Genomic DNA, 47,844 nt, shown 5'->3' on the forward strand with positions numbered 1-47,844 from the left:
CCTCATCCCGCCGCAACCGCCAGGTATCGGACACCGCCTGCAGCAACTGCATGAACGAAGGCATCCCCTGCCGCCCCGTCTTCGGATAGTAGGTCCCGCAATAAAACGGCTCCCCCGACGGCGTCAAGAAGCACGTCATAGGCCACCCACCCTGCCCCGTCATCGCAACGGTAGCCGACATATAAATAGCATCCAGATCGGGCCGCTCCTCCCGATCCACCTTCACACAAACAAAATTCGCATTCATCACCCCCGCAGTCGCCTCATCCTCGAACGACTCGTGCGCCATCACATGACACCAATGGCAACTCGCGTACCCCACCGACAGCAGAATCGGCACATCCCGCCGCACCGCCTCGGCCAGCGCATCGGCATCCCACTCCCGCCAATCCACCGGGTTGTCGGCATGCTGACGCAGATACGGCGATGTCGCGCTGCCCAATCGGTTCACGCTGCCAGCCTCCCATACCTTGCCCAGTCGATCCCATCACCGGATCCCAGGGTCACCCACAGATCGATCCCGACCGCCACGTCGACAACTATTGGCGGCGACAAAACAGGCCAGTGGAAGTCCTGGTATCAGCAAGCTATTCCACAGGCCGAGGACCTGTACCAGGTCTACTTGAAGGAACGGGCCGAAGAGGAAGGCGAGCAATGAGCAGCTTCAGCAAATGGGACAAGAACGCCTACCGCCAGCGTGTCGGCGAGGACGAGGCGGCGCGGCGGCGCGGCGCGATCATGGCCGAACAGTGGGGGCACCAGCTTGCGGAGGAGCGTAAGCGGCTGGAGTTCACGCAGGCAGGACTCGCGGAAATCATGGGCGTAAGCCCCGGCCGAGTCTCACAGATCGAACGGGGCGAGGTCTCCACGGTCGAGGCAATCGCCGCCTATGTCAGCGCCCTCGGCGGCAAACTCGAACTGCTTGCCGACATCGGCGGCCATCTCCTCAGAATTCCGACATCCGCGATCCCGCGATGTACCACTCCGTGCTCGCCGCGATCGCGGCGGGCAACACCACCAACGGTGGAATCGCGAGTTACACCGGCCGCAAGTCCGACCAGCTAACCCATCCCCTCAACGTGCTGGAAGATTGCGCATTGGTGCAGCGGGAGCCGGATCTGTTTCGGACGGGCCGCTCTCGGTACCGCATCGTCGAGCCGCTGATCACGTACTACGAGGCGATCATGCGCAAGCGATGGGCCGAGCTGGAAATCGACCGTGCGGAACAGGTGTGGGCCTCCACGAAACAGACCTTCTCCGCCCAGGTCGTCGGCCCGACCTTCGAAGCGCTGTGCCGGGACTTCGCACTGGAACAGGGCGCCGCGTTGTTCACGGACTTCCCCTCCGAAATCGGCTCGGGTGCCGTCAACGACCCGGCGAACCGATCTCGGACCCAGATCGATGTGGCCGTACTCGCCGCACAGGATTCAGCAGGACCGCGCCGAGTGCTCTCACTAGGCGAGTCGAAGTGGGGCGAGGTTATGGGCCATCACCACGTGGCGCGTTTGGCCAGGGCACGTGATCCGCTGGGCCACAAGGGCTACCACGTCGAAGACACCATCCTGACCTGCTACAGCGCAGCCGGGTTCACCCCGCAACTGACCGCCGCGGCCGCTACCGACGACCGCATATTGCTCGTCGGTCTCGATCAGCTCTACAGCTGACGCAGATGCGGGGAGGTCGCGCCAGCCAACCGGTTGCCGCCAGCTCGAGTACTCGTCTGCGACTACAGCAGCGCCTGCGAGAGCGCATCGAGGCTCACGCCCACGATGGCCAGGAGTTGCGACGAGTCCGCGCCGGCTCTGCTCATGACGGCGAGGGACTGGTTGACGGCCGCCATGTGCACGGCGAAGGCCTCGGCGGCCGGGTCGGGCAACCGGCCGGCCTTCAGTGCGGCGCTCAGGCGCGAGCGCTGTAAGCCGACCGCCTTCTGTACGTGTGTCACAGCATTTTGGCTCAACCCCGGAATTGCCATGGCCGACTGGGCAACCAGGCATCCGTCCGGTAGTTCGGGATCGGCGATGCGTTCGAGGGTCACCTCGAAGAACGCACGGACAGCCGCCAGGGGGTCCGCGGCGGCGCACGAGAGGGCGGCGTCGTACAAGTCGCCGTAGCGCGCGGCGTAGCGGTCGAGGCAGCGCAGGAACAGCGCGTCCTTGTCGCCGAGGGAGGAGTAGATGGAGCTGCGGTTCAGGCCGGTCGCCCGGGACAGATCGTCCAGGGAGGTGTCGGCATAGCCGGTTCGCCAGAACTGGATCATCGCCGAGTCGAGCGCCGTGTCCATGTCGAACTGCTTCTTGCCTGCCATGGGGCACTCTCCCTTGCCGAGCTATCGATGTTCCGGGTCGCGGTCACGCCATTCTATCTTGAACTGAACAGTTCAAGATGTGCTAGCCTTCGGACATGCCACATACACCGCTCCTGCGTCTGCACGATCTGGATGGATTCACTCACCGCTGGGTCGACGCGGACGGCGTCCGCCTGCATGCCGTCGAAGGCGGCGACCCGAGTGGCCCGGCTGTCGTGCTGCTCGCCGGATTCCCGCAGACCTGGTGGGCTTGGCGAAAGGTGATGCCGAACCTCGCGAGCCGGTTCCACGTCATCGCGATCGACCTACCGGGTCAGGGCCACTCCGAACGTCCCGAAGGCAGCTACGACACGCACACGGTCGCCGCGAAGATCCACGCCGCCGTGCAGGCCCTCGGAGTGTCGACCTACTGGCTGGTCGCTCACGACATCGGCGCCTGGGTCGCTTTCTCCCTCGCCCTCGACTACGAAAACCGTCTGCACGGTCTGGCTCTGCTCGACGCCGGAATTCCCGGCGTCACCCTCCCGGAAACGATTCCCACAGACCCGGATCGGGCGTGGAAGACCTGGCATTTCGCGTTCCACCTCGTGCCCGGCCTGCCCGAAACTCTGCTGGCCGGCCGCGAACGGGAATACGTCGGCTGGTTCCTGACGGCGAAAACCCTGGATCCCGCCACGTTCGACGACGCCGAACTCGATCACTACGCGGCAGCGATATCCGTGGACGACGGCCTGCGCGCTTGCCTGGCCTACTACCGGCACGCCGCCGAGTCGGCGCGCAAGAATCACGAAGCGCTCGCAGAGCAGCACCTGACCGTGCCCGTTCTCGGAATCTCCAGCAGCCACGGCTCGATTCCGGACATGGCGGCCTCGATCAGCCCGTGGGCCGAAAACACCAGCGGGGTCATCGTTCCCGACGCCGGACACTTCATCCCCGACGAGCAGCCCGAAACCGTCGCGGCCGCGCTGACCGATTTCATCGACGGGGTCGACACCCGGCCTCTTGTCCATGCGGCGTCGGCAGAATAGGCACATCTCGCGCCGCCCGAAATCACATTCGCCTGATTCCGTCGAGTACCGCGCGCAAGAGGTCGATGGTCGGAGCATGGTCCGTAGCGACCGGAGCACGAAAAACGAGTATTCCGTCGGTGATCAGATCGCCGATCAGAACCTTGGTCACCACCAGCGGCATCCGCAATGCGGCGGATACCTCCGCCACCGCATGCGGCCGCCGGCACAACTCGACGATCTGGCCGTATTCCAGTTCGATGCGACGGAGCATCGGCGCCGCAGGAGAAACCACCACGGTGGTGAGCATGTCGAGACTGCGAGCCGAGCCGGCCGTCCGGCCGCCGGTCCGCGCGTACGGGCGGACCAGCGGCCCGGCCGCCTCGTCGAACCACCTCCGGGATTCGGGGTTCATCGCGGTCGCTGGTCGACGACCCGTCCGGTCAGCTGCGAGCGGGGTGTGGTGGACAGGAGATGACCGACACGTTTGACCGTCACATTCATTTCGTAGGCGATCATTCCGAGTTTCGCGTCCTCGGCGGCCTGCAACGCCAGACAGGCATGACTGCCCGCAGCGGTCACGAACAGGATCGCGCGATCCAGTTCTATGATGGCCTGCCGGACACTGCCGCCGTCGAATCGAGCGCCCGCGCTGCGGCCCAGGCCGTACAGCGTGGAGGACATGGCGCCGAAGTGCTCGGCGTCCTCCCTGTTCAGGGACGAGGATCGGCCCAGCACCAGTCCGTCGGTGGAATGCACCACCGCGTAGCGCGCGCCGACCAAGCGCTCGATCAGATCGTCGAGCAGCCAGTTCAGATCATGGGTTTCCGGGGTGGTCATTGGTGCTTCCTCTTTCAGGGCCTAGGGGCGCCGGGGTCGGCCTGGCGGCCCTGCATGGTCCCGGTCTCGATGGCGGAGAAGATGTCTCGGGCCTGTTCGGGCGTCCGGTCCGATGCTCCGGGCAGGTCCGGCGCTCGCCTGGCCTCGTTCGTCAACTCCGGCGCCAAGCTCGCCTGACGTCGGCGCCGCGGCAGCGCGGGGCGGGGCCGGACGCCCGGTTCGGCATGGCCGTTGCCTGCGAAACCGGGATGCGGCGGTACCGGTGCGGGAGCGGCGAATCCGTCCCCGGAGTCCGGGGACCACGACCCTGCCGACACCTGCTGGGCGACCCGGCCGGGCAGTTCCCCGCTCGGGTCGGAAACGGCACGCCACGTGCCGGTGGATGTGGACGCCTCGGCGACGATGAATTTCGACGGGACGACGACGATGGCGCGAACCCCGCCGAAATCGGATTCCGTGAGCCGCACCGCGACGTCGTTGCGCCGCGCCAGCTGGGCGACGACGAACATGCCCAGCCGCGAGTCCTCCGACAAGGTACCGACACCGAAATCCGGCGGATCGGCCAGCACGGCGTTGAGGCGGGCGTACTGCTCCCCGGCCATCCCCATACCCTGATCCGCGATCTCGACGGCCACCCCCTTTCCCACCACATTGGCACGAACCTCCACCTGTGATTGCGATGGGGAGAAATAGGCGGCGTTGTCGATGAGTTCGGCGAGCAGGTGCACCAGGTCGGCCACCGCACTGCCGGCGATCATCAGATCGGGAGCTCGTACGATCTTCACCCGCCGGAAGTCGACCGTTTCGCTGACGCTGCTGCGGATGATCTCCAGTAGCTGAACGGGATTGCGCCATCCGCGCCCGGGCTCGCCTCCGGCCAGAATGATCAGGTTCTCGGCGTTGCGGCGCTCGCGGGTGGCGAGGTGGTCCAGGTCGAAGAAGATATCGAGCAGCGCCGGATCCTCCTGGCTGGACTCCGCCTCGTCCAGGATCTCGAGCTGCCGATGCACGACGATCTGGCTGCGATGCGCGATGTTCAGGAAGACCGTGCGGACGCCCTCGCGGGTGTCCGCCTCGGTGACGGCCGCGGTGACCGCGACGATTTGAGCACGGTTGAACGCATCGGCCACCTGGCCGATTTCATCGGTCCCGAAGGCCAGTGGCGTCGACTCCGCGCTCACATCGACCTTTTCCCCCGCGCGCAAGCGCTGCATGATCCGCGGCAGTTGCTCACTGGCCAGCGCCAGCGTCTCGTTACGCAACCGGTGCAGGCGCCCGATGACGCGGTTGGCCAGCAGTAGCGACACTCCGAAGGCAGCCACCGCGGCGGCCAGCAGAACGCCGCCGATGACCAGGGCGTTGTGCGCGTTGCGATCCGCGGCCTGTGCCGCCAGGTTGTGTGCGCGCACCATCTGGCCGTCCCAGAGTGTGAGCAGCGCGTTGTCCACCTGACCTGTGGTAGCGGACCAGTCGTCGGGGGTGAACGACATCGGCGCCGGCGTCGGTGTGTCGTCGTATTCGCTGGGCGCCGCGGTGATCGGATCCAGCGCACGCGCCAGCAGGGTGTTCTCCATCATGATCAATTGCAGCCAGGCCGGACTCGTCGTCACCGTCTTGACCTCCGGCGACCGACCGGCCTGCGCTTCGATGCTGGTGCGGTACCCGCCGACCAGGCGCGAGTACTCGATGGCCAGCTGCGGCGGCAGCGTTTCACCGTGGGCGAGCACCGATCCCAATGCCGCACTGCGCGAGAGCATCTCCGATGCGGAGACGATCGACAGCGCCGCGGCCACCTCGCTCGCCACCCGGGGCGTCGGCGCATCGGTCTCCACGATCTCGCTGCCGACCGAGATCGCGTCGAGGAAATGACTGTAATAGTTGTAGACGTCGGCGATCGGCAGCGTTCGGGCGTCGACCTGCGCACGGATCGACGCCAAACGAGCTTTCGCCGTTTGGATTCCGCCGATGTCGCCGGTCACCTCGGAATGCCCGATCTTGTCGAACTCCGGCGTCGTCTGATCCAGTGCCGCCGAGATGGCGTCGAAACGCACTCGGGCCTGCATGAGCGGGCCCGGATCTCCCCCGCCGTCGGCCAGCCGGGCTATCGAATATTGCCGTTCGAGTTGTACCGCCGTCACCAACTCCCTGCTCTGCGGGGTGGCGGCGGCCAGCGCTTTCGACCAATTCCGCGCATGCATACCTTGCGTCACGGTATATCCTGCGCCGCCCACGCCGATGACGAGCAATACAATACTCGGGACGAACGCAATGGCCAGAATACGAGCCCGGACACCCAGTCTCGGTTTGAACATCGTCACAGCATATCGACTTGATCACGATATAGCACTGGTCGAATCAGAAATATTATTATTGCCGGACGGTACATATGTCGATTACCATTAATTGCGCCCCCGATTATCTGTGAAAAGACATGAAGAAATGGCCGTAAGCTGAACCAACCCGACCCGCCCGCATTAATCACTATTCCGCAGGAGATTTCGGGACATCGGCCATCCCGAGCACTCGCCTACACGCCCTCGCCGACCCCGATCGCCCCGGTCCGCACGGCACATCCTCCTTCTGCCGACGAGCGGTCGGCCCGGCCTCCACCGGGCCGTCAGCCGCTCACGACGATTACTCCGGTGGTGCGCGCCATGTAACCGGACCGGAGATGGCGGCAAGGACGGACCGGAAAGCCGTTATCGAATCGTAACCATCTCCGAGGTTCACTGCAGGTATGCGGAGAAGGCCCGCCCGGAGTAGACATCGAACGGCTGTACGGCGAGTGCGCCACGCGGCTACTCTCGGTCCATTGTGGTTCGAAGGCTCGGAGCACAGGCGGGGACGCGACACCGAGGAGGTCTGATGGCAGGCGACCGACCGGCGCCGGAGGGTGTCGATCCGACCAAACCGAACGCGGCCCGAATCTACAACTATCTACTGGGCGGCAAGGATAATTACGAGGCCGACCGGATCGTGGCGCAGCGAATGCTGTCCATCGCGCCGGATAATCGGACATTGGCCACATTCAGCCGCGCATTCCTCACCGGTTCGGCCAAGATGGCCGCCGAGGCGGGCATTCGGCAGTTCGTCGATATCGGCTCGGGCATCCCGACCTCACCGAGCGTGTACGAGACCGTCATGGACGTCGATCCCACGGCGCGACTGGCCTCGATCGACTACGACCCGGTCGTGTTCGCGCACACCAACGCGATGTTCAACGGCCTCCCCGGTGTCACGCCGATGCTGGGAGACTTCCGCGACCCCGACGACATCATCGAGCGGCTCCCCACCGAGGCGGGTGTGGATCTGGCCGAGCCGATCGCGATTCTGCTCGTCGGCGTTCTGCACTTCGTGCTGGCGGACGAACGACCGGCCGAGGTCATGGCCCGATTCCACGAGGTGATGGCGCCGGGCAGCTACGTCGCGTTCACGCACGGCGCCACCGAGAGCGACGAGACGTGGGTCCAGCAGACCGTTGTGGATACCGTCGGAAGTACCGCTCAGTTCGTGTTCAGATCCCGCGCCGACGTGGCCACGATTTTCAAGGGCTTCGAGCTGCTCGACCCCGGAGTCGTTCCCGTCCAGCATTGGCTCGGTGACGATCTCCCCGAAACCCGGATGGTGGTACTCGGCGGCATCTGCCGAAAGCCGTAGCGGCACTCTCGAAATGAGCGAACTCGTTGCATGCCGCCCCGCCTACCGATAACGTGCGCCATTACAAACCGAACCTTTCGCATATCGTCATAGGGAGCGCTGCGCGTGCGAGTCTCGAGGTGGGCACGGATCGTATTCGCCGTAATCATGTTGTGCTGCTTCACGTCCGGCATAGCCGCCGCCGACAACGGGCCGGCTTCGGCGTCCTGCCGATCCTTTCCGATCGCGGTGCCGCAGGGCCGATTGGCCGCGACCCTGTGCGCGCCGCCGGGCGGGGCCCACACCGTCATGGTGCTGATGTCGGGCTCCAATTTCAATGGCACATACTGGGATTTCCCGTACGAGCCGCAGATCTACAATTTCCGCCGGGCGATGAACACGGCCGGATACGCCACACTCGTGGTCGACCGGCTCGGTAACGGCGCAAGCACCCATCCGCAACCCGAGACGCTGACGGCCACCGCCACCGCGCAAGACCTGCACGATATCGTCCGAGACGCCCGGCAGGGACTCGACGGCGCCGCGCCGTTCGGCAAGGTCGTCACGGTCGGCCACTCGCTGACCTCCGGCACCTCTATCATGGAGGCCACCACCTATCACGATGTCGACGGCATTGTGCTGACGGGTTATTCGCACGCGGTGAACGTCCCCGGCACCCTCAGCGTCATCGCCACCTACCACTCCTCGGCCAACGATCCCGAATTCGCCGGGCGCGGAATGGATCCGGGATATCTGACGACGCGGCCCGGCACTCGCATCCACGATTTCTTCGATCCCGGCGATGTCGACCCGGCGGTGCTCGCACTGGACGAAAAGGATAAAGAGGTCTTTTCGCTGACCGAGTATCCGGACGGGATGGTTTCCACCCTGCCCGGGATGTCCAATTTCATCACCGCCCCGGTTCTCATCGTGGTCGGCGGCCGGGACCGCATGCTGTGCGGCGTGAATTACGCCGTGTGCGCGAGTTCGGCCACCCTGCAGTCCGAGGAGGCCCCGTTCTTCGCCCCCGCGGCGCGGCTGCGCACCTTCGTTCTCCCGGGCAGCGGCCATGCGGTGAATCTGGCGCGCAACACCGGCGACTACCACTCCGCCGTCATCGATTGGGCGAATTCCACTGTCGGTAAGTAACAATCGCGCCGTCTGTTCGGAACCGCACAGGCCGGTCGGCCGCGGAGATTATCCTGGCCTACGGACCAGCGGCGTTCCCCAGTTGCACGAGTCGGAGGAGTCATGAGTATGTCCGCGGACTCGAGGCTCGACCGGCTTCGGCAGGATCTGCGGGAGTACGCTCGCCTGTCCGAAGTGCGCTATGTGCCCGCGGCCGTGGATCCGGTACTGGACGCGCTCGCCGAGCTGTGGACAAGTTCATGGATAGGGGTGCGGACCACCACACATCCGGTACGGCAACGCGAAGTCAGTGTCCGGCTGATGAATTCGAGCCCGTCCGCCGATCCGGTGGGCGCACTCCGTGATGCCGGGCTGCTCACCTTCACCGGGCATCCGATGGAACGACTGCTGACCCAGATCCCTGCCGCCGTGCCGGTACGCTGGGGAGTCGATCTCGCGGTCGCGACCGGCGTGCAGAAGATCTGGCTCGTATTCCCCGAACTACTCACCGTGCAGCGGATGCTCGAGTTCCCGGACGTGCCCGCCGCGGCCCGCGCGCATGCCGGGCATCTGTCCCGCTACGGCGGCGACATCGGCATGCTGGCAATGGATTTCGTCAGCCACACCATGAACTGGTACTCCCGGGTGCTTGCCCCGGGCGAGCTCACGCCCGCCGATATCGCCACCATCCTGCGCGAGCTCGACTTCGCCCCGGCCAGCGACGAGGAATTGACCCTGTTCGCACGGACGTTCAACGCCTATCGCACATTCTCCTGGGACGCACCGGATATGCAGCGCATCTGTTTTCCGGTGCGCAGCGACGCCGCGGGCTTCCCCACCCATCTCGACCCGCTGCTGGAGCGCTTCGTCACCGGAGCCCCCTATGCGGACACCGGTCCACGCGGATTCGTCTTCTACGCCGCCTACGGTCCCACCGGTCGGTACTACAAGGTGCAAGCCGACTATACGTCCGCTCTGAACGCGACATTCCCTGGTGGTACGCGCCCGCAGATGCGGTGAGACGTCGCCGATACGGAACAGACTGGACAGAACATCTTCTCGGTGAGTTAGCTGGTTCCGGACGGAGCGGGTTAGCATAGTCGGTGCGTAGCCACAGGACAGCGGAGAAGATCCCATGACGGCAGAACCGGCGTGGATAGACCTCGCCACCTCGCCCATCGCCCGGCGCGGACCGACGGCGTTGCGGATCATGGTCGGCAGTCAACTACGCAAACTACGCGAGGCCTGTGGAATCACGCCGCAGATCGCGGGCGAGCGCATTCGCGGCTCGCACGCCAAGATCAGCAGGCTCGAGCTCGGCCGGACCGGATACAAAGAACGCGACATCAACGATCTGCTGACCCTGTACGGCGTGAGCGATCCGGTGCAGCGAGAGGCATTCCTGAAGCTGGTCCGCCTGGCCAACGAACAGGGCTGGTGGTACGGCTACAGTGATCTGCTCCCCTCGTGGTTCGAGAACTATCTCGGACTGGAGGGCGCCGCGCAATGGATCAGAACCTATGAGGGACAACTGGTTCCGGGTCTGCTGCAGACCGACGACTACGCGCGGGCGGTCGTCATGATGGCATCGGACACCCGGGATGTGATGCGCCGGGTGGAGCTGCGCCGCAAGCGCCAGGAGATCCTCGAGGTGCCGGGCGGTCCCTCGCTGTGGGCGATCCTCGACGAATCGGTGTTACGCCGACCCGTCGGTGGGCGCCAAGTCCTGCGCGGCCAGATCGAGCACCTGCTGACGATGTCGGACCACCCGAAGGTGACCGTTCAGGTGCTCCCGTTCTCGGCCAGCGGCCACGCCGCGGCGGCCAGCTCGTTCGCCATCCTGCGCTTCACCGAGGAGCAACTCCCCGACATCGTCTATCTCGAGCAGATTTCCAGCGCGCTGTATCTCGACCGCCCGCAAGACCTCGAGACCTACCGCCATGTCATGGACTGCCTCAGCATCGAGGCCGCGACACCGGTCGCGTCGCGCGCGCTTCTGGCCGCCGCGGCCGAGGCCCTGAAGGCTTAGGCCTCCGCGGTGGTCGGAGCCGGTGCGCTCCGATCGCGCGTGGCCCGGATGCCCGCTCGGCGCACGATCAGCACGGTGATCCCGAACAGCGCGGCGAAGGTGATCACCATCATGACCGTGGACAGCCACACCATGGTGGCGATCGGCAACCGATAGACCAGCACCACGCGCAGCGCGGCCTCGGCGAGCAGGCCCACACCCCAGATGACGGTCAGCGTGAACAGGGTGCGCCGCACCACGGGCATCGTGCGGTATTTCTCCTCGAACTCGGCCGCGCGCTGCGGATCACCGGCCATGCCGCGCCGCGCGACCACGTAGGTGAGCGGCTTGCCGACCGCCGCGCTGATCAGGAACGCGCCTGCGATCAGCGCGGTGGTGAGTGAGTCCTTGGCGATCATGAACCGCGCGTCGCCGGATACGAACGTCAGCGCCAGCCCGACCGCGAACCCCGCAAGGATCACTCCGGCGAACACGTCGATCTTGCGATTGCGGACCACCTCGGCCAGTACGAACACTCCCGAGATCACCGTGCCGGCCCCGAGCGCGACCAGATTGCTCGCCCCGGTGGCGTGCAGCCCGTAGTAGGCGGCCATCGGTATCCCGGCATCGCGGAGCAACTGTCGGGCCAGGGTCTTGCGGTCCATCGCGGGGGCAGAGGCGGCTGTGCTCATGGGGGGCAACTCCTGAACTGGCGGTCTCGGTGTCGATACCCACGCTACGGCCGCGAGAGGCCGGTGTCCCGATGGCGGACCGGCCCCGGAATTCCCGGCTAGACCTCGAGGTCCTGCTCGATGGCCTTGAGCCGGTGGCGTGCCAGGGCAAGGTTCGCGCGATCTCGATCGAGCGCCAGATAGAGAAACAGGCCCTTGGACCGCTGACCGGTCATCGGCCGGATGATGTGATACTGGCCGTACAGGGTGATGAGAATATCCTCGATGTCCTCGTTGAGGCCCAACTGATCGATCGTACGCAGTTTTGCCCGGACCACTTCGGTATTGCCCGCGGCGGCCACTTGCAGGTCTAATTCGTTGGAGCTGCCGAGCGTGCCCAACGCCATGCCGCTGGTGTAATCGACGACAGCGGCGCCGATCGCGCCGTCCACCGCCATCATTTCCTTCAAGGACCTATCCATATTCGCCATGTTCACGTACCTTTCGATCTGTTTTTCAATTTCCGTCGACGCACTTGCCGTCGAAAGTTCGGATTCGATGGGGCGGGATACCCTGCCGAATCGTCCCATGAGTCTTTTCAGTCGGCCTGCCTGTTCGGTCACGGATACTCCATCGGGAGCCTGATCTCCGTGCGCGATTTTCGCCGTCGGCCGAGCATTGTCGTATCCTGTCCATTCCGGTTGATGGCGTCGCCCGCCTGTCGGGGCACGCGCTTCATCCGTTATCCGGTCGGCACCTGAAGAATCGCGATGATCTTCTTCGCCGCCGCGGTCAGCCGACCCAGATTCACCGATTGCCGACTGCCGACCACGAGTATCACCGTGCTACTCATCGGGAAGAGGCCGACACAACCCCGGTCGGCCTCGAACAGCGTCGATTGGAGACGTCCGTGCGCGGAGATCGCGGTGAAATGATCACCGATGCCCATCGCCGCCGCGGCGAGCGCCGCCGCGCGCAGCGCCACATCGCTGTCCGACGTCTCACCGGACTCTCCACCGGCCGCGATGGCCAGACCGTCCCGGCTGGCGATGACGGCGTACGCCGCGTCATCGATCGTCGAGCAGGCCTCGGTCAGTAACTCCGCGACCCGTCCCGGCTCGCTGAGCGCGATCTCCAATCGGCGCGTCACGCCTGAACCGCCTGTTCGATCTTGCGTAGGCGATGCCGGGCCAGAGCCAGGTTCGCACGTTTCCGATCGAGTACGAGATACAGGAAAAGACCGACCTGATCGTCCTCGGGTATACCGGCGGTCCGCTGACTCTCCACCGGCATTATGATGTGATACTGCGAGCCGAGAGTGATGAGAATATCCTCGATCACATCATCCAGCTGCAATTTCTCTATCGCTTCTACCTTCGCCCGGACGACCTGTGTGAGCATCGTCGCGGCGACATCCATATCCAGAAGAGCATTGCCACCCAGTTTACCGAGAGTTATTCCGCTGCCGTAATCGACGAGGGCAATACCGACCGCGCCCTCGACCGACATTCCGTCACGAAGGGCATCATCCAGATTCACACTTGCTCCGGTACTTCACTATCACTGCGACCCAATCCAGAAACGGGACGCTACCACGAATGAAGCAGGCCGCAAACCGACCACCCCGCAGTAGACCATACTTCATCGCTATAAATACGGAAGAGGTAGATCGAAAAAGGGACCACATAGAGGACTTAAGTCCCTGGCATTACACGATATTAGCAGGCAGAGCAAATAATTGATAACACGACGAGTTTCCGGCACACCGCCGGATAGCCCTGACGGATACTTGCAGGCAAGACACCCGACCGCATTATTCATCACGGAACTCCGACTCAGCGGCGGTCAAGATTTGCTGGAGAACGCACTTTTGCGTATGCATTCCACCAGGCCCCGCCCTTGTTATCGAATTGTTCTCGATCGGCATGCGGACCGGCTCGCCGACACCTCGATCCGTACCACATGCCGTGCCGCGCGCGACGGTATTCCACTGCGGCGGTATGCCGTCGCCGCGTGTGCGTATGTGCCCGAAATTCGTGCACCCGGTGGCTACAGTCGCCGTATGGGCATCGAATGGTCGAGCACGGTCGCGGCGCCATTGGACGACGTCTTCGGATGGTTCGGGCGCCCCGGCGCATTCACCCGGCTGACGCCGCCGTGGTCCCCGGTGCGGCTGCTGTCGGAGGCGCGGTCGCTGGCCGACGGCCGGGCGGTGCTGGGGTTGCCGGGCGGTTTGCGGTGGATCGCACAGCACGACCCGCAAGAGTTCGAAGCGCCACGGCGATTCGTCGACGAGGCCGTCGGGGACGGTCCGGCCACCGTGCCCTCGCGGCTGCTGCCGTGGCGGCACGTCCACGAGTTCGAGGCGATCACGCCCGAACGGACGCGCGTGGTGGACCGTGTTCTCACCCCGGTGCCGAGCGCGGCCCTGCGCACGATGTTCGCCTACCGGTCCCGACAACTGGCCGGGGACCTGGCGGCACATCGTCGTGCCGCCGGACACGGTCCGTGGACCATCGCGGTGACCGGGGCCTCCGGGCTGGTCGGCTCCGAGCTGTCGGCGTTTCTGAGCACCGGCGGTCATACGGTGATCCGGCTGGTCCGCCGGGCGCCGGGCCCCGGTGAGCGGCAGTGGAATCCGATGGCGCCGGCGCCCGATCTGCTGGCCGGAGTCGATGCGGTCGTCCATCTGGCCGGGGCGACGATCGCCGGGCGGTTCACCGCGGGGCACAAGCGGGCCATTGCCGACAGCCGGATCACACCCACCCGGCTGCTGGCGGAGCGGGCGGCCGAAGCCGGGGTCGGGGTATTCGTCTCGGCCTCGGCGATCGGCTACTACGGCGCCGACCGCGGGGACGAAACGCTGACCGAGAACAGCACGCGGGGAACAGGATTCCTGGCCGACGTGGTGGCGCGCTGGGAGGAGGGTGCGCTGACGGTAGCCGACCGGCTGCGGGTGGTGACGGTGCGGACCGGCATCGTGCAGTCCCCGCGCGGCGGCACGCTGCGGCTGCTGCGGCCGCTGTTCGCCGCCGGTCTGGGCGGCCGGATCGGGGACGGCCGGCAGTGGCTGCCGTGGATCGGTATCGATGATCTGATCGACGTCTATCACCGCGCGCTGTGGGACGAGGCGCTGTCCGGGCCGGTCAACGCGGTGGCGCCGAACCCGGTGCGCAACAGCGAGTACACGGCGGTACTGGCCCGGGTGCTGCGGCGCCCGGCGATCGTTCCGGTGCCACGGCTCGGGCCGGAACTGATTCTCGGCGCCGAAGGAGTGCGAGAGCTCGCCGCGGCGAGTCAGCGTGTGACGCCCGAGCGGTTGGTCGCGAGTGATCATCAGTTCCGCACGCCCGCACTGGAGTTCGCTCTACGTCACGTACTCGGACGCACCGTCGATCGCGATCTGCCAGGATATGCCTGACCGTCCCGCATCGGTTGTGCATTGTTCACTGCAAGGCGGCCAGCGCGCCCTCGAGGTCGGCGAGTGTGCCGACCTGCTCGGGTAATCGTGCCGACGCCCATCCGGGACCGGCGGCGAAGACCCGGGCGCCGGCTGCCACACACGCCTCGGCGGCGGAAACCAGCGCGGTCGACTCCTGTTGCGACCACAGCACGAGCGTCGCCGGGGCGGTGCGGGTAGCGGCGTCGACGAGCGCGTCGACCGGCACGTTCGCACCGAGCATCAGTGCCGCTCGGCCACGTTCGGCCAGCGCGGCGCGCAGCACCTCGAGCGGCAGCGCATGGGCCTCGCCGCTGGTGCAGGCCAGCACGATGGCGGACCCGGAATCCACCCAGGGAGTGGGGATTCGCAACAGGACGGCGGTGACCGACCACGACAGCAGGTGCTCGACATCGATACAACCGTCACCGCGTTGCTGTGCGGACACCAGATCGGCGAAGGCCGGGCGGCACAGGTCCGCCCAGAGGGCGCCGACGCCGTGGCGGTCCAGATACGCGGTCAGCAGGTCGCCGAGACGAACGCCGTCGAATGCGAAGGCCGCTGCCACGAGGGCGCTCCGATCGCCCGGTGCGGGGACGGGCACGCGCACCGCCGCGGCCGCACGCGCCGGACTGGCGCCCGCCCGCACCAGCGCGACCACTCGTTCCAACACGGCGATATCCGCAGCGGTGTAGAGCCTGTGGCGGCCGGGTTCATGGTCGCTGGGGCCCAGGTGGTATCGCTGATTCCAGCTGCGCAGCGTGGCGGTCGGCACGCCGAGCCGGTCGGCCACCGCGCGCACGGTGAAGCCGACCTCGGCATCGGGACCGGTGGACATTGCCCCATTCTGCCTGTCACGGGCCGATGAAGACGCGCCGCATGGGCGAGATCCGCCGACGAGCCGGTCCACGCGCGCGCCGAAACGTCCCATGTCGTACCAGCGAGAACCCCGCGAGCGGATCCAGGACGCCGACGCCTGCCAGCGGGTATCGGTCGCCGGACCGCACGGACCGAGCAGCGGTCGCAGACGTCGCGGGATCGCCGCCGGTGCTCGTTCGAGGGTCAGCGCCGCCTCGGTAGATTGAATCGATTACGCATCGATAGGCAGTAGTGTGATCGATGGATGCCTGAGCATCCCGACTCCGTGATCGCAGGTACAAGCACACCGAAAGGAACTGCATGTCGGCTCGAGCAGTATCAGGGTCCATCGGTGGAGGGCGGAACCGGTGAGTATCGCGGTAGCGCTGTTCACCCGGGATCTGCGCGTCCATGACAACCCGGTACTGGCCGCGGCCGCTCGCGGCGGCGAGGTCGTGCCGCTGTTCGTGCTGGACGAGCAGATCCTGGAACGGAAACCGTTGTCCGCGAACCGTATCCGTTTCCTACTGACCGCACTGGCCGAGTTGGACACCGAACTGCGCGACCGGGGCGGGCGGCTGGTGGTCCGGCGCGGCGATGTCGGCGCCGAGGTGGCACGGGTGGTTGCCGAGGTGGGGGCGCGCACCGTCCACATCGCCTCGGATGTCAGCCGATACAGCGCCCTGCGAGCCGAACGTCTCCGAGACGGGTTGTCGCAGCACGGATGTGAGCTGCGCGAGCATTCCGGCACGGTGACCGTCGTCGCGCCCGGCGCCCTCGTACCCAGTTCCGGCGCAGCGCATTTCGCGGTGTTCACCCCGTACTTCCGACGCTGGCTCGAGACCCCGCTCCGTGCGGTACTCGCCGCGCCGAACACGCTCACGGTGCCCGAGATCGAGTCCCGCGCCCTGCCCGAACCTACCGAGCTGTGCGCGAAACCGGGATCACCGCGGTTATCGGTCGGCGGCGAGTCGACCGGCCGGAAACTGGTGCGCCGGTGGCTGTCCGGGCCGGTGGACGACTACGCGACCCGCAGCGACGACCTCGCCGCGGACGCCACCTCGCACCTGTCGCCATACCTGCACTTCGGCTGTCTGTCCGCGACCGAGCTGGTGCATCGCACGGACCTGTCGGCCGACGGCGGTCACGCGTTCGCCCGGCAGCTGGCGTGGCGCGACTTCAACCATCAACTGCTGGCCGCCCGGCCGGATCTGGCCTGGTCGAATCTGCGTCGCGGCCCGGTACAGCCACGGACCGATCCGCACGCATTCGACGCGTGGCGCGAGGGCCGCACCGGCTATCCGGTGATCGACGCCGCGATGCGGCAATTGCTCGCCGAGGGGTGGATGCCGGGGCGCGCCCGGCTGATCGCCGCGAGCTTCCTCACCAAGAACCTGCGCATCGACTGGCGGATCGGCGCCGACCACTTCCTGCGGTGGCTGGTCGACGCCGATATCGCCAACAATCAGCTGAACTGGCAGTGGGCGGCCGGCACCGGTACCGACACCCGGCCCAACCGGGTCCTCAACCCGCTGCGCCAAGCCGAGCGCAACGACCCCGGCGGCGACTACGCCCGCCGCTGGCTGCCGGAGTTGAACACCCTGTCCGGCAACGCGATTCACCGGCCCTGGCGCGCACCGCTGCTCGCGCCGGATTACCCGCCGCCGATCGTGGAGGTCAACGGGATGTGACCTCCGAGGCCGCGGTCAGAGGTCGGCGGGCGGGGTGTCCACGAGAGCCGGGTTGGGATCGCTCGACATGGCGAGCAGGCCGCGCAGCGCGCGCAGGACCAGCGGCCAGGTGCGCGGGTCGCGCAGATTTACCCCGCTGATGAGTTGTTTCAGCATCGACAACGTGTCGAAGTAGATCCGCTCGGCGACCAGGTTCTCGTTCTCGTCGAACACGAAGTAGGCCGTCATCCGGGTGCGATGCCGGGCGCCGGTGGCCGGGATGCCGCCCAGCGGACCCAGATGCGTTCCCAGAAGCCAGAACTCGACGATGACCGCGTCGGCGCTGTGCCGCAGCGCGATGATCTCGTGATCCTGGTCGGGGAAGGCCACGCGGGTATCGTGGTAGTAGCCGCGAACCTCGCCGTCGCCGTCGTGCACGGTGAGCGTGGGAATGATCTCGTAGTGCGGGTGCGGGAATGTGGCGAGCACGTCGTCCCACTCCTGGCGCACCTCGTCGTGGAAGTGATCGAGGACGAGTTGCTCGCGCGCCTTCAGCACCTCGACTGTCGGCATGGCGAAACGGTCGGTCATGGAAGACAACGTATTCCATCGCGGGTATCGGCGCAGCCGCGGCGGCCCGGGGCCGCACCACGCCCCTGGGCGTGCCTACCGGAAGTGCTCGCCCCTAGGACAATCCGGCTCTAGGCTGGCCGGGACCGCAAGTAGTGACCAGCGATTCGATCTCGAATCGTCAGTGACGGCGCGAATGGAGTGGCGCATGCCGGGATTCGATGCTTCCGGAATTCGAGTGGTGTTGTTCGATATCTTCGGTACGACGGTCGACTGGTACACCGGCGTCGCCGAACAAGCCGCCGAGATCGCGCGGGAGGCAGGCGTTTCGATCGATGGCGGCGCGTTCGCCGCCACCTGGCGCGAGCGATACCTGCCCTCGATGCGCCGCGTTACCAGCGGCGAGCGGGAGTGGGCCTATCTGGACACCCTGCATCGGGAGTCGCTGGACGATCTGCTCGAAACACTGGGGTACGCGGACGCATTCGACGAGACGGCCCGGCGCCGGCTGGTACACGCCTGGCATCGCCTGCCCGCCTGGGCGGACTCGGTGGACGGATTGCACCGCCTGCGCCGCCGCTTCACCACGGCGGCATTGTCCAACGGCGGATTCGCCCTGCTGACGGAACTGGCCAAGGCCGCATCCCTGCCCCTCGACTGCATCCTGTCCGCCGAACTGGCCCACAGCTACAAGCCCGCGGCCCCGGCCTACCTGACCGCGGTCGGCCTACTGGACGTGCCGCCCTCCGAGGCCCTGATGGTCGCGTGCCACCGCTGGGATCTCGACGGCGCCCGCGCGGCCGGCCTGCACACCGCCTTCGTGGAACGCCCGCGGGAAAAGGGCCCTGACGCCTCCGACAAGGCGGACGGCACCGACGATCTGACAGCCGCCACCTTCACCGAACTCGCCGATATCCTGGGCTGCTAGCCAGGGAACTGGCACATTTCCCCACCTACATTAGAATATTGCCATGACGGTGCATCGAGTCGCAGTGCTGGCACTGGATGGGGTCATCCCGATGGACCTCGCGATCCCCGCGCAGATCTTCAGCGCCCGCCCGGAGACCTCCTATGAGATGACGGTGTGCGGGCCGGCTCCCCGGGTCCGCACCACCGGCTTCGATCTGGTTCTCGAGGGAGATCTCGAGCAGGTACGCGCGGCCGACACCGTGATCGTGCCGGGATGCGATCCGCTGCTGCCCCCGCCGCGGGCCGTGCTCGACGTGCTGGCCGAGGCCCGCGACCGGGGCCGGCGCGTCACATCGATCTGCACCGGCGCGTTCGTCCTGGCCGCGGCGGGCGTTCTGGACGGGCTGCACGCCACGACCCACTGGAAATATATCGACGACTTCGAACGGGACTATCCGGCCGTCGAGGTGGACCGCGACGTGCTGTATGTCGACGAGGGTGATGTGCTCACCTCCGCCGGGGTCTGCTGCGGCATCGACCTGTGCCTGCATATCGTGCGCCGCGACCTGGGAGCGGCGGTGGCCAACGAGGTCGCCCGCGGTCTGGTGGCCGCACCGCACCGCGACGGCGGCCAAGCCCAATACGTACCGGCCCCGGTCGCCGACGCCGGTGACGCGTCGCTCGCCGAGACTCGGGGCTGGGCACTGGGCCGCCTCGACCAGTCGCTCACACTGCGCGTGCTCGCTCGGCACGCCGGCATGTCCCAGCGCTCCTTCATCCGGCGATTCACCGACGAAACCGGCACGACTCCCCTGCAGTGGCTGGTCACGGCGCGCCTGAGCCTGGCCAGAGAGCTGTTGGAGACCACGGATCACTCGGTGGACCGGGTGGCCCGGGACTGCGGGCTAGGCACGGCGGCCAACCTGCGACTGCACTTCCATCGCACACTCGGCACCACGCCCACCGCCTACCGGCGCACCTTCACACACTGACGCCGCGCATCGGTCGAGCACGGTGATCCCGGCGGCCTCACGCGCACCGAAGATCCCGCCACCGCGAACATCGCACCGAGCCCGGTGGGCTGCCACCGAATTCAGCTGGGCGGCAGGTGAACTCATCAACCTAGAGGACGACCGGAATCTTCGACATCGAGGAACTCCACCAACGCCGTGGCGAGTTCGGGCGCGACGAACGCGCTCGCATGATCACCCGGTACCCGAATGAACCTGGCATTGCGCATAAGCGCCGCCAACTCGTCGGCATCGGAGCGTTCGTCCCGATCGCCGATCGCGACGAGCGTCGGAACGGTGATCCGGCGCAAGTCCGCCTCGGACGTCGGAACAAGCGAATTCATCACATGCAACAGCGCCTGCGGATCCGAACCACCCCGCGAAATCGCCTGCGCCGTCCGCGCATCGGCCGAGTCCGGCTCGATCGCGGTCCCGTCGACGAGCGCGGTGAGCACCCGATGATTCGCCCCACCCCCCTGAACCCCACTCACCTTCGCCAGTCCCTGCCCGGCCACGACCGCACGCCCCGGCTCGGCCCCTCGCGCCAGCATGCGCACCACGATCCGCGCCCCGAGCGAATATCCCCCGAGGTCGTACTCCCCCTCCCCGAGCCCGAGATGCTCGATGAGCGCAAACCCGTCATCCGCAAGCACATCCGCCGGATACCCCGCAACATCGCGCGGCCTCGCACTGTCCCCACTCCCCCGAGTATCGGGAAGAACAACCCGATGCCCATGCTCCGCAAGCACCCCGGCCGGCCCATATTCGAGCATCAACGACCCCACGCCCCCGAACCCAGGCAACAAAATAAACGGCCGCCCAACCCCAACCTCATGCCAAGCCAGCTCTACACCGTCATGCCCAACGAATCGATGTGCACCCATAATGCGACGAATCCTAGTACCGGAGGCCCCCGCCCCGCCGATAACGGGGCATACCAGGCTATACCGCGACCACCCGGACCTGTTTGCCGCAGAGCTTGACCATGTCGTCCGTGTCCGACGTCAGCATGACAACCGGCTTCGTCGCACGCAAAGCCGTAGCGGCGACCACCGCGTCTATCGCGTACTTATGACCATGCAGACCCGCCTCACGGAGCAGATCGATTGCCTGGAAGGCTAATTCGTCCGTAACAGGTTCGATCCGCAAGCGGGACAGGTACCAACGATAGCGATCGTCGGGAGCCTTCATGTTGTACGACTCGATCGGCGTCAGGGCGCTGATGATCACACGGAAGTCGTTGTCCTGGGCTTCCCGGACATATGCGGTCACTCGTTGTTCGGCCGCACACCACTTCGACAGACCCTCACTGTCCAACACCAGCGTTCCCGCGCTCAGTCGGCTCCGCGCCCGTGCCATTCACTATCCCCCTCCAGCTCGTACGAGGCCTTCACCTCACGAAACAGCGCAGCCGCCTCTTCCTTGAATTCCTGCGGCATCGGACCCGCCTGTGCTTCATTGGCAACAAGCGCCTCCTCCAGGAAGTCACGCTCGATCTGTCGCTCCACCGCAGCATCGACGTACGCCGAGAAACCGCGCGCGCCGACTCGTTCCCTGATCGCCCGGATATTACCGGCCCGCAACGACACACTCACCTTCGCCGCAGGCCCGTCACCGGGGGGATAGTCCGCAGGGAGTGCACTCATGACGCGAGTTTACCACTTGAAGTAGCAAAGAACGCTCGTCGCGTGCGGCCGCCAGGCGGATTTCCTTCCCAAAATAGAACGTGTTCCTATAACGTCGGGTTGTGCAGAAAGAACAACGTCCCGCGATCGCAGACTGGTTCACTGCGGACGACGGCGTGGTCCGCCTGGTGGGAACCCGTTGCGACGCGTGCGGCACGCCGTATTTTCCGCGTAACACGCTGGCCTGCCGCAACCCGCAGTGCCCGGGTCCCAAGGACGGGTCGGAGCTGGCCGAATACCACTTCTCCACACGTGGTCAGATCTGGTCGTACGCGGATGCCCGGTACAAGCCGCCCCCGCCGTACGTCTCGCCCGAGCCGTTCGAGCCGTACGTCGTCGCGGCGGTGGAGCTCGAGGTCGAGCAGATGGTGATTCTCGGGCAGGTGGTGCGCGGTCTGACGGTGGACGATCTGGCCGTCGGCATGCCGGTCGAGCTGACCGTCGGTGTGCTGTACGAGGACGAGGACGCGGAGCACACGGTGTGGATGTGGAGGCCGGTCGATGCCTGACAGGAATGATCGCGACATTGCCGTCCTCGGTGCGGGCATGCACCAGTGGGGTAAGTGGGGGCGCAATTTCGTCGAGTACGGCCTGGTCGCGGCGCGCGCGGCGCTGGCGGACGCGGGCGTGAACCACCTCGATGTCGGCTATATCGCCGGTGCGGACACGATCCGCAACGGCTATCCGGGCTTCGTCTCGGGCGCGACGTTCGCCCAGGCGCTCGGCTGGTCGGGCGCGCGGATCTCGAGCAGCTACGCCGCCTGCGCCTCCGGCGCGCAGGCCATCGCCAACGCGCGCGCCCAGATCCTGGCCGGTTTGACCGACGTGGCGCTGGTGATCGGCGCGGACGCCGCCCCGAAGGGCTTCTTCCAGCCGGTCGGCGGCGAGCGCCGCGACGACCCGGACTGGTTGCGCTTCCACCTGCTCGGCGCCACCAACCCCATCTATTTCGCGCTCTACGCCCGCCGCCGGATGGCGCTGCACGGCGCGACGCTCGACGACTTCGCCGCGGTCAAGGTGAAGAACGCCAGGCACGGCCTGAACAACCCGTACGCCCGCTACCGCAAGGAGGTGTCGGCCGAGGAGATCGCGGCCTCGGCGGTTGTCTCGGATCCGTTGCGGCTGTTGGACATCTGCGCGACCAGCGACGGTGGTGCGGCACTGGTGCTGACGTCGATGGACTACGCCCGCCGGCACGGCGCCACCGACCCCGTCCGCATCCGGGCGCTGTCGACGGTCACGCCGACGTTCCCGAAAACCGTGATCGACCTGCCGGATTTCGCGACGGACTCGTCCGTGGCCGTTCCGGCCCCGCCGCACGCGTTCCGTTCCGCCATCGCGCAGGCCGCGTACGAGGAGGCCGGGATCGGGCCCTCGGACCTGTCCTTCGCGGAGGTCTACGACCTGTCCACCGCACTGGAACTGGACTGGTACGAGGACATCGGGCTCTGCGAGACCGGTGGCGCCGAGGAGCTGTTGCGCAGCGGCGCAACGACTTTGGGTGGGCGTGTGCCGGTGAACCCGAGCGGCGGGCTGGCCTGCTTCGGTGAGGCGATCCCCGCACAGGCGATCGCCCAGATCTGCGAGCTCACCTGGCAGTTGCGCGGCCAGGCCGACGACCGCCAGGTGGAGAACGCCCTTGCGGGCATCGCGGTGAACCAGGGCCTGTTCGGCCACGGCTCGGCCATCATCGCCACCCGCTGACACCGGCCTGTCCGCACTCCGAAAACCCGGTTCGCACCTGGGTTTTCGGAGTTCGAGCGGATGGTGAGGCGCTGCTCACCCGATTTCGACGACCCGCGCCCAGTCCGGCGGGGCCTCCGGAACGTAATCCGGATCACTTTCCCGCCAGGATCTGCTCCCGCCCCGACGGAACAGACCCACCACCGTCCGGCACGCGGGCCGACTTGCCGGCCAAGGCGTCTGACCGTCCGTCAGCACCACCAGTACATCTGGACGGGGTTGTGCGCGTAGCGCTTTGGCGAAACCGCTGCGCAAATCCGTACCTCCGCCGCCCATCAGCGGTATTCCCTCGGCCCGGCACAGCGGATCCACGACCCGTGCCGCGGCATCGCACGACAGCACGGTGACCAGATCGCGGCGATCGCCCACGGCCCGGCAGACGGCGGCGGTTTCGAGCAGCGCGCTGCCCAATTCGGCGTCGCTGACCGACCCCGAGGTATCGATGACCACGCTGACCCGAGGTGGCATGCGCCGCAGGCTCGGCAACACGACGCCGGGCACGCCGGCCGACCGCCGGGCGGGCCGCCCGTAGGTGTAGTCCTCGCCGACGCCGGGGCCGGAGACCGCCGAGCGAATGGCCGCGCCCAGCAGATCCCGCCACGGCTGCGGCGGATGCACAGCTTCCCGCGCCCAGCGCCGCCACCCCCGGGGCGCGTCGCCCGGACGGCCGATGATGCCCTGCGCCACACGAAATCGCACCGCGTCGCATTCCTGTTCGCTGAGCCCGTCCGCGCCCTGCGGCCCCAGCTCCCATTCGCGATCCCGCCCGTCGGCGCCGCTGCCACAGTCGAGCCATGCCATGTCCTGCGTGTACAGCTCGAGGCGGAACCGGCGCAGGTAATCCTCCATGAGCTCCCCCTCGGGCAGGCCCAAAGCCGCTGGCACGACGGCGCCTTCGGGCTGTACCAACCCGTCACCGAAGGCGTCGTCGTTGATTTCGGCATCCGCGGCGATATTCATCCGCAATCGCTGCGCCGGGTCGGTCAGGTCGTGCTCACGGGCGAATCGCTCACTGCGCCCGTGATGGTCGCGCAGCAGATGCGAAACCTCGTGCACCAGTATCGAAGCCAACTCCTCGACGGAGGTGTGCTCCACGAACGCGGGCGACACGTAGCACCGCCAGTACCGATCCACGCCCATCGTCGGCACCCCGCGCGACCCGACCAGATGCAACGCGTACAGCGCGGTCGCCAGATAGGGGCGAGCCCGCACGGCCAGCAGACGGGCGGCGAAAAGCTTGTCGTAATCCAGCTGCACGGTCTGTGAGGTCATCGCCCCGCCTGTTCCGCGACCCGCGCCGCGGCGCGATCCGCGCCGCGTGACACCGACACCATCCCGGTCAGTTGTTCGATCGACGCCGGTACATCCCAGTCGTCCCGGCGCAGTGTCGCGAGGGTGGTGGCGGGGACGACCACCAGGTCCGGCGCGCCGGTCTCCACGGCCTTCACCAGCAGCGCCCAGGCCGCGTCCCAGCGGGATTTCTCCGGCCGTGTGCGGACCGCCGCCACCACGCCGTCGAGTACCGCCTGGCGCAGATCCCCGCGATCGGGCAGGTCGGCGGCGGCCGGATCGGCGAGCAGTGCCTCCGGGTCGGGCAGGTCCATCCGGTCGATGCTGGTCAGCAATTCGAAGCCCGGACCGTCCCCGACCGTGCCGCGGACCAGCAGGGAAATCACATCCCGGGAGGAACCGGCCGCGGTGGCGAAGGCGATCAGTCGCAGTGTCATATCCCAGCTTCGCGGCGAGGGCCAGGCGCCGCCCCGGCGTGCTTCGCTGGCGGGCAGCTGATGCACGAGCTTGGGGCGGGCCGCGAGCAGCCCGCACACCGCGCGCCGCGCGAAAGACACCGCGCCCGAGAACTTTTCGGGGTCGAGCGCGGGCAGGGTCGCGCGCGGCCAGGTCCCGCCGAGACCGCGCACGACCACATCGTGATCATGCGTCCACCGCAGGTGCACGAAACGGTTGGCCAGCGGCGGGCTCAGCTCCCAGCCGTCCGCCGCCGACGAGCGCGGATTGGCGGCGGCGACGATGCGCACACCGGCGGGTAGTTGCAGCGCGCCGATACGCCGTTCCAGGACCAGGCGCAGAAGAGCGGCCTGCACGGCGGGCGGCGCGGTCGACAGTTCATCCAGGAACAGCAATCCCCGACCGGCCCGCACGAGGCGTACCGCCCAGTCGGGCGGCGCCATCGGCACACCGTGCGCCGCGGGGTCGTCCCCGATGATGGGCAGACCCGAAAAGTCCGATGGCTCATGCACACTCGCGATCACGGTGGTCAGCGGAAGTTCCAGGGACTCGGCGAGCTGGGTCAGGGCCGCGGTCTTACCGATGCCCGGTTCACCCCACAGCAGCACCGGCAGATCGGCGGCCACGGCCAGTGTCAGAGCCTCCAGTTGGATATCGGGGCGGGGCTCGGTGGTCACCTCACCGAGCAGGGCCAGCAGATCACCTGCGATATCGAGTTGGGACGGAGCGTATGTGAGCATATGTGAATCACCTTGGGGTTGAGAAGAATCGAGGAACCGGGGTCAGCGCGACATCGTGTGGCGCGGATGCGAGCGAGCACGGCGGCGGGTCGACCGATCGGGATACGGACCGGAGGTGGACACCCCGGCCCGGAACTGTCCGTAGGTGATGCGCCGCTGCGCGGCCGCCTCCAGTTCGTCTCGCAGCGCGCCATCGCGCAGCACCGCGTCGGGGCCGAGCAGGCCCTCGACCACGGCCAGCGCGCCGGCGATATCGCCGTGGATCAACCGTTCATGAACGCCGCCAAGACAATCCGGGTGACGATGTGCCTGGTCGATCACCCGCAGGCAGGGCAGTGGAGTACCGCTCAACGCGACCAGCAGTTCCTCCCGCCGGATCTCGTCCGGGTCGTGATCCAGCGCCGTCAGCACCCCGTTCTGCAGGCCGATTCGGTGCTGCTCGCCCCGGCATTCCACCAGTCGCGACCGACCTGGCGGGTCCGCGACGCGCGATGTTCCGGCCAGAGAACGGTCCGGCACGAGCGCCGAGGCAACCAGGGGATGCAACCGATCGGCGGTTATCGCACCGGCACGGATCAGCTCCAGATCGGGCGGTGTCCAGGTCGCCGCGTCCGGCAGAACCGGCAGCGCGCCACGGGGATACCGGTCCGCGATACGCAGCACCGGGTGATCGTCGCCGCGCGATGCCACCTGCACGATCACCCGTTGCCGAGCCCCGAACCGCACCATGAGCGGACCGGCCGGGAGCCCCTCGGCGCGCAGCAGAATCCCGGCCTCGGCCGCCCATCGATCGACGGCGCACCCCGGCGGCACATGCTCCGACAGCCGGGTGTCCGATACCCCGACATCTGCCAATTGCACGGCGCCGGAACGCATTCTCAGTTCATCTGCCCTGCGTACATCCCAGAGATGGCGGTGCAGATCGAAGCGGAAACGCGCATTGGGGCGAGGATGCGGATGCAGACCGATACCGACACCGGGGCGGGATTCGTCCCACAGCGCGAGACCGATCCGCTGACCGGCATCCGCCCAAGCCGGCGCGGTCCGGATCACGAGGTGCACTGAACCCGTTCCACTGCAACATCTTCCGGGTCCCGCAGGGCCGTATCGCGCCAGCGTCGTCGTCAGCCCCGGGCGCAGTAACCCGTCGGGAGCAATCCTGGGCATATGCCAGCGCAGCAGATCAGGGGCCAGATGCCGTAGATCTGTCCGCACGCGGCGGGCGAGTTCCCGGCCGTGCGTACGCGCCAGCGAAGGCAAATCAATGTCGACCTCGAAACCCGCTGCGGCACATGCCCCGACCCAGTCCCCGGCGCAGCGCCGGGCAGTCGCGGTTTCGATCATGGACGGCGGCACGGCGAACTCGCGCACGCGCAGCCAGAGGGAAATTCGGGAAGCGTCCCCGTTCACGGTCGGTGGGTGCATCAGCACTCACCTGTTGTGAATGGGACCCCCGATCTTTGATCAGAGTGAGTCATCATCGTGCCCATGCTATCGCCCGTGCGCGATCCGAGCCAGCGGCGGGGATGGGAGGCAGTGGCGTCGACGTGGCGAGTCTGCTCGACATAGAGGAATCGTCTATGGCGTCCACTGCTATTTCGTCTTTGCCTCCGGTTATTTTCCGCACATATCGTGAAGCAGCTCGACCGCGATTTCTGGAAAAGATTCGCGAATTCGCATTTCGAAAGGACCAGTGGCATGACGACAATCGAGAACGACTCGGGAACGCGGGACCTCGCGGGAAAACGGGCCCTTGTCACGGGTGGTTCGCGCGGAATCGGAGCGGCCGTGGTGCGTCAATTGCTGGACGCGGGCGCCGACGTACTCGCGAGCGCGAGGTCGGCCACGAACACGGTTCCGGAGGGGGCCGCCTTCGTACCGGCCGACGTGCGAACGCGGGCCGGAGCGGAGGCGCTCGCCGCGGCAGCGCAGAAGATGCTCGGCGGGGTGGACATCGTGGTCCACAACGCGGGCGGGGCACGGCCCTACCGGGGCAGCTCGGATATCCCCGACGAGGAGTGGCAGGAGTCGCTCGATCTCAATTATCTGGCCTCGGTGCGACTCGACTCGCTGCTGACTCCGGGTATGCGGGAACGACATTCGGGGACGATCGTGCACATCTCCTCGGCTGCGGTCCCCGTCCCGGTGGGGCCGTTCCTGCACTACACGGCGGCGAAGGCGGCGCTGGAGAACTACAGCCGGGGACTGGCCGGTGAGCTGGCCCCCTTCGGGATCCGGGTCAACGTAGTGACTCCCGGCAGAACCGCCACCCCCGGAGGCGAGCAGACGCGAGAGCAGTGGGCGCGGCTGGAGGACTCGGCGGGTCAGGGCGCCACCACGGTGCCGCCGCTGGGGCGCGACGGCCGGCCCGACGATATCGCGCACGCGGTATCGTTCCTCGTTTCCGAACAGGCGAGCTGGCTGACCGGAAGCAATATCGTCGTGGACGGCGGCGAATTCCCTCGGGGCTGACGGAATATCAGCCGTCAGGGCGCCGGTGAAAAGTAGTCGGATTTATGCCAGGTCTCTTGTCGCAGGAGTTCCAGCAGAGCCGTCTCGGCCGGACCCGCACCGCGCCTGAGCGCGACGAGAACGGGCTGGGATACGACCGGAAATACCGGGCGCGCCAGGTGTTCGCACCCCGGGGGCACCGCGGAGGCCGGAACGAGCGTCACTCCCAGCCCGTCGGCGGCCCAGCGCACGGCCGTCGCCGTCTGGGAGACGCGGGCGACCGTGGCCGGGGTCAGTTCGTTGTCCCGCAGCACATCACGCAGCAGACCGTCGAGCGCGCTGTCGCGGTCGAATCGCACCCACGGCTCCCCCGCGAGTTCGCGCAGTTCGACCCGATCCGCGGCGAGCAACCGATGCCCGGCTCCCAGCACCACGACGAACTCCTCGTCGCCCATGTGGTGGACGTCGACGGCGCCCTCCCCCTCGCAGGGCGCGGCCCGCAGCACGACGTCCAGTGCTCCCTGTCGCCCCAACCGCTCCAGCTCGGCCGGATTCGGCTCCTCGAAGACAGTCACCTCCAACCGGGGAAAGCGGCGACGCAGAGCGCTCAACGCCCTCGGCAATTGTCGTGTCCCCAGGCCCATTTGCGCCATCACGACGAGCTCGCCCGCCAGCTCGTCGGCACCGGCCCGTGCCGTCGCCCGAGCCCGCCGGGACGCGCTGACCGCGACCTGCGCCTCCCGCAGGAACGCACGGCCGACCACGGTCGGCACGAGTCCGGTCGGCGTGCGGGCGAACAGGGTCACACCCAGTTCCCGCTCCAGGGCCCGGATCTGCTGGGACATCGACGGTTGAGCGATGCGCAGCAACTCGGCCGCCGCGGTCACCGAGCCCTGCTCGGCGACGGCCAGCGCGTACTCGTACTGACGAAGGCTCATCTTCTTGCGTGTCCTCCTGCGATGGACCGCGGCCCACCCCATGGTGATCGCCGTGACGGTACGTGTCACAACGCGGACGGTCGCGCGTTTACTCCATGGATAGACCCACTTGCGGTGTTCGCCTGCGGCCGGGACGATGTCATATCACGGACCGGTCGGAACTCATCTGTCTAGAGTCCAAAGAGAATAATATTCTCTATAACTGTGCGGTATATTGTCGCAGTGCTGCCAGCCATATTCTCCAGAGTCCGCATTCGGATTCTCGCAATAGCACTCATCCCCAGCCTGGTTCTGCTGGTCATCGGTGTCGTCCTGACCGTGGGCCTGGTGCATCAGAGCCGGGAAGCCAGGTCCTTCGCAAACACCCTGCGTATCAACGTGGAACCCGCCCGAGAGCTGATACTCGCCGCCGAGCAGGAACGCCTCCTGTCGTTGTGGCAGCTCGCGGGCCAGAACGCCGACCCCGGCGCCTTGGCCGCGGCGCGCGGTCGATTCGACAAGGCGCTCGCCGGAATCGAGCCGGTCGAGGTCGGCTTCGCTCGATCCAACGGCGGCTCGGTGACGAGCACGCTGGCGGTTTTCGACCAGCTCAAGACCCAGCTGCCACTGTTGCGCGGCGCCATCGACAGCGGCAGGGTGCCGGTCACCGACGCGTACAACTTCTACAGCGGGCTGCTCGAGGGAATCGATAAGGGCACCTTCACGATCGAGAAGGACGCACCGGACATCACCTCGGCGCTACAGCTCACCCGCGCCTCCGACCTGCTGAGCTGCGTCGAGGCCATGGCACGCTCGATCTCACTCACGGCGCTGGCCGTCGGCGACACCAACCTGTCACCGGCGCTCTTCATCGATTACCGCAACCAGGTCGGCTGGTATCACACCCAGATCAACAAGGTCGAGGCCGGCGACCTCGAGGTCGACCCGGCCACCCAGAGCCAAATCAAGACCATGGTCTCCTCACCGCAGTGGCAACGCGTCACCGCCATGGAGGACGCGATCCTGCGCCCGGTGGTGACCAAATCCGGCAGCGCGCCGATACTGCCGATGAACCTGGCCGACTGGCGCCAGTTCGCCGAGAACGCCGAGGGCCAGATGATCGCGCTCTGGGCCGCTCAGAACGACAAGGCGCAGCAGCAGGCCACCGACTCCGGCGACCAGCACGCCCGCAACTCGCTGCTGGCCGGTGTCGGCACCAGCGCCATCGCGATCATCGCCTTCCTGCTGTCGCTGCTGCTGGCCAACCAGATCATCCGCCGGCTCGAACGCCTGCGCACCGAGACCCTCGCCCTGGCGGAGGTCGGGCTGCCCGAAACCATGCGCAAGCTCGGCGCGGGCGAGCCGATCGATCCGGAGACCGAGTCCGCCCGGCTCGACTTCGGCAGCGATGAAATCGGTTCCGTGGCCAACGCGTTCAACCGTGCTCATGCCGCGGCCGTGGGCGCCGCGATCACCGAGGCGCGCACCCGGGAGGGCGTACGGGCGGTCTTCCTCAATATCGCGCATCGCAGCCAGGTCGTGGTGCACCGCATCCTGGAGGTGCTCGACGAGGCCGAACGCAAACAGGAGGACCCGGCACTGTTGGAAACCTTCTTCCGGCTCGACCACCTGGCGACCCGGGAACGTCGTAATGCCGAGAATCTGACCATCCTGGGTGGCGGCCGGCCCGGCCGCAAATGGCGGCGGCCGGTGCCGCTGATCGAACTGGTCCGCGGCACCGTGTCCGAGACGCTCGACTACGCCCGAGTGCAGACCGGACAGTTACCGCAGGTCTACATCGTCGGCACCGCCGTCGCCGACCTCGTCCACCTGCTGGCCGAGCTCGTCGACAACGCCATCCGCTTCTCCCCCGCACAGTCCCGGGTCGACGTGTCCGCCGGCCTGGTCGGCAAGGGCGTCGCGATCGAGATCAGCGACCAGGGCATAGGTATGGCGCCCGAGGAGCTGGAGCGAGCCAATGCCATGCTGTCCGATCCGCCGGACTTCGGCATCGCGGCGCTGCAGGCCGACTCCCGGCTGGGCCTGTTCGTGGTCGCCCGGCTGGGCTCCCAGCACGCCATCTCGGTCCGGCTGTCCGAATCCAATTACGGCGGCATCCGTGCGATCGTGCTGGTACCCACCGCACTGATCACCACCGAGTCGGCGGCCGTCGAGCGGCTGCCCTCGTATCTGATCGGGCACCGGGCCGATCCGCCCGCCCCGGCCGAGATCGCCGCGGCGCACAGCAACAACAACCACGACATGCCCGCTCCGCAGCTCGAATCGCCCCCGATCGCCACCATGTCACCGCCCGTGCCCGCGCGGCGCCCCGAGTGGGCGCCCGAGACGAACTGGGACGAACCACCCGAACCCCCTGCGCCACGCATGCCGCCACCACATCAACCCGCGCCGGCCCGGCCCGCGCTGCCCAGACGTCGACGCCAGGCCAGCCTGGCACCGGAACTGACGCAGCCCCCGGCCGCCACGTCCCCCGAAAGCTCCTCCGACGATCACCGCCCACGCCGTGCTCGCTCCGCCGAGCAGGCCCGAGATCTCATATCCAGCATCGAGAACGGCACCCGCCAGGGGCGCCGCGCGACCCGCGACCAATACCCACCGACCCAACCGTCGGCCTATCGCTCCGACGATGAGGAAAGCAACAGTGACCGCTACCCCCGCAAGTGAATTGAATTGGCTGGTCGACGATCTCGTCGAGCGACTGGCCGGTGTCGGCTACGCGGTGGTGCACTCCACCGATGGGCTGGTACTGGGCCGGTCCACGACCATGACCCGAGAGGACGCCGAGCACTTCGCCGCCATGTCCGCCACGCTCTACGGGCTGGCCCGCAGCGCCGGAGGACGATTCGGCGGCGGCGCCGTACGCCAAGCGGTGATCGAACTGGATCGTGCCGTGCTGTTCGTCACCGCCGCCGGTGAAAACGCCTGTCTGGCAGTACAGGCCGGAGACGAGGCCAATCTCGGCATGGTCGCCTACGAGATGAATCTGACCGTGCAGCGCGTCGGCGACTATGTCTCGACGGCACCCAGGCACAGTCATACCGAACCGGCCGCCCGCCGAATGCCATGACCGGCAACTGGTTCGACGACGACAAGGCCAACGGACCGGCGGGGCACGGCCGTCATCACCTCGGTGACTCGGAGTTCCATCTCGGCGGTTACGACAACAGCGAAGACCTGGACGACTGGTACGTGGACGACGGACCGATGGTGCGCCCGTACACGCTCACCCGTGGCCGCACCGTCGGCGCCGGGCACGACCTGGACATGCTGACAGTCGTCGCGCTGGCCAAACCCGCACCACGACTGCGGCGCTCGGACCCGGAGTATCACGAGATACTCCGCATGTGCCAGACCGCCCAGTCGATCGCGGAAGTCGCTGCCACCCTGCGACGTCCGCTGGCTGTAACCAAGATCCTGATCGGTGACCTCATCAGCGAGGGCCACCTGATCTTCCGCGACCCGGTGCAGCAGCAATCGGGGCAACACGACGTGAGACTATTGCGAGCGGTACTCGATGGCATTCGAAGACTATGATCCCAACGCCGGGTCCGACCTGGCCACCTCGGTCAAGATCCTCATCTCCGGCGGCTTCGGCGTCGGCAAGACCACGATGGTCGCCTCCATCAGCGAGATCACCCCGCTGCGCACGGAGGAACTGATCAGCGAAAGATCCGTCGGCGTCGACGATCTCGCGGGCGTCGAAGAAAAGACCACCACCACGGTGGCGCTGGACTTCGGCCGCATCACCATCGACCAATCCCTGGTGCTGTATCTGTTCGGCACGCCCGGTCAGGACCGATTCTGGTTCCTGTGGGACGAATTGGCCCGCGGCGCACTGGGCGCGGTCGTCCTGGTTGACACCCGGCGGCTGGAAATCGCTTTCGCGGCAATAGATTTCTTCGAAAGTCGAGGCATCACGTTCACCGTGGCGGTGAACTGCTTCGAGCGAGCGCCGCTCTACACCGATGTCGAGGTGCGCGACGCACTGGATCTGGACGACCGCACCCCGATCGTCTTCTGCGATGCTCGGGACCGAAACTCCTGCAAGGCAGTGCTTCTCACCCTGATGGAACACCTCATCGCCCGGGCCAGCCCGGCCGCACCGGCCTGATGGGACCTCGACCCCGCAGTCCGAGGTCCCAGCGGGCCGGCGAAGGATCGAGGCTAATGGAGCACGGGGCACTCGTCCGGCGCGGGTTCCCCGCGTAGCCTGGCGTCGATCCAGTTGATGGAGCCACCGGCTCCGTTGACCATCGCGGACAAATGATCACCCGGTACAGTGCGGAACTCGGCCGGAACGCCGAGACCGCACTGCCTCCGGTACACCTGCTGCGGCCCCTGGATGGGAATCCAGAAATCGTTATCCCCGTGGTAAATGTAGAGCGGCACAGCGGATTTGCGATCGGTCAGGTTCGTCGCCCGCTCGATTTCACCGGCGATACGACTGTCGAGCGGGTGGTCGATATTCGCCGCGACATCGATCGGAATTCCCACCGCGCCGAGCGGACCGTCGGCATCGCCGCAGACATCCCGTATCGGCGATGTCGCCACCCACTGCGCGAGATGGTTCATGTACTGCAGCATCTCGGGATGTTCGCGCGCCATCGCCAGTGCCACCGCCAGCAGAATTCCGGATGCGCTGTGCCCGTTGAACACCCGCGCGACCGCGCCGTAGTCGGTCACCAATCCACCCATGGACGCACCCACCAGTACGCCCGCCAGCTCCGGTGCGTATTCGTGCATCAGCATCGAGGTCGCATACGATGCGATCGCACCGCCCGAATAACCGACGACGGCGAACCGACTACCCCGGAATTCATTCGGGAACAGGGAGCGGACAGCCCGGATCGAATCCAGGGTGACGTGCCCCGCGACGGTCGGCTCGGCATAGGACATCCGAGGGCCCTCGTGATCGGGCACGAGAACCGCGTGTCCCTTGTTCAGCTCCGACGCGACATCCGGGAGGAAGACGTTGATGTCGCTGTTGTCGCGGACTCCGTGCGCGATCGTATAGCCGGGGGTGCAGTGCAACCCGAGTGCGTTGATCGGCATGGTGTCCACTTCCACCGGCCGCGGACCCGGCCCGTTCCACGCAACGGCGGGGACGAGCATTGTCGCCGTGCCGAAGGATGCCTCGCCCGAGACCGAGGTGGACCGGAACTTCATCAGCGTCGCGTGCGCGATCGGGGCCTGGATGATGGAGGCCGCCATCGCCGTCACGTCGCGCGATTCGAGCGGCTGTCCCGGACTCGCCGCGGCGAGATTGTCGGGCCAGGCGTCGAATACCGGATCGCCGGCGGGGGAAGGCAATATCGCCCGCCACAGCGCCGAAGCCCCTCCCGCCTCATGCGTCGCCGTGGCCGGCGGCGGCGGAATTGCGTTATCGATCCACGATTGCAACGGGGAGGGCGCTGGATTACCCACTGCCGGCGGTGGCGATCCGGAATTATCCGGAGGCGCCGCATCGGCCCGCGCGGCGACCGCCACTCCACCGATGAGCAATGTACATAGAAGCGCTAGAAGCGATCTCAAATCTTTTCATCCTCGTTTATCATCGAGACGCCGGTTGGATATCGAACTAATGCGGCACATGACATTCACTGGGCGCCGGTTCGCCGCGCAACCGGGCGTTGATCCAATCGCTGAGCCCAGGATAACCGGTGACATAACCGATCAGATGCTCGCCGGGCACGACGCGGAAGACAGCCGGAACGCCACGGCTGCATTGTTGGCCGTACATGCGCTCGGCGTCCTCGAGCGGAATCCAGGGGTCGATCGAGCCGTGATAGATGTACAGCGGTGCGCCGGATTTCCGTCCGGTCAAATCCAATGTGCCGTACATCTGTTCGGCGATCGGGCTGTCCAGCGGGTCGTTGATCTCCGCCGCGACGTCGACCGGGATTCCGACCACGCCGAGCGGCCCATCGGCGTCGCCGCAGATGTCCCGGACCGGAGACGTCGCCACCCACTGCGCCAGATGGTTCATGTACCGCAGCATCTCGGGATGTTCGCGCGCTATCGCCAGCGTCACCGACAGCAGGATTCCGGACGCGATATTGCCGTTGAACCGGTGCGCGACATCTCGGTAGTCGGTGACCAGTCCGCCCGACGCGACTCCGGTCAGCACACCCGACAGTTCCGGCGCGTACTCGTCGAGCAGCATGGCCGCCGCGTACGACGCGATCGCCCCGCCCGAGTAGCCCTCGGCCACGTACCGGCTGGCGCCGAACTCGGCGGGCAGGTAATTCCGCAGTGCGCGAATGGAATCGAGCATCACATGTCCGGCGACGTTCGGCTCGGCATATGCCATCAGCGGACCCTCGTGGTCGGGAACCAGGACCGCGTGCCCCTGACCGAGCGCCAGCCAGACCGACGGCAGGAAAGTGCTGAGATCGGTATTGGGCCGGTCGAACAGGCCGTGCGACAGCTGGAAACCCGGGGTGCAGTGCGAACCGAGAGAGTTGATCGGCAGCGCGTTCACTTCGACCGGCCGCGGACCGGGCCCGGCCCACTGGGCCGCCGGGATGATCAAGGTGGCGGTGCCGAAGGAGGGTGCGCCCGACGCCGAGGTGGACCGGAACTTCAACAGCACGGCTTGGCGGATCGGTACCGCCATGCGTGTCGCCGCGGTGGCCGTGACATCACGCGCTTCGATGATCTGGCCCGGGTGCAGGGCGCCCAGATCGGCAGGCCAGGCGTCGAAGATCGGATCCCCCGTCTGTGGCGACAGCACCCCACGCCACAATGCCGTCTGCGCCGTCTGTGTATCACCGCCGAGATTCTGCGGCGCTGGTATCGTGCTGTCGATCCATTTCTGTAATGGCGAAGGGCCTGGATTTCCCGGTAACGATGGCGCTGCCGGGCCGTTGTCGGCCCGCGCGGGCTGACCGCTCAACAATGCGCAACTCATCAAAACCGCAATGACGACTACCGGAAACTGTCTCACACCCACATCCTCGAGCTCGGACGAACCCGCCGAGAGTATCTACTACGCGACCATCCCGGCGATCCTCGAGTACAGAGTCTATGACCTCATACAGCCGACCGCGATTGAGGTTGTGGCGAACACCACTCAGGTTTGCGCTGAATGAAACCGCTTGCAATCAAGGCCCCTGACCTGCTAGGAAGCCGAATGGTCCGATGAATAAGTACCACACGACCGATGCTCGAATATTCAAATTAAGAATAACGACTAACTTCCGCGAAGATTCGCCCTGGTAGATCCCCCAGAATTGCCTCGACCGCCGGCCGTGTTTCCCGAATGTGAACTCTTCGTGCGGCTCGTCCGCGCGCGGGTGTCCGGGGTGTTGTCAGCGCCGGGAATACTTGCGCGCGATACAGGTGGGAAAAAGCTATGGGCCGGACGAGGCGCCGCCTGATAAGGGGGTGGAATTTCCGACGTCGGCGGATCGATCCGGACGATCCGGCACGGCTGCGCCTGGACAGCCCCGCGCTCCCCCGGATTCGCGAGCGGTGAGAAGCTCAGCCGAGCCCGATGGGGCCGCGAAGCTGCCGCGCTACGGCGGTGGCGAAGCCGAGGTTGTACTGGCCGCCCTCATCGAGGAACTTCTCGCGTAGTTCGTACCAGCGCAGGCCCGGGTGGCGGTGGTGCACGCCATGCAGGTTGAAGCTGAGCGCGAAGCGTTCCAGGCCGTGGGACAGGCGCAGGTTCATCGCCTCCAGCGGTGCGTCCAGATCGGTGCCGTAGTGGTAGGCATTGTCGGACAGGGAGATGATCACCGCCCGGCCGGCGAGCGCCAGCAGCAACATCCAGCCGTGCGGGCCGTAGGCCACGAACGCGGCGACGTACAGCACAACGATGGCGGCGGCGTCGGTGCGGAACTGTCCCAGCACTCTGGCCTGCGCGATCCGGTCGAACAGCAGACCGGCGACCGAATCCGGCGCGTCCAGGCGCCGGCCCAGCGCGCGCACCACCGCCACGGGCAGCGCGGCCACCAGCACCGCGACGACCTCGAGCAGATACAGGCCGCCACACAGCCGCGCGAAGTATCCGGGCGCCGCCTTCGTCCAACTGGATGCCGCCGGGTCGTAGATCTCGGCGCGCTCACGCGTGCGGCTGTACCGATGATGCAGCAGGTGCCCGGACTTCAGCATCGCGAACGGGGAGCCGTACAGGACCGCGAGTACGCGCCCGTAGACGTCGTTCGTCGCGCGCCGGGTGATCAGGGTGCCGTGGATGGCCTCGTGGATCAGCGACCAGAACGGCGTGGTCAGCAGAACCGGGGCCGCCAGCGTCCAGCCCCACGTCGTGCCGCGCGGCAGCAGGAACAGCGGCAGCAGGAACAGCTGGAACAGTCCCAGAACGATGGCCGTGCCGATCAACCAGCTGTTGATCCGGCGCACCTGCCCTCGGGATCCGCGCTCCCTGCGGCGGGTGCTCACATCGGTCATTTCCGCTGCCTCATCACCATTCGATCCAACCCGTATCGAGCCCATAGTGCCACTGCCGAGAGGCGTTGAGCAGGATCGAAATATGGTCTCGACCAAGAGGTTCAGACCTATTCATCAGCTGTGCGAAACCGGTTCATCTCGGGCGGGTCCGCACCCCTCCCGGTCACCGTGCCGTCAACACGCAAGCCCCCATCCTGGGCGCGCAGACACCCGTGAGCCCAGGCGCGACATACATCTGTAGACGCTAGCGCGCATCACCCGCCATGCGTGCCGAAACCGTAACTCCCGAGCCGTCCGAATTGGGTATTTCTCCCCCATGGGAAACATGACATCACCCGGCGCGGCCCGCCGCCCCTGGTACGCCGATCTCGAGGACGCCGAGCGCCGCGGCGCCCACGGCAGCGCCGGAATCGGCTATTTCGACTGCGATTGCGATATCTGTCGCCATCGCCACCACGAGCGGCCGTTCTGAACCGCCACGTGAATTCGACACCCGGGGTTCCCGCAGCGCCCGCGGGTAGCGCGAACACACCTACCGTGCCGCGCACCTCCGAGGACTCGGCATGCCCTCGGCCTGGTAGTTCGAACCGCTAGAGCGGCGCCGTACCGTCTTCGACCGGACCGGTTAAAATCGAAGGCCGCCTCCACCTTTCGGCGGAGGCGGCCTTCGAACGTGTACGGCTCAGGCTGTGCCCGGTGGTTCGGAGTTCGTGGCATCGGACTTCGGCGATTTCGCGGTCGTCACCTTATCGGCGTCCGGCGCGCCGGAATCGGTCTCGTCCGACTCCGCGACACCGGGGTCGGTGCCCTCGTCGGCGGCCTGATCCGCCTCCGGATGTTCCGGGGAGAACGTCGCGGGCAACCCCTTGATGTGCTTGTTCATCGAACGGATCAGCAGGACCGTACCGGCCAGCAGGATCAGGACGATGACCAGGCCCATCGGGGACGCCTTGCCGAACTCCGGGCCCGTCGGGTTGGTGGTGCTGCCTTGCGCGAGGATGGTGAGAATCATCGGTGTGTCACCTCGATCTGCGGGTCTGCTTCTCCGGCCGAATCGATACCGGCGAACAGGTCCGTCTCCGGTATCTCGGTACGCACCCGTGTCTTGGCCAACTCGAATTCCTCGGTCGGCCAGAGTCTCTGTTGCATATCCATCGGTATCGCGAAGAACGCGCCGTTCGGGTCGATCTGTGTGGCGTGCGCGCGCAGGGCGTCGTCACGCTGGGGGAAGTACTTGGAGCATTCGATCTGCGTGGTCACCCGGCTCATCCGATCGCCGCGCTCGGCGGCCATCTTGCGAACTCGATCCAGCCACTCCTGCATGGGGAACGGCTCGCCGATGCGCTCGTACTCCTCGGCGAAGACCTCGATCCGCTGGATGCTGAAACCGTGGTCGTAGTACAGCTTCAACGGTGTCCACGGCGCGCCGGCATCGGGGAACTTCGATGGATCACCGGCCGTCTCGTACGCGGCCATCGACACCTTGTGGCACATGATGTGATCCGGGTGCGGGTAGCCGCCGTTCTCGTCATAGGTGGTGATCACGTGCGGTTTGAACTCACGCACCACGCGCACCAGCGCCTCGGTGGCCTCGTCGAGCGGTACCAGCCCGAAGCTGCCCTCCGGCAGCGGCGGCAGCGGATCGCCCTCCGGCAGACCCGAATCCACGAAACCCAGCCACTTGTGCCGCACTCCCAGCGCCTTGGCGGCCTCGGCCATCTCCTCACGCCGCACATCGTTGATGCGATCCAGGATGCCCGGCACGTCCATCGCCGGATTGAGGATCGACCCCCGCTCGCCGCCGGTCAGGCTCACGACGAGAACGTCGTCGCCCTCCGCGGCGTACTTCGCCGTCGTCGCGGCGCCCTTGCTGGACTCGTCGTCGGGGTGGGCATGTACGGCCATGAGACGAAAACCGCTCACGACCGAGCCTCGCCGGTGCTCGGCTCGGCCGTGCGCGGAGCGCGCTGAGCTGATGGTTCGGTCCGCTGCGCTCCCCTCACGGTATGGCTCACCTCACTGCTCACCGTCTCACCTCGATTGCTCGCCACCGCCATGTGGGCAGGGGATATCAGATCTCTCTCCATATAGTTCCATCCAGCTCTCCTTTGTTCCGCGCCGCCCCCGTATCGCGCCGGTCGCGCCCGCGAAGACGCACGACAGCAGACCGCCGGGCGCGGCGAGGGCGACCTGGGTCATGGCTCCGCCCGCGCATGGGGCACGATCGAGTGGGCGCACATGCGCCAGGGCGCGTGCCGCGAACGCAGGCGGCGCGCCGATCATGTACAGGAGCGAGCAGAATGAGTGAGGCCGCACCGGCGACCGACCGGTCCGAAACAGCTGACCGCCCGGATCTCGGCGATCGCTACGGGGCCCGCTCACGCCGCACGCCGCGGTGGATCTTGCCGGTCCTGAGCGTGGGTGTGGTCGTACTCGGCCTGATCATCGCGTACGTCGGCTACAAGAACCTCGGGCCCAAGGACATCGACCCCGAACAACTGGGCTATACGGTCGTCAACGATTCAACCGTCCAGGCCCATTTCAAGGTGACCCGCGCCCATCCCCTGCGACCCGCGGTCTGTTTCGTGCGGGCGATGGACAAGGACGGCGGCGAGGTCGGCCGCCGCGAGGTCCTGATTCCGCCCTCGACCAGCGGAACTGTCGAGATGAAGGTCATCGTGCGCAGCGTGGCGCGCCCGTCCGCGAGCGATGTCTACGGATGCAGTGCGGTGATCCCGCCGTATCTACGGGCGGGTTGATCCGGGCCTTCCAGGCGAAACGACTCGCAATCACCGCTCCGACCTGCATCTTTGTAAATCATGCTAAAATGATGCGATACACGGTTCCGAACGCTCGGAGCCGTGTTTGCTGCATTGGCGGCCAGCGCTGTCGGTTCCCGGGCACACAATGCCGAAAGGGAACAGGGCTCCCCAAGGGATCGCTCTAGCCGTCCACTGTTGCCGTTCACGCCCACGTGGGGCGCGTGCGGCCGCGGGTATATGGGAATCCCGGTTCGCCGGGAACAACTACTAGGGAGTGATCGAGATGACTGAGACGCAAGTGACCTGGCTGACACCGGAGTCGCATGAGAGGCTCAAGGGCGAACTCGACGCGCTCATTGCCAACCGTCCGGTCATCGCGGCCGAAATCAACGAGCGCCGCGAAGAGGGCGACCTCAAGGAGAACGGCGGCTACCACGCGGCGCGCGAGGAGCAGGGTCAGCAGGAGGCCCGCATCCGCCAGCTGCAGGAACTGCTGAACAACGCCAAGGTCGGCATCGCACCCACCAAGTCGGGCGTGGCCCTACCGGGCTCGGTCGTCAAGGTGTACTACAACGGCGACGAGACCGATACCGAAACGTTCCTCATCGCCACCCGTGAGGAGGGCCTGGGCCGCACCGACCTGGAGACCTACTCACCCAACTCTCCCCTCGGCGGCGCGCTCATCGACGCCAAGGTGGGCGAGACCCGGGAGTACTCCCTCCCCAATGGCAACATCATGAAGGTGACCCTGGTCAGCGCGGAGCCCTACCACAGCTGACTCCCGCTCGTCGCCCCCCGCCGATCCCGGCAGGGGGCGCCCCGGGAAGCCGTCCGCAGCGACGATATGCACTCTTTGTGCCGACTGAGCACACCGTATGGGCACTGAACAGGCGAGATATCCCTTGCTCAGTGCTCACTTGGTGTGCTCAGTCGAGTCAGTCTTTCCCGCACGCAACCTGGTGGGACTGTTCAGCCCAGCGCTTGTTCGATATCGGCCAGTAGGTCGCTGACGTCCTCGATGCCGACCGAGAGCCGGACCAGATCCGCCGGAACCTCCAGCTCCGAGCCCTCGGTGGAGGCGTGTGTCATCGCGCCCGGATGCTCGATCAGGGACTCCACTCCGCCGAGGGATTCGGCTAGGGTGAATACCTTTGTGCGCGAGCAGAAGTCGAGCGCGGCCTGACGACCGCCCTGCAGCCGCACCGAGATCATGCCGCCGAAGCGGCGCATCTGCTTCTGCGCCACCGCGTGGCCGGGGTGCTGCCCCAGGCCCGGGTAGATGACCTGGGAGATGGCCGCGTGCCCGGTCAGGTGTTCGGCGATCATCGCGGCGTTGTCGCAATGCCGATCCATGCGCACCGCAAGGGTTTTGATGCCGCGCAGGGTCAGGAACGCGTCGGTCGGGCCGGGGACCGCGCCCGCGCCGTTCTGTAGGAATGCGAACGCGGCGTCGAGTTCGGGATCGTCGGTGATCAGCGCGCCGCCGACGACATCCGAATGCCCGCCCAGGTATTTGGTGGTGGAATGCGTCACGATATCGGCACCCAGCAGCAGCGGCTGTTGCAGATACGGCGTGGCGAAGGTGTTGTCCACGACCAGTTTCGCGCCGGCGCCGTGCGCGATATCGGCCAGCGCGGCGATATCGGCGATATTCAGCAGCGGGTTGGTGGGTGTCTCCACCCAGACCAGTTTGGTATTGGGGCGCAGGGCATTACGCACCGAATCCGGATCGGACACCTTGGCCACCGAGTACTCGATGCCCCACTGCGTGAACACCTTGTCGATCAGGCGGAACGTGCCGCCGTAGGCGTCGTTCGGGATGACCAGATGATCGCCCGGCCGCAGCGTCGCGCGCAGCGCACAGTCGGTGGCCGCCATCCCGGACGCGAAGGCGCGGCCGTAACGCCCCGATTCCAGGGCCGCCAGATTGGCCTCCAGCGCGGTGCGGGTCGGATTGCCGGTGCGGGCGTACTCGAACCCGCCGCGCAGCCCGCCGACACCGTCCTGGGCGAAGGTGGAACTCGCGTAGATCGGCACGTTCACCGCACCGGTCAGCGGATCGGGATCGAACCCGGCGTGTATGGCCCGGGTGGAGAAACCCAGCTGGTCATCGGTCATGACCCCCAGCCTAGGAGGCGGCGCCGACATGCGACGCGTGAGGTCCGGCACGTTCCCGCGACAGGTCCGACGACCACCCCGCAAGCCCCTGACATCTCGATGACCACCCGGGCCAGGCCCTACTGTGGACCCATGGTGACCGTAGACGAGCTGTTCGCGATAGATTCCCTGCTCAGCGACCAGGAGCGTGAGATTCGGCAGGCTGTGCGGCAGTTCGGCGACCAGCGGCTGCGGCCTCATATCGCGGACTGGTTCGAGGAGGGCACGTTCCCGGCGCGGGAGCTGGCTCCCGAACTGGGCAAGCTCGGCCTGCTCGGCATGCATCTCGACGGCTACGGCTGCGCGGGCACGTCGGCGACCGAGTACGGGCTGGCATGCCTGGAGCTCGAGGCGGTGGACTCGGGGGTGCGCAGCATGGTGTCGGTGCAGGGCTCGCTGGCCATGACCGCCATTCACCACTACGGCTCCGAGGAGCAGAAACGGCACTGGCTGCCGGATATGGCGGCCGGGCGGGTGATCGGCTGTTTCGGACTGACCGAACCCGATTTCGGCTCCAATCCGGGCGGGATGCGCACGCGCGCGGTGCGCGACGGCGCGGATTGGATAGTGAACGGCGCGAAGATGTGGATCACCAACGGCTCGGTGGCCGACGTCGCGGTGGTGTGGGCCCGCACCGAGGAGGGCATCCGGGGTTTCCTGGTGCCTGCGGGCACGCCCGGATTCACCGCACGTGAGATGCATCGCAAATTGTCGTTGCGCGCCTCGATTACCGCGGAGCTGGATCTGGACGGTGTGCGGCTGCCCGGTGACGCGCTGCTGCCCGAGGGCAAGGGCCTGTCCGCGCCGCTGGGCTGCCTGTCCGAGGCCCGATTCGGCATCGTGTTCGGCGCACTCGGCGCCGCGCGTGACTGTCTGGCCGCCGCCATCGACTACGCGCGCACCCGCGAGGTGTTCGACAAGCCGCTGGCCGCCTATCAGCTGACCCAGGCCAAACTCGCGGATATGGCGGTAGAACTCGGCAAGGGCGAGTTGCTGGCGCTGCACCTGGGCCGATTGAAGGACCGCGGCGAGGTGCGCCCGGAACAGGTGAGCGCGGGCAAGCTCAACAGCACCCGAGAGGCCCTGGCCATCGCCCGGCAGTGCCGCACCATCCTCGGCGCGAACGGCATCACTCTGGACTACCCGGTATTACGGCACGCGAACAATCTCGAGTCGGTGCTCACCTACGAGGGCACCGCCGAGGTACACCAGCTGGTACTGGGCGAGGCGCTCACCGGCGCCAAAGCATTTCGCTGACGACATACTTCGACGCGGCGCCGAGGACCGCACCGAAACCTTTCAATACTTACGAATATGCCCGAGGGTTGCTCCGACTGCCATCCCGAAGAACATCGCGTTCGAGTATTTCAGGCATATCGTCGCGATCGCCCGCCCGTTCCGTCGCACGCTCCACCACGTGCAGCCGAGGCTGCCGCACAGGTCGTGACAGACCTCCGGCGATCAGCAGCACGAGCGTGCCCCCGACGATGATCAGCACGGTACTCAGGATCGGCACGGTCACCGAGGTGGGCACGCCGATCCGGGCCAGCGCCGCGACGAGGCCGACGCCCCAGATCAGCACGGCGGCGAAACGCGCCAGCATGGGGCCGTGCACGGGACCGAGGCAATGCGCGATCGGGGACATTACGACCCGGCCGAGCACAGCGGCGACGACGGCGATTACCAACCCGAGTGCCGCATACGGCAGCCACATGCTCAAACAGACCATCCCCTCACACCGCTCCCCGGCCGTATGCCGAAAATCCCTATGCTGTTTATACCCCGAGGCAATCGAACGAATCCACTATTTGCGTTGATATTGCCGATTCAACCAGAAAGTTAAAAAAGACCGGTCAGTATGCAGAATCGACGTTATCCATAGAGCCGTAACGGTTCGCGGCGTAATTGCAGGCTGCGACGATGTTGGCGACCGGGTCCCAGATATTCCACGAGGTGCCCGAGACGTGATACGCGTTGAAGGTCGGGTCGATGACCTGCAGCAATCCCTTGGACGGGATACCCATCGCGGCATTGGAGTCGTACAGGTTGATGGCCCCCGGGTTACCGCTGGACTCGCGAATAATGTTGCGGTAGATGCCGTCGTAGCTGCCCGGGATGCCGTGCGCGGCCATGATGTCCAGGGACTGGCGAATCCAGCCGTCCAGAGTGTTCGGGTAGATCACCGGCGCGGGCGCGGGGGGCGGCGCGGGCTGCGCCAGGGCCTTCGGCGCGGGCATCGGCGCCGGAACCGGGGCCGCCGCCTGCTTCTCGGCCTGCTTCGCGACGTGCTGCAAGGCCGGGGGCACCGGGACAGCGGGGGTCGCAGTGGTTTCCTGGGCGATCGTGCTGGCCAGGGCCGCCGGCTTGACCGCATTGGCATGCTCGCCACCCGCGGAGGTGATCGCGGCGAGAGCGGCCAGGGCCAAGGTCGCGGATCCGGCGGTCCGCGCGACCGCCTTGGTTCTACTGCTCTTGATCGACATTTCGACGTGGTTCCTACTCTGATTCCGGGCCGATGTGGCCTGCGGTAGGCAGCACGCGATAGGGAACCGACCCACTGCCAGTGGGCTCGTCCCTGCGTGGTCTACCGATGGACTGTGCGGCGAAAGATTCGACTCCCCGCCGATACGACGCGACTCAGCTGTTGCCGGGTGGTGAACCCGTGCACCGGCGATGTGCTCTCATGCCCCCGGCGGCGCACAGCACGGCCACGGCGCCCGGAGGCACTGCATTCGCTACCGCATTCCGCATGGGCGTTGACAACTCCTCGTGTAATCCAGACTCGAAGTCTGGTTAACCAACGAGGTCACAGGATGATTGCGCTAGGTTAACAGAGTCTGAACCGAAGGTTAACGAAAGGCGCTGCAGCACTCTTTCATGCGCAATGGGTACCGGCGACAACCCTCTGAGCGGGGCGTCTGCTTGATAGCTATAAGTGAGCCGGATCACAGAAAAAGTTAGCGTGTCGCAACATCGGAGTCCATTTTGTCCGCTTTTTCGGACGGTTTGGACACCGTTTGGTAACGAAGCCGGACCCCACCCCTTTGCGGCGTCACCGAACCGTTAAATACCCGCCCACTCCGGCGGTAAACCTCGGCGACTCGAGCCACGGCACCGACAGCGGCCGGACCGAGGTCGTGCGATCGCCCCCTGGGCACCACCCAGGGGGAACAGCATCCGTTCAGCTATCGGTCGGAGACCGCGCTCAGTGCACGCCCGGGATTCCGGACTTGGTCAGGAATCCGAGCAGATCGTGCCGGGTGATCACGCCGATCGGCTTACCGTCCTCGACCACCATCAGCGCGTCGGTGGATTCGAGTTCCTTGGTCACCGCCGACACCGGCTCGCCCGCGCCGATCAGCGGGAACGACGGGCTCATATGTTTGGACACCGGATCGGCCAGATGGGCACGGCCCTCGAACACCGCGGACAGCAGATCCCGCTCGCTCACGCTGCCGGCCACCTCGCCCGCCATCACCGGCGGTTCGGCGCCCACCACGGGCATCTGGGACACGCCGTACTCGCGCAGGATCTCGATGGCGTCGCGCAGCGTCTCCTGAGGATGGGTGTGCACCAGATCGGGCAGCGCGCCGGACTTGCCGCGCAGCACGTCGCCGACCGTCGGCTCGGGGGTGCTGCCGTCCAGGCGGGTGCGCAGGAAGCCGTAGGAGCTCATCCACTGGTCGTTGAAGATCTTGGACAGATAGCCGCGGCCGCCGTCGGGCAGCAGCACCACGACGACAGCGTTCGGATCGCGCTCGGCCACCCGCAACGCGGCCACCACGGCCATTCCGCACGAGCCGCCGACCAGCAGGCCCTCCTCGCGGGCCAGGCGGCGGGTCATATCGAAGGAGTCGGCATCGGAGACCGCGATGATCTCGTCCGGGATCGCCGGGTCGTAGGCGCTGGGCCAGAAATCCTCGCCGACGCCCTCGACCAGATACGGCCGCCCGGTACCGCCGGAGTACACCGAACCCTCCGGATCCGCACCGATGATCTTGACCTTGCCGCCCGAAACCTCCTTGAGGTAACGGCCCGTGCCGGTGATGGTGCCGCCAGTGCCTACGCCCGCGACGAAATGCGTGACCGTGCCCTCGGTGTCGCGCCAGATCTCCGGACCGGTTGTCTCGTAATGGCTCAGCGGGCCGCCCGGATTCGAGTACTGATCCGGCTTCCACGCGCCCGGGATCTCCCGGACCAGGCGATCGGAGGTCTGGTAGTAGCTGTCCGGATGTTCCGGCGCCACGGCGGTCGGGCACACCACGACCTCGGCGCCGTAGGCGCGCAACACGTTCCGCTTGTCCTCGCTCACCTTGTCCGGGCACACGAACACGCACTTGTACCCGCGCTGCTGCGCGACCAGCGCGAGGCCCACACCGGTATTGCCGGACGTCGGCTCCACGATGGTGCCGCCCTTTTTCAGCAGCCCCTGTTCCTCGGCGGCGTCGATCATTCTGACCGCGATGCGATCCTTGGAGCTACCACCCGGGTTCAGGTACTCGACCTTGGCGGCCACCAAGCCGGAGTCGGGCCCCACCACGGAATTCAAGCGAACGAGCGGAGTATTGCCGATCAGCTCGACGACATGGTTCGCGATGCGCATGGCGCCCATCGTTCCATACGAAATGCATTGCATCGGAACGCGCTGATTCACAGGAGTCGCGTTACCGCGAATTTCCCCTATCATCACCCGCGTGAGGATGCCGAAGCCCGCCCGCATCGCCGCCGTCCTGCTCGCGTCCCTCGGGGCTGCGACCGCGATCGCGTCGTCCACCGTCGCAGGCGCAGACACAGTCCAATTCCCGCAGACACAGAGCCTGTTCTATGGCGGACTGTGCGTGGGAAATATCCGAGTGTGGGCCGATACCAGCCCCGACTATCCGGGCCGGGCGGTTATGAACGTCCAGGCCCAGCCCATCAATGGCGTAGGTTCCGGCGCATATCCGCTGGCGCCGCTGTGCAACGTCTTGACCACCGTGGCGTGGCGCAACCTGGACACAGGCGCGGTCGGCCAGTGGCGGGTGAACGTTGTCGCGGGCATCTACGGCAGCATTCTGTACGCCCTCTACCAGAACACCGGGCCCGGCCACGTGGCGGCGACCGTCACCACGAACAACGTCAGTGCGCCCTCGCACGCCACGTTCTTCGTCCCGGGC

Annotated in this window: 51 protein-coding genes; 24 read left to right on the forward strand and 27 right to left on the reverse strand. The window is 66.6% G+C overall.

Going from position 1 to position 47,844, the window contains the following annotated elements:
• Window positions 1–451 (reverse strand): thioredoxin domain-containing protein (locus JZ791_RS25045; protein WP_216897667.1); only part of this gene is annotated, 451 nt, incomplete at its 3' end.
• A gap of 203 nt (window positions 452–654) precedes the next feature.
• On the opposite strand from JZ791_RS25045, the gene JZ791_RS25050 reads away from it, so the two are divergent.
• Together JZ791_RS25050 and JZ791_RS25055 are read left to right on the forward strand one after the other, a co-directional pair.
• On the forward strand, window positions 655–1,065 hold the full coding sequence (locus JZ791_RS25050; RefSeq protein WP_216897668.1) for a helix-turn-helix transcriptional regulator: 411 nt from the start codon (window positions 655–657) through the stop codon (window positions 1,063–1,065).
• Window positions 975–1,664, forward strand: coding sequence for an ATP-binding protein (locus JZ791_RS25055; protein WP_216897669.1), 690 nt, complete (start codon window positions 975–977; stop codon window positions 1,662–1,664). Before JZ791_RS25050 ends, JZ791_RS25055 begins: the two co-directional genes overlap by 91 nt.
• Window positions 1,665–1,726: 62 nt before the next feature.
• Here the strand turns inward: JZ791_RS25055 and JZ791_RS25060 are convergent, their stop codons facing one another.
• On the reverse strand, window positions 1,727–2,308 hold the full coding sequence (locus JZ791_RS25060) for a TetR/AcrR family transcriptional regulator (RefSeq protein ID WP_216897670.1): 582 nt from the start codon (window positions 2,306–2,308) through the stop codon (window positions 1,727–1,729).
• Between the two features lie 95 nt (window positions 2,309–2,403).
• On the opposite strand from JZ791_RS25060, the gene JZ791_RS25065 reads away from it, so the two are divergent.
• Window positions 2,404–3,336, forward strand: a complete 933-nt coding sequence (locus tag JZ791_RS25065) for an alpha/beta fold hydrolase (RefSeq protein ID WP_216897671.1) — start codon at window positions 2,404–2,406, stop codon at window positions 3,334–3,336.
• Between the two features lie 22 nt (window positions 3,337–3,358).
• Here the strand turns inward: JZ791_RS25065 and JZ791_RS25070 are convergent, their stop codons facing one another.
• From JZ791_RS25070 to JZ791_RS25080, 3 genes are read right to left on the reverse strand one after another with little or no spacing between them, the layout of a single operon-like run.
• Window positions 3,359–3,730, reverse strand: coding sequence for a DUF742 domain-containing protein (locus JZ791_RS25070; protein WP_216897672.1), 372 nt, complete (start codon window positions 3,728–3,730; stop codon window positions 3,359–3,361).
• A complete protein-coding gene (locus JZ791_RS25075) occupies window positions 3,727–4,155 on the reverse strand; it encodes a roadblock/LC7 domain-containing protein (protein WP_216897673.1) in 429 nt (142 codons plus the stop codon). Before JZ791_RS25075 ends, JZ791_RS25070 begins: the two co-directional genes overlap by 4 nt.
• 14 nt (window positions 4,156–4,169) lie before the next feature.
• Entirely contained in the window at window positions 4,170–6,365 is a 2,196-nt protein-coding gene (locus tag JZ791_RS25080) for a sensor histidine kinase (protein WP_308163078.1), read from the reverse strand.
• A 655-nt stretch (window positions 6,366–7,020) separates the two neighbouring features.
• Between JZ791_RS25080 and JZ791_RS25085 the strand changes: the two genes are divergently transcribed.
• The 4 genes from JZ791_RS25085 (at window position 7,021) to JZ791_RS25100 (ending at window position 10,948) form a co-directional block, all read left to right on the forward strand.
• Window positions 7,021–7,812 (forward strand): SAM-dependent methyltransferase, encoded by a 792-nt coding sequence (locus tag JZ791_RS25085; protein ID WP_216897675.1) that lies wholly within the window; start codon window positions 7,021–7,023, stop codon window positions 7,810–7,812.
• 105 nt (window positions 7,813–7,917) lie between these two features.
• On the forward strand, window positions 7,918–8,940 hold the full coding sequence (locus JZ791_RS25090) for an alpha/beta fold hydrolase (protein ID WP_308163079.1): 1,023 nt from the start codon (window positions 7,918–7,920) through the stop codon (window positions 8,938–8,940).
• Between the two features lie 108 nt (window positions 8,941–9,048).
• Window positions 9,049–9,939: an aromatic prenyltransferase gene (locus tag JZ791_RS25095; RefSeq protein WP_216897676.1), complete on the forward strand. Its 891-nt coding sequence runs from the start codon at window positions 9,049–9,051 to the stop codon at window positions 9,937–9,939.
• 115 nt (window positions 9,940–10,054) lie between these two features.
• Window positions 10,055–10,948, forward strand: coding sequence for a Sco1979 family transcriptional regulator (locus JZ791_RS25100; protein ID WP_216897677.1), 894 nt, complete (start codon window positions 10,055–10,057; stop codon window positions 10,946–10,948).
• On the opposite strand, the gene JZ791_RS25105 is transcribed toward JZ791_RS25100, so the two are convergent.
• The 4 genes from JZ791_RS25105 to JZ791_RS25120 all read right to left on the reverse strand — a co-directional run bounded on the left by JZ791_RS25105 (window position 10,945) and on the right by JZ791_RS25120 (window position 13,137).
• Window positions 10,945–11,619 (reverse strand): VC0807 family protein, encoded by a 675-nt coding sequence (locus JZ791_RS25105; RefSeq protein ID WP_216897678.1) that lies wholly within the window; start codon window positions 11,617–11,619, stop codon window positions 10,945–10,947. The two genes, JZ791_RS25100 and JZ791_RS25105, sit on opposite strands and share 4 nt — an antisense overlap.
• 98 nt (window positions 11,620–11,717) lie before the next feature.
• Window positions 11,718–12,089, reverse strand: a complete 372-nt coding sequence (locus tag JZ791_RS25110) for a hypothetical protein (RefSeq protein WP_216897709.1) — start codon at window positions 12,087–12,089, stop codon at window positions 11,718–11,720.
• A 251-nt stretch (window positions 12,090–12,340) separates the two neighbouring features.
• On the reverse strand, window positions 12,341–12,748 hold the full coding sequence (locus JZ791_RS25115; protein WP_216897679.1) for a roadblock/LC7 domain-containing protein: 408 nt from the start codon (window positions 12,746–12,748) through the stop codon (window positions 12,341–12,343).
• On the reverse strand, window positions 12,745–13,137 hold the full coding sequence (locus JZ791_RS25120) for a hypothetical protein (protein ID WP_308163080.1): 393 nt from the start codon (window positions 13,135–13,137) through the stop codon (window positions 12,745–12,747). Before JZ791_RS25120 ends, JZ791_RS25115 begins: the two co-directional genes overlap by 4 nt.
• Window positions 13,138–13,660: 523 nt before the next feature.
• Between JZ791_RS25120 and JZ791_RS25125 the strand changes: the two genes are divergently transcribed.
• Window positions 13,661–15,019, forward strand: a complete 1,359-nt coding sequence (locus tag JZ791_RS25125; RefSeq protein ID WP_216897680.1) for a TIGR01777 family oxidoreductase — start codon at window positions 13,661–13,663, stop codon at window positions 15,017–15,019.
• Between the two features lie 25 nt (window positions 15,020–15,044).
• Here the strand turns inward: JZ791_RS25125 and JZ791_RS25130 are convergent, their stop codons facing one another.
• On the reverse strand, window positions 15,045–15,875 hold the full coding sequence (locus JZ791_RS25130; RefSeq protein WP_216897681.1) for a MerR family transcriptional regulator: 831 nt from the start codon (window positions 15,873–15,875) through the stop codon (window positions 15,045–15,047).
• 388 nt (window positions 15,876–16,263) lie between these two features.
• Here JZ791_RS25130 and JZ791_RS25135 point away from each other — a divergent pair, with 388 nt between their 5' ends.
• The gene (locus JZ791_RS25135) at window positions 16,264–17,586 is read left to right on the forward strand and encodes a cryptochrome/photolyase family protein (protein WP_216897682.1); all 1,323 of its coding nucleotides are present in this window, start codon (window positions 16,264–16,266) and stop codon (window positions 17,584–17,586) included.
• 15 nt (window positions 17,587–17,601) lie between these two features.
• On the opposite strand, the gene JZ791_RS25140 is transcribed toward JZ791_RS25135, so the two are convergent.
• Window positions 17,602–18,156 carry an ester cyclase gene (locus JZ791_RS25140; protein ID WP_216897683.1) on the reverse strand — a complete coding sequence of 185 codons (555 nt, stop codon included), beginning with the start codon at window positions 18,154–18,156 and terminating at the stop codon, window positions 17,602–17,604.
• A 187-nt stretch (window positions 18,157–18,343) separates the two neighbouring features.
• Here JZ791_RS25140 and JZ791_RS25145 point away from each other — a divergent pair, with 187 nt between their 5' ends.
• Together JZ791_RS25145 and JZ791_RS25150 are read left to right on the forward strand one after the other, a co-directional pair.
• A complete protein-coding gene (locus JZ791_RS25145; protein WP_216897684.1) occupies window positions 18,344–19,063 on the forward strand; it encodes a haloacid dehalogenase type II in 720 nt (239 codons plus the stop codon).
• Between the two features lie 43 nt (window positions 19,064–19,106).
• Window positions 19,107–20,036 carry a GlxA family transcriptional regulator gene (locus JZ791_RS25150; RefSeq protein WP_216897685.1) on the forward strand — a complete coding sequence of 310 codons (930 nt, stop codon included), beginning with the start codon at window positions 19,107–19,109 and terminating at the stop codon, window positions 20,034–20,036.
• Between the two features lie 125 nt (window positions 20,037–20,161).
• On the opposite strand, the gene JZ791_RS25155 is transcribed toward JZ791_RS25150, so the two are convergent.
• From JZ791_RS25155 to JZ791_RS25165, 3 genes are read right to left on the reverse strand one after another with little or no spacing between them, the layout of a single operon-like run.
• Window positions 20,162–20,938 (reverse strand): alpha/beta fold hydrolase, encoded by a 777-nt coding sequence (locus JZ791_RS25155; RefSeq protein WP_256461951.1) that lies wholly within the window; start codon window positions 20,936–20,938, stop codon window positions 20,162–20,164.
• A gap of 58 nt (window positions 20,939–20,996) precedes the next feature.
• The gene (locus JZ791_RS25160) at window positions 20,997–21,413 is read right to left on the reverse strand and encodes a PIN domain-containing protein (RefSeq protein WP_254206268.1); all 417 of its coding nucleotides are present in this window, start codon (window positions 21,411–21,413) and stop codon (window positions 20,997–20,999) included.
• Window positions 21,389–21,700, reverse strand: coding sequence for a hypothetical protein (locus JZ791_RS25165; protein WP_216897687.1), 312 nt, complete (start codon window positions 21,698–21,700; stop codon window positions 21,389–21,391). The genes JZ791_RS25160 and JZ791_RS25165 overlap by 25 nt, the downstream gene beginning before the upstream one ends.
• A gap of 125 nt (window positions 21,701–21,825) precedes the next feature.
• Between JZ791_RS25165 and JZ791_RS25170 the strand changes: the two genes are divergently transcribed.
• Window positions 21,826–22,248 carry a Zn-ribbon domain-containing OB-fold protein gene (locus JZ791_RS25170; protein ID WP_216897712.1) on the forward strand — a complete coding sequence of 141 codons (423 nt, stop codon included), beginning with the start codon at window positions 21,826–21,828 and terminating at the stop codon, window positions 22,246–22,248.
• A complete protein-coding gene (locus JZ791_RS25175; protein ID WP_216897688.1) occupies window positions 22,241–23,443 on the forward strand; it encodes a lipid-transfer protein in 1,203 nt (400 codons plus the stop codon). The genes JZ791_RS25170 and JZ791_RS25175 overlap by 8 nt, the downstream gene beginning before the upstream one ends.
• 75 nt (window positions 23,444–23,518) lie before the next feature.
• On the opposite strand, the gene JZ791_RS25180 is transcribed toward JZ791_RS25175, so the two are convergent.
• The 3 genes from JZ791_RS25180 to JZ791_RS46590 are packed head-to-tail and all read right to left on the reverse strand — an operon-like array spanning window position 23,519 to window position 26,844.
• Window positions 23,519–24,754 (reverse strand): vWA domain-containing protein, encoded by a 1,236-nt coding sequence (locus tag JZ791_RS25180; RefSeq protein WP_216897689.1) that lies wholly within the window; start codon window positions 24,752–24,754, stop codon window positions 23,519–23,521.
• Window positions 24,751–25,968: an AAA family ATPase gene (locus JZ791_RS25185; RefSeq protein WP_216897690.1), complete on the reverse strand. Its 1,218-nt coding sequence runs from the start codon at window positions 25,966–25,968 to the stop codon at window positions 24,751–24,753. Before JZ791_RS25185 ends, JZ791_RS25180 begins: the two co-directional genes overlap by 4 nt.
• A gap of 42 nt (window positions 25,969–26,010) precedes the next feature.
• Window positions 26,011–26,844, reverse strand: a complete 834-nt coding sequence (locus JZ791_RS46590) for a hypothetical protein (protein WP_308163082.1) — start codon at window positions 26,842–26,844, stop codon at window positions 26,011–26,013.
• Window positions 26,845–26,877: 33 nt separating this feature from the next.
• Here JZ791_RS46590 and JZ791_RS46595 point away from each other — a divergent pair, with 33 nt between their 5' ends.
• Entirely contained in the window at window positions 26,878–27,033 is a 156-nt protein-coding gene (locus JZ791_RS46595; protein WP_308163083.1) for a hypothetical protein, read from the forward strand.
• A 633-nt stretch (window positions 27,034–27,666) separates the two neighbouring features.
• Window positions 27,667–28,440 carry an oxidoreductase gene (locus JZ791_RS25195; protein ID WP_216897692.1) on the forward strand — a complete coding sequence of 258 codons (774 nt, stop codon included), beginning with the start codon at window positions 27,667–27,669 and terminating at the stop codon, window positions 28,438–28,440.
• A gap of 14 nt (window positions 28,441–28,454) precedes the next feature.
• Here JZ791_RS25195 and JZ791_RS25200 read toward each other — a convergent pair whose 3' ends face one another.
• Window positions 28,455–29,426 (reverse strand): LysR family transcriptional regulator, encoded by a 972-nt coding sequence (locus JZ791_RS25200; RefSeq protein ID WP_308163084.1) that lies wholly within the window; start codon window positions 29,424–29,426, stop codon window positions 28,455–28,457.
• A gap of 153 nt (window positions 29,427–29,579) precedes the next feature.
• On the opposite strand from JZ791_RS25200, the gene JZ791_RS25205 reads away from it, so the two are divergent.
• From JZ791_RS25205 to JZ791_RS25220, 4 genes are read left to right on the forward strand one after another with little or no spacing between them, the layout of a single operon-like run.
• Window positions 29,580–32,021, forward strand: a complete 2,442-nt coding sequence (locus JZ791_RS25205) for a sensor histidine kinase (RefSeq protein WP_308163085.1) — start codon at window positions 29,580–29,582, stop codon at window positions 32,019–32,021.
• Window positions 31,999–32,424: a roadblock/LC7 domain-containing protein gene (locus JZ791_RS25210; protein ID WP_216897693.1), complete on the forward strand. Its 426-nt coding sequence runs from the start codon at window positions 31,999–32,001 to the stop codon at window positions 32,422–32,424. Before JZ791_RS25205 ends, JZ791_RS25210 begins: the two co-directional genes overlap by 23 nt.
• Entirely contained in the window at window positions 32,421–32,891 is a 471-nt protein-coding gene (locus JZ791_RS25215) for a DUF742 domain-containing protein (RefSeq protein WP_216897694.1), read from the forward strand. The genes JZ791_RS25210 and JZ791_RS25215 overlap by 4 nt, the downstream gene beginning before the upstream one ends.
• The gene (locus JZ791_RS25220) at window positions 32,872–33,468 is read left to right on the forward strand and encodes a GTP-binding protein (RefSeq protein WP_216897695.1); all 597 of its coding nucleotides are present in this window, start codon (window positions 32,872–32,874) and stop codon (window positions 33,466–33,468) included. The genes JZ791_RS25215 and JZ791_RS25220 overlap by 20 nt, the downstream gene beginning before the upstream one ends.
• A gap of 53 nt (window positions 33,469–33,521) precedes the next feature.
• On the opposite strand, the gene JZ791_RS25225 is transcribed toward JZ791_RS25220, so the two are convergent.
• The 3 genes from JZ791_RS25225 to JZ791_RS25235 all read right to left on the reverse strand — a co-directional run bounded on the left by JZ791_RS25225 (window position 33,522) and on the right by JZ791_RS25235 (window position 37,769).
• Window positions 33,522–34,667 carry a lipase family protein gene (locus JZ791_RS25225; RefSeq protein ID WP_254206270.1) on the reverse strand — a complete coding sequence of 382 codons (1,146 nt, stop codon included), beginning with the start codon at window positions 34,665–34,667 and terminating at the stop codon, window positions 33,522–33,524.
• 268 nt (window positions 34,668–34,935) lie between these two features.
• Window positions 34,936–36,090 carry a lipase family protein gene (locus JZ791_RS25230; protein ID WP_308163086.1) on the reverse strand — a complete coding sequence of 385 codons (1,155 nt, stop codon included), beginning with the start codon at window positions 36,088–36,090 and terminating at the stop codon, window positions 34,936–34,938.
• Window positions 36,091–36,839: 749 nt separating this feature from the next.
• Window positions 36,840–37,769, reverse strand: a complete 930-nt coding sequence (locus JZ791_RS25235) for a fatty acid desaturase family protein (protein WP_216897698.1) — start codon at window positions 37,767–37,769, stop codon at window positions 36,840–36,842.
• Window positions 37,770–38,085: 316 nt separating this feature from the next.
• On the opposite strand from JZ791_RS25235, the gene JZ791_RS25240 reads away from it, so the two are divergent.
• Window positions 38,086–38,241 carry a hypothetical protein gene (locus JZ791_RS25240; protein WP_216897699.1) on the forward strand — a complete coding sequence of 52 codons (156 nt, stop codon included), beginning with the start codon at window positions 38,086–38,088 and terminating at the stop codon, window positions 38,239–38,241.
• 210 nt (window positions 38,242–38,451) lie between these two features.
• Here the strand turns inward: JZ791_RS25240 and JZ791_RS25245 are convergent, their stop codons facing one another.
• Entirely contained in the window at window positions 38,452–38,781 is a 330-nt protein-coding gene (locus JZ791_RS25245) for a hypothetical protein (RefSeq protein WP_254206271.1), read from the reverse strand.
• Window positions 38,778–39,692, reverse strand: coding sequence for a mycothiol conjugate amidase Mca (mca, locus tag JZ791_RS25250; protein WP_308163087.1), 915 nt, complete (start codon window positions 39,690–39,692; stop codon window positions 38,778–38,780). Before mca ends, JZ791_RS25245 begins: the two co-directional genes overlap by 4 nt.
• Window positions 39,693–40,069: 377 nt before the next feature.
• On the opposite strand from mca, the gene JZ791_RS25255 reads away from it, so the two are divergent.
• Window positions 40,070–40,528, forward strand: a complete 459-nt coding sequence (locus JZ791_RS25255; protein ID WP_216897700.1) for a DUF4307 domain-containing protein — start codon at window positions 40,070–40,072, stop codon at window positions 40,526–40,528.
• Window positions 40,529–40,814: 286 nt separating this feature from the next.
• Entirely contained in the window at window positions 40,815–41,309 is a 495-nt protein-coding gene (gene greA, locus JZ791_RS25260; RefSeq protein ID WP_216897701.1) for a transcription elongation factor GreA, read from the forward strand.
• A gap of 191 nt (window positions 41,310–41,500) precedes the next feature.
• On the opposite strand, the gene JZ791_RS25265 is transcribed toward greA, so the two are convergent.
• Window positions 41,501–42,649, reverse strand: a complete 1,149-nt coding sequence (locus tag JZ791_RS25265) for a cystathionine gamma-synthase (RefSeq protein WP_216897702.1) — start codon at window positions 42,647–42,649, stop codon at window positions 41,501–41,503.
• 132 nt (window positions 42,650–42,781) lie between these two features.
• Between JZ791_RS25265 and JZ791_RS25270 the strand changes: the two genes are divergently transcribed.
• Entirely contained in the window at window positions 42,782–43,945 is a 1,164-nt protein-coding gene (locus JZ791_RS25270) for an acyl-CoA dehydrogenase family protein (RefSeq protein WP_216897703.1), read from the forward strand.
• Window positions 43,946–43,994: 49 nt separating this feature from the next.
• Here the strand turns inward: JZ791_RS25270 and JZ791_RS25275 are convergent, their stop codons facing one another.
• The 3 genes from JZ791_RS25275 to JZ791_RS25285 all read right to left on the reverse strand — a co-directional run bounded on the left by JZ791_RS25275 (window position 43,995) and on the right by JZ791_RS25285 (window position 47,291).
• Complete coding sequence (locus tag JZ791_RS25275) at window positions 43,995–44,408, reverse strand: hypothetical protein (RefSeq protein ID WP_216897704.1); 414 nt, start codon at window positions 44,406–44,408, stop codon at window positions 43,995–43,997.
• A 133-nt stretch (window positions 44,409–44,541) separates the two neighbouring features.
• Window positions 44,542–45,171, reverse strand: coding sequence for a transglycosylase SLT domain-containing protein (locus JZ791_RS25280; RefSeq protein ID WP_216897705.1), 630 nt, complete (start codon window positions 45,169–45,171; stop codon window positions 44,542–44,544).
• A gap of 722 nt (window positions 45,172–45,893) precedes the next feature.
• Complete coding sequence (locus JZ791_RS25285) at window positions 45,894–47,291, reverse strand: cystathionine beta-synthase (protein WP_216897706.1); 1,398 nt, start codon at window positions 47,289–47,291, stop codon at window positions 45,894–45,896.
• Window positions 47,292–47,388: 97 nt separating this feature from the next.
• On the opposite strand from JZ791_RS25285, the gene JZ791_RS25290 reads away from it, so the two are divergent.
• On the forward strand, window positions 47,389–47,844 hold a 456-nt coding region (locus JZ791_RS25290), incomplete at its 3' end, for a hypothetical protein (RefSeq protein WP_254206279.1).

The sequence above is a fragment of the Nocardia alni genome (genome assembly GCF_019038435.1).
In the GTDB taxonomy this organism is placed as follows: domain Bacteria; phylum Actinomycetota; class Actinomycetes; order Mycobacteriales; family Mycobacteriaceae; genus Nocardia; species Nocardia alni.

Coding starts and splice junctions, on each gene's coding strand:
- JZ791_RS25245 (WP_254206271.1), bottom strand. CDS start 38,781: ATGATTCTCACCATCCTCGCGCAAGGCAGCACCACCAACCCGACGGGC.
- JZ791_RS25105 (WP_216897678.1), bottom strand. CDS start 11,619: ATGAGCACAGCCGCCTCTGCCCCCGCGATGGACCGCAAGACCCTGGCC.
- JZ791_RS25110 (WP_216897709.1), bottom strand. CDS start 12,089: ATGGCGAATATGGATAGGTCCTTGAAGGAAATGATGGCGGTGGACGGC.
- JZ791_RS25145 (WP_216897684.1), top strand. CDS start 18,344: ATGCCGGGATTCGATGCTTCCGGAATTCGAGTGGTGTTGTTCGATATC.
- JZ791_RS25270 (WP_216897703.1), top strand. CDS start 42,782: ATGGTGACCGTAGACGAGCTGTTCGCGATAGATTCCCTGCTCAGCGAC.
- JZ791_RS25155 (WP_256461951.1), bottom strand. CDS start 20,938: ATGGGTGCACATCGATTCGTTGGGCATGACGGTGTAGAGCTGGCTTGG.
- JZ791_RS25065 (WP_216897671.1), top strand. CDS start 2,404: ATGCCACATACACCGCTCCTGCGTCTGCACGATCTGGATGGATTCACT.
- JZ791_RS25060 (WP_216897670.1), bottom strand. CDS start 2,308: ATGGCAGGCAAGAAGCAGTTCGACATGGACACGGCGCTCGACTCGGCG.
- JZ791_RS25140 (WP_216897683.1), bottom strand. CDS start 18,156: ATGACCGACCGTTTCGCCATGCCGACAGTCGAGGTGCTGAAGGCGCGC.
- JZ791_RS25125 (WP_216897680.1), top strand. CDS start 13,661: ATGGGCATCGAATGGTCGAGCACGGTCGCGGCGCCATTGGACGACGTC.
- JZ791_RS25220 (WP_216897695.1), top strand. CDS start 32,872: ATGGCATTCGAAGACTATGATCCCAACGCCGGGTCCGACCTGGCCACC.
- JZ791_RS25075 (WP_216897673.1), bottom strand. CDS start 4,155: ATGACCACCCCGGAAACCCATGATCTGAACTGGCTGCTCGACGATCTG.
- JZ791_RS25160 (WP_254206268.1), bottom strand. CDS start 21,413: ATGGCACGGGCGCGGAGCCGACTGAGCGCGGGAACGCTGGTGTTGGAC.
- JZ791_RS25050 (WP_216897668.1), top strand. CDS start 655: ATGAGCAGCTTCAGCAAATGGGACAAGAACGCCTACCGCCAGCGTGTC.
- JZ791_RS46595 (WP_308163083.1), top strand. CDS start 26,878: ATGGCGGTGCAGATCGAAGCGGAAACGCGCATTGGGGCGAGGATGCGG.
- JZ791_RS25165 (WP_216897687.1), bottom strand. CDS start 21,700: ATGAGTGCACTCCCTGCGGACTATCCCCCCGGTGACGGGCCTGCGGCG.
- JZ791_RS25235 (WP_216897698.1), bottom strand. CDS start 37,769: ATGACCGATGTGAGCACCCGCCGCAGGGAGCGCGGATCCCGAGGGCAG.
- JZ791_RS25150 (WP_216897685.1), top strand. CDS start 19,107: ATGACGGTGCATCGAGTCGCAGTGCTGGCACTGGATGGGGTCATCCCG.
- JZ791_RS25240 (WP_216897699.1), top strand. CDS start 38,086: ATGGGAAACATGACATCACCCGGCGCGGCCCGCCGCCCCTGGTACGCC.
- JZ791_RS25285 (WP_216897706.1), bottom strand. CDS start 47,291: ATGCGCATCGCGAACCATGTCGTCGAGCTGATCGGCAATACTCCGCTC.
- JZ791_RS25195 (WP_216897692.1), top strand. CDS start 27,667: ATGACGACAATCGAGAACGACTCGGGAACGCGGGACCTCGCGGGAAAA.
- JZ791_RS46590 (WP_308163082.1), bottom strand. CDS start 26,844: ATGCGTTCCGGCGCCGTGCAATTGGCAGATGTCGGGGTATCGGACACC.
- greA (WP_216897701.1), top strand. CDS start 40,815: ATGACTGAGACGCAAGTGACCTGGCTGACACCGGAGTCGCATGAGAGG.
- JZ791_RS25255 (WP_216897700.1), top strand. CDS start 40,070: ATGAGTGAGGCCGCACCGGCGACCGACCGGTCCGAAACAGCTGACCGC.
- JZ791_RS25280 (WP_216897705.1), bottom strand. CDS start 45,171: ATGTCGATCAAGAGCAGTAGAACCAAGGCGGTCGCGCGGACCGCCGGA.
- JZ791_RS25100 (WP_216897677.1), top strand. CDS start 10,055: ATGACGGCAGAACCGGCGTGGATAGACCTCGCCACCTCGCCCATCGCC.
- JZ791_RS25085 (WP_216897675.1), top strand. CDS start 7,021: ATGGCAGGCGACCGACCGGCGCCGGAGGGTGTCGATCCGACCAAACCG.
- JZ791_RS25095 (WP_216897676.1), top strand. CDS start 9,049: ATGTCCGCGGACTCGAGGCTCGACCGGCTTCGGCAGGATCTGCGGGAG.
- JZ791_RS25175 (WP_216897688.1), top strand. CDS start 22,241: ATGCCTGACAGGAATGATCGCGACATTGCCGTCCTCGGTGCGGGCATG.
- JZ791_RS25265 (WP_216897702.1), bottom strand. CDS start 42,649: ATGACCGATGACCAGCTGGGTTTCTCCACCCGGGCCATACACGCCGGG.
- JZ791_RS25070 (WP_216897672.1), bottom strand. CDS start 3,730: ATGAACCCCGAATCCCGGAGGTGGTTCGACGAGGCGGCCGGGCCGCTG.
- JZ791_RS25055 (WP_216897669.1), top strand. CDS start 975: ATGTACCACTCCGTGCTCGCCGCGATCGCGGCGGGCAACACCACCAAC.
- JZ791_RS25215 (WP_216897694.1), top strand. CDS start 32,421: ATGACCGGCAACTGGTTCGACGACGACAAGGCCAACGGACCGGCGGGG.
- JZ791_RS25180 (WP_216897689.1), bottom strand. CDS start 24,754: ATGACCTCACAGACCGTGCAGCTGGATTACGACAAGCTTTTCGCCGCC.
- JZ791_RS25130 (WP_216897681.1), bottom strand. CDS start 15,875: ATGTCCACCGGTCCCGATGCCGAGGTCGGCTTCACCGTGCGCGCGGTG.
- JZ791_RS25185 (WP_216897690.1), bottom strand. CDS start 25,968: ATGCTCACATACGCTCCGTCCCAACTCGATATCGCAGGTGATCTGCTG.